General features: G+C 63.5%; 53 protein-coding genes and 1 tRNA gene (1 of these 54 running past the window's edge). 18 read left to right on the plus strand and 36 right to left on the minus strand.

What is annotated here, in order from left to right:
- Positions 1-23 precede the first annotated feature (23 nt).
- From J8I87_RS19555 to J8I87_RS19570, 4 genes are all read left to right on the plus strand, one after another.
- Positions 24-1898, plus strand: a complete 1875-nt coding sequence (locus J8I87_RS19555; RefSeq protein WP_209933401.1) for a zinc-ribbon and DUF3426 domain-containing protein — start codon at positions 24-26, stop codon at positions 1896-1898.
- 93 nt (positions 1899-1991) lie between these two features.
- The gene (gene tpx / locus J8I87_RS19560; protein ID WP_209933402.1) at positions 1992-2492 is read left to right on the plus strand and encodes a thiol peroxidase; all 501 of its coding nucleotides are present in this window, start codon (positions 1992-1994) and stop codon (positions 2490-2492) included.
- Between the two features lie 110 nt (positions 2493-2602).
- Positions 2603-3547 (plus strand): carbohydrate kinase family protein, encoded by a 945-nt coding sequence (locus J8I87_RS19565; protein WP_209933404.1) that lies wholly within the window; start codon positions 2603-2605, stop codon positions 3545-3547.
- 85 nt (positions 3548-3632) lie between these two features.
- A complete protein-coding gene (locus J8I87_RS19570; protein ID WP_209933405.1) occupies positions 3633-4121 on the plus strand; it encodes a glycine zipper 2TM domain-containing protein in 489 nt (162 codons plus the stop codon).
- A gap of 324 nt (positions 4122-4445) precedes the next feature.
- Here the strand turns inward: J8I87_RS19570 and J8I87_RS19575 are convergent, their stop codons facing one another.
- The 8 genes from J8I87_RS19575 to J8I87_RS19610 all read right to left on the minus strand — a co-directional run bounded on the left by J8I87_RS19575 (position 4446) and on the right by J8I87_RS19610 (position 12718).
- A complete protein-coding gene (locus J8I87_RS19575) occupies positions 4446-5033 on the minus strand; it encodes a histone H1-like DNA-binding protein (protein ID WP_209933477.1) in 588 nt (195 codons plus the stop codon).
- Positions 5034-5063: 30 nt separating this feature from the next.
- Positions 5064-5390, minus strand: a complete 327-nt coding sequence (locus tag J8I87_RS19580) for a hypothetical protein (RefSeq protein ID WP_209933406.1) — start codon at positions 5388-5390, stop codon at positions 5064-5066.
- Positions 5391-5469: 79 nt separating this feature from the next.
- On the minus strand, positions 5470-6684 hold the full coding sequence (locus J8I87_RS19585; RefSeq protein WP_209933407.1) for a ribonucleotide-diphosphate reductase subunit beta: 1215 nt from the start codon (positions 6682-6684) through the stop codon (positions 5470-5472).
- Positions 6685-6746: 62 nt separating this feature from the next.
- The gene (locus J8I87_RS19590; protein ID WP_209933409.1) at positions 6747-7181 is read right to left on the minus strand and encodes a hypothetical protein; all 435 of its coding nucleotides are present in this window, start codon (positions 7179-7181) and stop codon (positions 6747-6749) included.
- Positions 7182-7313: 132 nt separating this feature from the next.
- Positions 7314-10328 carry a ribonucleoside-diphosphate reductase subunit alpha gene (locus J8I87_RS19595; RefSeq protein ID WP_209933410.1) on the minus strand — a complete coding sequence of 1005 codons (3015 nt, stop codon included), beginning with the start codon at positions 10326-10328 and terminating at the stop codon, positions 7314-7316.
- 487 nt (positions 10329-10815) lie between these two features.
- On the minus strand, positions 10816-11448 hold the full coding sequence (gene ampD / locus J8I87_RS19600; protein ID WP_209933411.1) for a 1,6-anhydro-N-acetylmuramyl-L-alanine amidase AmpD: 633 nt from the start codon (positions 11446-11448) through the stop codon (positions 10816-10818).
- Positions 11445-11768 carry a PP0621 family protein gene (locus J8I87_RS19605; protein WP_209933412.1) on the minus strand — a complete coding sequence of 108 codons (324 nt, stop codon included), beginning with the start codon at positions 11766-11768 and terminating at the stop codon, positions 11445-11447. Before J8I87_RS19605 ends, ampD begins: the two co-directional genes overlap by 4 nt.
- 5 nt (positions 11769-11773) lie before the next feature.
- A complete protein-coding gene (locus J8I87_RS19610; RefSeq protein ID WP_209933415.1) occupies positions 11774-12718 on the minus strand; it encodes an inner membrane protein YpjD in 945 nt (314 codons plus the stop codon).
- A 95-nt stretch (positions 12719-12813) separates the two neighbouring features.
- On the opposite strand from J8I87_RS19610, the gene ffh reads away from it, so the two are divergent.
- Together ffh and J8I87_RS19620 are read left to right on the plus strand one after the other, a co-directional pair.
- Positions 12814-14181, plus strand: coding sequence for a signal recognition particle protein (ffh, locus tag J8I87_RS19615; protein WP_209933416.1), 1368 nt, complete (start codon positions 12814-12816; stop codon positions 14179-14181).
- 158 nt (positions 14182-14339) lie between these two features.
- On the plus strand, positions 14340-14891 hold the full coding sequence (locus J8I87_RS19620) for a hypoxanthine-guanine phosphoribosyltransferase (RefSeq protein WP_209933417.1): 552 nt from the start codon (positions 14340-14342) through the stop codon (positions 14889-14891).
- A gap of 69 nt (positions 14892-14960) precedes the next feature.
- Here J8I87_RS19620 and J8I87_RS19625 read toward each other — a convergent pair whose 3' ends face one another.
- Both J8I87_RS19625 and J8I87_RS19630 read right to left on the minus strand, forming a co-directional pair.
- Positions 14961-15566, minus strand: coding sequence for a MarC family protein (locus J8I87_RS19625; protein ID WP_209933420.1), 606 nt, complete (start codon positions 15564-15566; stop codon positions 14961-14963).
- 12 nt (positions 15567-15578) lie between these two features.
- Positions 15579-17315 (minus strand): proline--tRNA ligase, encoded by a 1737-nt coding sequence (locus J8I87_RS19630; RefSeq protein ID WP_209933421.1) that lies wholly within the window; start codon positions 17313-17315, stop codon positions 15579-15581.
- A gap of 267 nt (positions 17316-17582) precedes the next feature.
- Between J8I87_RS19630 and J8I87_RS19635 the strand changes: the two genes are divergently transcribed.
- Positions 17583-18278: an RNA pyrophosphohydrolase gene (locus J8I87_RS19635; protein ID WP_209933478.1), complete on the plus strand. Its 696-nt coding sequence runs from the start codon at positions 17583-17585 to the stop codon at positions 18276-18278.
- A 75-nt stretch (positions 18279-18353) separates the two neighbouring features.
- Positions 18354-18923, plus strand: coding sequence for a CNP1-like family protein (locus J8I87_RS19640; RefSeq protein ID WP_209933422.1), 570 nt, complete (start codon positions 18354-18356; stop codon positions 18921-18923).
- Between the two features lie 131 nt (positions 18924-19054).
- On the opposite strand, the gene proB is transcribed toward J8I87_RS19640, so the two are convergent.
- The 4 genes from proB to rplU all read right to left on the minus strand — a co-directional run bounded on the left by proB (position 19055) and on the right by rplU (position 22174).
- Complete coding sequence (gene proB / locus J8I87_RS19645) at positions 19055-20173, minus strand: glutamate 5-kinase (RefSeq protein ID WP_209933423.1); 1119 nt, start codon at positions 20171-20173, stop codon at positions 19055-19057.
- 73 nt (positions 20174-20246) lie between these two features.
- Entirely contained in the window at positions 20247-21359 is a 1113-nt protein-coding gene (gene cgtA, locus J8I87_RS19650; protein ID WP_209933424.1) for an Obg family GTPase CgtA, read from the minus strand.
- A 218-nt stretch (positions 21360-21577) separates the two neighbouring features.
- Positions 21578-21838: a 50S ribosomal protein L27 gene (gene rpmA / locus J8I87_RS19655; protein ID WP_209933425.1), complete on the minus strand. Its 261-nt coding sequence runs from the start codon at positions 21836-21838 to the stop codon at positions 21578-21580.
- 24 nt (positions 21839-21862) lie between these two features.
- Positions 21863-22174: a 50S ribosomal protein L21 gene (gene rplU / locus J8I87_RS19660; RefSeq protein WP_006025184.1), complete on the minus strand. Its 312-nt coding sequence runs from the start codon at positions 22172-22174 to the stop codon at positions 21863-21865.
- Positions 22175-22413: 239 nt separating this feature from the next.
- Between rplU and J8I87_RS19665 the strand changes: the two genes are divergently transcribed.
- From J8I87_RS19665 to yacG, 9 genes are all read left to right on the plus strand, one after another.
- Complete coding sequence (locus J8I87_RS19665) at positions 22414-23406, plus strand: polyprenyl synthetase family protein (protein ID WP_209933427.1); 993 nt, start codon at positions 22414-22416, stop codon at positions 23404-23406.
- A gap of 41 nt (positions 23407-23447) precedes the next feature.
- Positions 23448-23524, plus strand: a tRNA-Pro gene (locus J8I87_RS19670).
- Positions 23525-23669: 145 nt separating this feature from the next.
- The gene (locus J8I87_RS19675; protein WP_209933428.1) at positions 23670-24974 is read left to right on the plus strand and encodes an HlyC/CorC family transporter; all 1305 of its coding nucleotides are present in this window, start codon (positions 23670-23672) and stop codon (positions 24972-24974) included.
- Between the two features lie 92 nt (positions 24975-25066).
- The gene (locus tag J8I87_RS19680; protein ID WP_245254023.1) at positions 25067-26320 is read left to right on the plus strand and encodes a GspE/PulE family protein; all 1254 of its coding nucleotides are present in this window, start codon (positions 25067-25069) and stop codon (positions 26318-26320) included.
- Entirely contained in the window at positions 26317-27540 is a 1224-nt protein-coding gene (locus J8I87_RS19685) for a type II secretion system F family protein (RefSeq protein ID WP_209933431.1), read from the plus strand. Before J8I87_RS19680 ends, J8I87_RS19685 begins: the two co-directional genes overlap by 4 nt.
- 31 nt (positions 27541-27571) lie before the next feature.
- A complete protein-coding gene (locus J8I87_RS19690) occupies positions 27572-28501 on the plus strand; it encodes an A24 family peptidase (RefSeq protein ID WP_209933432.1) in 930 nt (309 codons plus the stop codon).
- Positions 28502-28504: 3 nt separating this feature from the next.
- Positions 28505-29107 carry a dephospho-CoA kinase gene (coaE, locus tag J8I87_RS19695; RefSeq protein ID WP_209933434.1) on the plus strand — a complete coding sequence of 201 codons (603 nt, stop codon included), beginning with the start codon at positions 28505-28507 and terminating at the stop codon, positions 29105-29107.
- A 195-nt stretch (positions 29108-29302) separates the two neighbouring features.
- Positions 29303-30058, plus strand: coding sequence for a cell division protein ZapD (zapD, locus tag J8I87_RS19700; protein ID WP_007747120.1), 756 nt, complete (start codon positions 29303-29305; stop codon positions 30056-30058).
- A 58-nt stretch (positions 30059-30116) separates the two neighbouring features.
- A complete protein-coding gene (gene yacG, locus J8I87_RS19705) occupies positions 30117-30311 on the plus strand; it encodes a DNA gyrase inhibitor YacG (RefSeq protein ID WP_209933435.1) in 195 nt (64 codons plus the stop codon).
- Between the two features lie 68 nt (positions 30312-30379).
- On the opposite strand, the gene J8I87_RS19710 is transcribed toward yacG, so the two are convergent.
- The 4 genes from J8I87_RS19710 to secA all read right to left on the minus strand — a co-directional run bounded on the left by J8I87_RS19710 (position 30380) and on the right by secA (position 35923).
- Positions 30380-30823 carry an NUDIX domain-containing protein gene (locus J8I87_RS19710; RefSeq protein ID WP_209933436.1) on the minus strand — a complete coding sequence of 148 codons (444 nt, stop codon included), beginning with the start codon at positions 30821-30823 and terminating at the stop codon, positions 30380-30382.
- Positions 30820-31689: an ATP-binding protein gene (locus J8I87_RS19715; protein ID WP_209933437.1), complete on the minus strand. Its 870-nt coding sequence runs from the start codon at positions 31687-31689 to the stop codon at positions 30820-30822. Before J8I87_RS19715 ends, J8I87_RS19710 begins: the two co-directional genes overlap by 4 nt.
- A gap of 13 nt (positions 31690-31702) precedes the next feature.
- Positions 31703-32944, minus strand: a complete 1242-nt coding sequence (gene argJ, locus J8I87_RS19720; protein ID WP_209933438.1) for a bifunctional glutamate N-acetyltransferase/amino-acid acetyltransferase ArgJ — start codon at positions 32942-32944, stop codon at positions 31703-31705.
- A gap of 168 nt (positions 32945-33112) precedes the next feature.
- The gene (secA, locus tag J8I87_RS19725) at positions 33113-35923 is read right to left on the minus strand and encodes a preprotein translocase subunit SecA (RefSeq protein ID WP_209933439.1); all 2811 of its coding nucleotides are present in this window, start codon (positions 35921-35923) and stop codon (positions 33113-33115) included.
- A gap of 300 nt (positions 35924-36223) precedes the next feature.
- On the opposite strand from secA, the gene J8I87_RS19730 reads away from it, so the two are divergent.
- Positions 36224-36727, plus strand: coding sequence for a DUF721 domain-containing protein (locus J8I87_RS19730; protein WP_209933441.1), 504 nt, complete (start codon positions 36224-36226; stop codon positions 36725-36727).
- 73 nt (positions 36728-36800) lie between these two features.
- Here the strand turns inward: J8I87_RS19730 and lpxC are convergent, their stop codons facing one another.
- From lpxC to coq7, 18 genes are all read right to left on the minus strand, one after another.
- Positions 36801-37718 carry a UDP-3-O-acyl-N-acetylglucosamine deacetylase gene (lpxC, locus tag J8I87_RS19735; RefSeq protein WP_209933442.1) on the minus strand — a complete coding sequence of 306 codons (918 nt, stop codon included), beginning with the start codon at positions 37716-37718 and terminating at the stop codon, positions 36801-36803.
- Between the two features lie 272 nt (positions 37719-37990).
- The gene (locus J8I87_RS19740; RefSeq protein WP_209933443.1) at positions 37991-38500 is read right to left on the minus strand and encodes a peroxiredoxin; all 510 of its coding nucleotides are present in this window, start codon (positions 38498-38500) and stop codon (positions 37991-37993) included.
- Between the two features lie 242 nt (positions 38501-38742).
- Complete coding sequence (gene ftsZ, locus J8I87_RS19745) at positions 38743-39936, minus strand: cell division protein FtsZ (protein ID WP_209933444.1); 1194 nt, start codon at positions 39934-39936, stop codon at positions 38743-38745.
- Positions 39937-40058: 122 nt separating this feature from the next.
- Positions 40059-41291 carry a cell division protein FtsA gene (gene ftsA / locus J8I87_RS19750; protein WP_028371745.1) on the minus strand — a complete coding sequence of 411 codons (1233 nt, stop codon included), beginning with the start codon at positions 41289-41291 and terminating at the stop codon, positions 40059-40061.
- Between the two features lie 27 nt (positions 41292-41318).
- Positions 41319-42071: a cell division protein FtsQ/DivIB gene (locus J8I87_RS19755; protein WP_209933445.1), complete on the minus strand. Its 753-nt coding sequence runs from the start codon at positions 42069-42071 to the stop codon at positions 41319-41321.
- 16 nt (positions 42072-42087) lie between these two features.
- On the minus strand, positions 42088-43029 hold the full coding sequence (locus J8I87_RS19760; protein WP_209933446.1) for a D-alanine--D-alanine ligase: 942 nt from the start codon (positions 43027-43029) through the stop codon (positions 42088-42090).
- Complete coding sequence (gene murC / locus J8I87_RS19765) at positions 43026-44420, minus strand: UDP-N-acetylmuramate--L-alanine ligase (protein ID WP_209933448.1); 1395 nt, start codon at positions 44418-44420, stop codon at positions 43026-43028. The genes J8I87_RS19760 and murC overlap by 4 nt, the downstream gene beginning before the upstream one ends.
- Complete coding sequence (gene murG, locus J8I87_RS19770) at positions 44417-45535, minus strand: undecaprenyldiphospho-muramoylpentapeptide beta-N-acetylglucosaminyltransferase (protein WP_209933449.1); 1119 nt, start codon at positions 45533-45535, stop codon at positions 44417-44419. The genes murC and murG overlap by 4 nt, the downstream gene beginning before the upstream one ends.
- The gene (ftsW, locus tag J8I87_RS19775; protein WP_209933450.1) at positions 45532-46803 is read right to left on the minus strand and encodes a putative lipid II flippase FtsW; all 1272 of its coding nucleotides are present in this window, start codon (positions 46801-46803) and stop codon (positions 45532-45534) included. The genes murG and ftsW overlap by 4 nt, the downstream gene beginning before the upstream one ends.
- A complete protein-coding gene (murD, locus tag J8I87_RS19780; protein WP_209933451.1) occupies positions 46800-48314 on the minus strand; it encodes a UDP-N-acetylmuramoyl-L-alanine--D-glutamate ligase in 1515 nt (504 codons plus the stop codon). Before murD ends, ftsW begins: the two co-directional genes overlap by 4 nt.
- 36 nt (positions 48315-48350) lie before the next feature.
- Entirely contained in the window at positions 48351-49520 is a 1170-nt protein-coding gene (mraY, locus tag J8I87_RS19785) for a phospho-N-acetylmuramoyl-pentapeptide-transferase (protein WP_209933452.1), read from the minus strand.
- A 17-nt stretch (positions 49521-49537) separates the two neighbouring features.
- A complete protein-coding gene (gene murF, locus J8I87_RS19790) occupies positions 49538-50953 on the minus strand; it encodes a UDP-N-acetylmuramoyl-tripeptide--D-alanyl-D-alanine ligase (RefSeq protein WP_209933453.1) in 1416 nt (471 codons plus the stop codon).
- Positions 50950-52488 carry a UDP-N-acetylmuramoyl-L-alanyl-D-glutamate--2,6-diaminopimelate ligase gene (locus tag J8I87_RS19795; protein WP_209933455.1) on the minus strand — a complete coding sequence of 513 codons (1539 nt, stop codon included), beginning with the start codon at positions 52486-52488 and terminating at the stop codon, positions 50950-50952. The genes murF and J8I87_RS19795 overlap by 4 nt, the downstream gene beginning before the upstream one ends.
- On the minus strand, positions 52485-54359 hold the full coding sequence (locus J8I87_RS19800; RefSeq protein WP_209933456.1) for a penicillin-binding protein 2: 1875 nt from the start codon (positions 54357-54359) through the stop codon (positions 52485-52487). The genes J8I87_RS19795 and J8I87_RS19800 overlap by 4 nt, the downstream gene beginning before the upstream one ends.
- Positions 54356-54706 (minus strand): cell division protein FtsL, encoded by a 351-nt coding sequence (gene ftsL / locus J8I87_RS19805; protein WP_209933457.1) that lies wholly within the window; start codon positions 54704-54706, stop codon positions 54356-54358. The genes J8I87_RS19800 and ftsL overlap by 4 nt, the downstream gene beginning before the upstream one ends.
- Positions 54703-55644, minus strand: coding sequence for a 16S rRNA (cytosine(1402)-N(4))-methyltransferase RsmH (gene rsmH, locus J8I87_RS19810; protein ID WP_209933458.1), 942 nt, complete (start codon positions 55642-55644; stop codon positions 54703-54705). Before rsmH ends, ftsL begins: the two co-directional genes overlap by 4 nt.
- A gap of 28 nt (positions 55645-55672) precedes the next feature.
- Entirely contained in the window at positions 55673-56101 is a 429-nt protein-coding gene (gene mraZ, locus J8I87_RS19815; protein WP_209933459.1) for a division/cell wall cluster transcriptional repressor MraZ, read from the minus strand.
- Between the two features lie 404 nt (positions 56102-56505).
- Positions 56506-56906: the 3' portion of a 2-polyprenyl-3-methyl-6-methoxy-1,4-benzoquinone monooxygenase gene (coq7, locus tag J8I87_RS19820; protein WP_209933461.1), read on the minus strand. Its footprint extends 229 nt past the window's final position; 401 of the gene's 630 nt are visible here — the last part of the coding sequence; its start codon lies beyond the right edge, outside the window; it ends in the stop codon at positions 56506-56508.

The following is a 56906-nucleotide window of genomic DNA, read 5'->3' on the forward strand; positions in this document are numbered from 1 at the left end:
GCTAACCGGTCATTCGGCTCGATATGCTTCTAGCAACACGCTGTCCCTTCTGCGAAACCGTCTTCAGACTCCTGCCGGAACAGCTCACGCTGCGCCGCGGACTCGTGCGTTGCGGCCATTGTCGCGAAGTATTCGATGCATCGAGCAGCCTGTTCGACGTCAGCGACGGCACGAGCCTCGACAAGGCGAGGCCCGTGACGATCGACGACGTGACGGCGCACACGCTCGAAATGACCGCGAGCGGCGGCCACGCAACGGCGCGTGAAACGAAACCCGCTGCCGACGCGCGGCCTGCACCTGATGTACGTGCTGATGTACGTGCTGCTGTCCCTCCTGGCGCCGCCGCGCACGGCGCTGAGCCTGTCGTCGAACAAGCAGATGCACAACCCGCCGCAACGGCGGCGCCGTCGCTCGAACGAGAGCCACACGAGCACGCAACCGAGCCGGCCGTGAGCGCCGAAGGCGCGCATCCAGCAGAAGCGCTTTCGCAACAGCACACGGCGGGGCAATCCGCGCAGCCGTCCGTCGAAGCTGAATCGATACCTGTTGCACCCGGCACGGTCCCTCCCGTCGAGCCGTCGCGCGAACACGTCGACGATCGAGGCACATCATCGCAAGGCTCACCCGATTTCCGCGCCGAAGCATGGAACCCGTGGGCACCCGCGCCCGATGCGTCGATCGACAGGCGCATCCGCCATGACGCATCGTCGATCCCCGTCAATCCCGTCACGATTCCGCGTTCTGCGCAGCCGCCTCTGACGCTCGAACTCACCGACTCGCAGCCGCTGAACGACGGGCAGGCGACCGCGCACACGTCAGCCGTGCCGCGCGGTGAAGCGCAAGTGGAACGGGAGGCCGCAGCGCAAGGCGAGGCAGCCGCAGAACCGCCGGAGTCGCCACAGGCCGCACCGAAGACCGAACAGCCGGCGGCAGCGCAAGGCGAGCACAAGGTCGAGCCGAGATTCGACGCGATGCGCGAGCGCGTGCTCGACCAGCAAGTCGAAGAACCGCCGACGCACAGGTGGCGCAAGGCTGAGGCTGAGCCCTCGCCCGAATCGACGCAAGCCCGCCGCGCCCAGACCGCGAACGAGCCGAAGTCCGAGCCCGCATCGCCGCTGAACGAGCCGCGGCACGAAACGCGGCACGAGCCGCCTCGTGATGGACCGCAAACGTCCGCCGGCGACGACCACACGTTCACGCCGTCCGCTGAACACGGCCGCGGCCGGGAGCCGTACTTCGGCGCGCCGTCGGGCGACGCCGATTTCGAGCCGCGCTTCGGCGCAACCGCGCACGAACCCTATGGCGCGCCGTTCGGCGGTGACTCGGGGGCACCCTTCGGCGGGCCATTCGCGGCCGCACCCGACGGCGGCGACGATGCATTCGCCGTCACCCGCGAACCGCGCGAGCCGGAATCGACGCGCGTCGCGTGGCAGATCGCCGGCGGTATCGCGGCGGCCCTGCTGGGCGCTTTGCTGCTCGTGCAACTCGCATGGTGGCAGCGCGAATCGGTGATGGTCGCGTGGCCCGACTCGCAGTCGCTATTCGTGAAGGCGTGCTCGCACCTCGGCTGCAAGATCGAACCGCCGCGCGACATTGACGGCCTGCTGGTCGAACCCTCGGATCTGCGGCAGATCGACGGCCCGCACAAGCTCGAACTGAAGATGCCGCTGCGCAACCGATTCGATCTCGCGCTCGCGTATCCCGCCGTCGAACTGACGCTGCTCGACGAGAACAACAACATCGCCGTGCGGCGCGTATTGTGGCCGCAAGACTATGTGAAGCCAGGCACGCCGATCGCGGCGGGCCTGCCCGCACGCACGACGCAGACGATGATCGTGCGCCTCGATACGGGTGACGCCGTCGCCTCCAATTTCCGCGTGCAGATCTTCTATCCGTGACAGGCAGGTCTGCGGCGCGAGCTGGTTTCCCGCGCGTCCGGCACGAATCGGGCGCGTATCCCGTCAATCCCTGACGAATCTTCGGAGCACAACATGAGTCAAGTTACGCTGGGTGGCAACCCGATTGAAGTCGCTGGCACGTTTCCGGCTGTCGGTCAGAAGGCGCCCGCCTTTTCGCTCGTCGGCAAGGATCTGAAGCCGCTCACGCTCGCCGACTTCGCCGGCAAGCGCAAAGTGCTGAACATCGTCCCGAGCCTCGATACGCCGACCTGTGCAACCTCCACACGCAAGTTCAACGAAGCCGCTGCCAAGCTGAACAACACGGCCGTGATCGTCGTGTCGGGCGACCTGCCGTTCGCGGCGTCGCGCTTCTGCACGACGGAAGGCATCGAGAACGTCGTGACGGCATCGACGTTCCGTGGTCATGAGTTCGCGCAAGCGTACGGCGTCGACGTGACGAGCGGCCCGCTGACGGGTCTGACGGCGCGCGCCGTCGTCGTCATCGATGAAAACGACAAGGTCGTGCACGCCGAACTCGTCGGCGAAATCAAGAACGAGCCGAACTACGACGCAGCGCTCGCCGCGCTGAAGTAAGCTTCACTCTTGCGTCGAACCAGCGCCGCGCCCGCATCGTTTCGGGCGCGGCGCTGTCACATCGTCGCCCCCCTTTTCTCTCCGACCGACACTTAATAGGAACGCTCGCCTTGGCTACGCTGATTTGCGGCTCGCTCGCCTACGACAACATCATGACCTTCGAAGGGCGCTTCCGGGAGCACATCCTGCCGGAACAGGTCCACATCCTGAATGTCAGCTTCCTCGTGCCGACGATGCGCCGCGAATTCGGCGGCTGCGCGGGCAATATCGCGTACTCGCTGCATCTGCTCGGCGGCGACGCACGCATCATGGCGACGCTCGGCGCCGTCGATTCGCAGCTGTACATCGAGCGTCTCGATACACTCGGACTGTCGAAGGAGCACGTGCGCGTCCTGCCCGACACGTACTCGGCGCAGGCGATGATCACGACCGATCTCGAAAACAATCAGATCACCGCGTTCCATCCGGGCGCGATGATGCAGTCGCATCTGAACCGCGCGGACCAGCCAGGCGTGAAGCTCGGCATCGTCGCGCCGGACGGCTTCGACGGCATGATCCAGCACTCGGAACAGTTCGCGGCTGCGGGCATTCCGTTCATCTTCGATCCGGGCCAGGGACTGCCGCTCTTCGACGGTGAGTCGCTGCGCCGCATGATTGAACTTGCCACCTATGTGGCAGTCAATGATTACGAAGCTGCGCTCGTGAGCAACAAGACGGGCTGGTCGATTGAAGAGATCGCGAGCCGCGTCGATGCGCTGATCGTGACGCGCGGCGAGCATGGCGCACAGATCCATCATGCGGGCGGCATCGAAGAAATTCCGGCCGTCAAGGCAAAGCAGGTGCTGGACCCCACGGGCTGCGGCGATGCGTTCCGGGGCGGCCTGCTATACGGCATCGAGAAGGGTCTCGGCTGGGCATCCACGGGCCGTCTCGCGAGCGTGATGGGCGCGCTCAAGATCGAACATCAAGGGCCGCAAAACTATGCGCCTTCGCGCGCGGAGATCAACGACCGGTTCAAGCAGGCGTTCGGTTATGAACTGCCCTCGGGCGAGTAACGTTCGGCCGCATGCGCCGCGCCTGAGCCAGTCGGGATTGAGGGGTTGATGGGCTCAAAGCGGGCCCTGTCTGGAGTCAAAGGGAATGAAAACAACAGGTCGTACCGTGGGCCGCCTGATACTGGGTGCGGTGATCGTCAGTTCGCTCGCCATGACAGGCTGTGCGTACAACAGCAGTTCCGCCGACGTCTACACGTCGTCGCAGGCGCAGCGCGAAGAGACCGTGCGCATGGGCACCGTCGATAGCGTGCGCGCGGTGAAAATCAGTTCGAACAATGGTCAGCCGAGCGGCATTGGCGCTGTCGGCGGCGGCGCGCTCGGCGCGGTGGCGGGCAGCACGATCGGCGGCGGGACCGGGTCGATTCTGACGGGCATCGTCGGTGGCATCGCGGGTGCGGTGGCGGGCAACACGATCGAGAACCGCGCGGCGATTCGCGACGGCGTCGAAATTACCGTGCGCCTCGACAACGGTGACATGCGCGCGATCACGCAAAGCGCAACGGGCGAAATCTTCCGCGCCGGCGAGCGCGTGCGTCTGCTGTCGAGCGGCGGCGTGACGCGCGTCACGCACTGACGCATTCCGATTCCCTGCCGGCGGCGCGGCTTCGCGCCGTGACGGCTCCTCACACGCATGTGCTCCCCTGTGCATGCGTTTTTTTTCGTCTGTTGCGTGTGGAGCTTGCGGCGATGCGGCGCTCGAAGGCCGTTCGGCGCGCACGACATGCAGCTTGCCACGCAGCGCCGGCGCGTGCGTTGGCGAACACGCGCACTGCGTCCCGCGCTGCACGGCACAAGAAAAAAACCCGCCGCCGGTTGCCCGGCGACGGGATCGATAGAGATTGAGTAGCCCTACTCAATCGGCGGACGCATGCTGGATGCGTCCGTACGACATCAGCTCTTACGGACGGCTGCCCGTCGGAAACGGCCATGCAGCAGCCGGATTCAACGCAGTCTTGACCGTAGCAGCCGGCGCCGTCGAAGCAGCGGGCGCAGCCGGAGCGGGAGCTGCCTTCTTCGCAGGGGCAGCCTTCTTCGCGGCAGCCTTCTTCGCAGGCGCAGCCTTTTTGGCGGCAGCCTTTTTCGCAGGCGCCTTCTTCGCAGCGGCCTTCTTCGCTGCCGCCTTCTTCGCCGGCGCTGCCTTCTTTGCAGCAACCTTCTTCACGGCGACTTTCTTCGCAGCGACTTTCTTCGCTGCGGCCTTCTTCGCCGGTGCTGCCTTCTTCGCGGCGACCTTCTTCACAGCGACTTTCTTCGCTGCAACCTTCTTCGCTGCGACCTTCTTTGCTGCGACCTTCTTCGCCGCGACCTTCTTCGCCGGTGCTGCCTTCTTGGCAGCGACCTTCTTCACAGCGACTTTCTTCGCTGCAACCTTCTTCACCGCTGCCTTCTTGGCGGGTGCTGCCTTTTTGGCGGGAGCAGCCTTCTTCGCGACGACCTTCTTTGCTGCAGCCTTCTTGGCTGCCGGTTTCTTCTTGGCGAGTGCCATCATTTTCTCCTTCAGGTTTTCAGATGAGAGTCAGTTCAAACTACACCCTTCGTCAAAACCCGCTTCCCGCAGACGCTTCTCACGGCGGCCACTGCGAAGCGGGCTATTCATCGGCGTACGCAGCTCCAGCGCGCTTACGCTAATGAATACGGTAAGGCGCGCCGTGCCATCGGGCACAGCGCGCCAAGTCCAGTCGGCGTCCGATATCGACGCCGCCAATCGTTTGATCGAGCCGCTCGCTTCACGGCGAACGGCTTTTTCCGGGGGGAAGTTTGCCCATCCCACTGAAGGGTTCGCAAAGTGCCTGTGATCTTTATAGGCCACGACATCGCGCGGCGCACCGGGCACGCTCTGCATCAGGCGGTCATGCTCCTCACCAAACTTGCCGCGGCACGGCCGGCGGCAACCCCATCAAATACATACGCGACGCGTTGGGTTATTCCCAGGACAGCGCGCCGCCGGTCTGATATTCGATAACCCGAGTCTCGAAGAAGTTGCGCTCCTTCTTCAGGTCGATCATCTCGCTCATCCACGGGAACGGGTTTTCCTCGTTCGGGAACAGCGGATCGATACCGATCTGCTGGCAACGGCGATTGCAGATGAAGCGCAGATAGCTCTTGAACATCGACGCGTTCAGACCCAGCACGCCGCGCGGCATCGTGTCTTCTGCGTAGCGATATTCGAGGTCGACCGCATGCCTGAAGATCTCGCGGATCTCGGCGCGGAATTCCGGCGTCCACAGATGCGGGTTTTCGAGTTTGATCTGGTTGATCAGGTCAATGCCGAAGTTACAGTGCATCGACTCGTCGCGCAGGATGTACTGGTACTGTTCCGCCGCGCCCGTCATCTTGTTCTGGCGGCCAAGCGCGAGAATCTGCGTGAAGCCGACGTAGAAGAACAGGCCTTCCATCACGCACGCGAACACGATCAGCGACTTGAGCAGTTTCTGGTCTGCTTCGAGCGTACCCGTCTTGAAGGCCGGGTCGGTCAGCGTGTGGATGAACGGAATCAGGAATTCGTCTTTGTCGCGGATCGACGTGACTTCGTGATACGCGTTGAAAATTTCGCCCTCGTCGAGACCGAGCGATTCGACGATGTACTGGTAAGCGTGCGTGTGGATCGCCTCTTCGAACGCCTGGCGCAGCAGGAACTGGCGGCATTCGGGCGCCGTGATGTGGCGGTAGGTGCCCAGCACGATGTTATTGGCGGCGAGCGAGTCGGCCGTCACGAAGAAGCCGAGGTTGCGCTTGACGATGCGCCGCTCGTCTTCCGTCAGCCCGTTCGGGTCTTTCCAGAGCGCGATGTCGCGGGACATGTTGATTTCCTGCGGCATCCAGTGGTTCGCGCAGCCAGACAGATACTTCTCCCACGCCCACTTGTACTTGAACGGCACCAGCTGGTTGACGTCAGTCTGGCCGTTGATGATGCGCTTGTCGGCGACATTCACGCGTGCTTCGGAAGCGACTGCCGCTTGAGCCAGCGGAGCGATTGCGATGTCGTTCGCGAAGACCTGTTGAGCGGAGGGAGCTTGATGAGCGGAGCGCGCTTCGACTTGCGAACCGACAGCCGTTCCCGCAGCGTTGCGCAACACGTTTTGTTGCGAAGCACTCGAGGGAGTTACGGCAGTGATCTCGTCATCCCAGTTGAGCATAAATGTCACCATCAATTTAGATCGGTTTGTACCATCTTTTCACGAGCGTTAAAAGGGTCCGCTCATGAAAAATCCTGTTTTCGATTCGCGTTGCGACCTTGATACAACACTTTGTTCATCAGTGTGTGAAGGGCACGCATTGCGAGTCGATCGAAACGTGTGTCGATGAGGCTTGCTGCACGATCGAAAGAGCGTTGCTTCAGTGACGCGTGTGCGTTGCTTCGACTTCGAAACGATGTCGCTTCGTTCGTGTTGCGTGTCTCTTGCGAAGCAAGTCGGACGTGCGTTGCGCTGTGTGCGTCTGCGCATTCGTCTGCTTGGTCTGCTTCATTCAGCCTGCCGCTGCGGGGCTTCCATCGCAGCAGCCATCTGTCGATACGTAGCACGTGATGTTCCTCGCGGCTTCGACTGACGGAACCTGCTCGACACATTGCGTCGCGAGTCGCCTGATCGAACTGCATTGGCGTCATTCGCTGCACTTCGTCGACGGTTTCCATGAAGACTGCTTCGACTTCGCTTCGCGATGAGCGGCACGTTCCGCATGTGCCGCTCATCTCTAGCTGCGCGCCGCCGGGGAGCACCGGCGGCTGACTGCTGTCCTGCTGACTGCCGTGCTGCTGACTGCGCGCTTACTGGCAGGCTTCGCACTCTTCGAAGCCAGGATCGCCCGGACGCATCATGCACACGGGACCATCCGCTTCCGGCGCTGCCTCGACAGCAGCGGGCACTGCAGTTGCTGCGGCAGCCGGTGCTGCTGCCGATGCCTGGAAGCCGCCCGTCACACCCGCCGAACCCACACCGCCGCCGACGCCGAAACCACCTGCTGCGCCACCCGCGCTGCCGTCGCTCGACGGCACTGCGTTCAGCGCGCCGTGCGCGACCGTCGACTTCTCGACGTGCGTCGCCGCCATCGTGCGCAGGTAGTACGTCGTCTTCAGGCCGCGCAGCCATGCAAGCTTGTAGACCTCGTCGAGCTTCTTGCCCGATGCGCCCGCCATATAGATATTGAGCGACTGCGCCTGGTCGATCCACTTCTGACGGCGCGATGCCGCTTCGACCAGCCACGTGGCGTCGACTTCGAACGCGGTCGCGTAGATCGCGCGCAGGTCGCCCGGCACACGGTCGATGCGCGACAGCGAGCCGTCGAAGTACTTCAGGTCGGCGACCATCACTTCATCCCACAGGCCGCGCGCCTTCAAGTCACGCACGAGGTAGTCGTTCACCACCGTGAATTCGCCAGACAGGTTCGACTTCACGTACAGGTTCTGGAACGTCGGCTCGATACATGCAGACACGCCGATGATGTTCGAGATCGTCGCCGTCGGCGCGATCGCGATGCAGTTCGAGTTGCGCATGCCGTGCGTCGCGATGCGCGAGCGCAGCGCCGTCCAGTCCATCGACTCGCTCGAATCCACTTCGACGTAGCCGCCGCGCGCCTCTTCGAGCAGCTTCAGCGTGTCCTGCGGGAGGATGCCGCGATCCCACAGCGAGCCGCGGTAGGTCGAGTAGCGGCCGCGCTCTTGCGCCAGTTCCGTCGACGCCCAGTATGCGTAGTAGCAGACCGCTTCCATCGAACGGTCGGCGAACTCGACGGCTTCCTGCGACGCATACGGCGTGCGCAGCATGTGCAGGCAGTCCTGGAAGCCCATGATGCCCATGCCGACGGGGCGGTGCTTCAGGTTCGAGTTACGCGCCTTCGCGACCGCGTAGTAGTTGATGTCGATCACGTTGTCGAGCATGCGCATCGCGACGCTGATCGTGCGCTTCAGCTTGTCGTGGTCGAGCGCGAGCGTGCCGTCGGCCTGCTCCTTCAGGTGCGCGACGAGGTTCACTGAGCCGAGGTTGCAGACGGCGATTTCGGTGTCGCTCGTGTTCAGCGTGATTTCCGTGCACAGGTTCGACGAGTGGACGACGCCGACGTGCTGTTGCGGCGAGCGCACATTGCACGGGTCCTTGAACGTGATCCACGGATGGCCCGTTTCGAACAGCATGCCGAGCATCTTGCGCCACAGTTGCGCCGCCGGGATCTTCTTGAACAGCTTGATCTCGCCGCGCGCGACCTTGTCTTCGTAAGCGGTGTAGGCCTTCTCGAAGTCCGCGCCGAACAGGTCGTGCAGGTCCGGGCAGGTGGACGGCGAGAACAGCGTCCAGTCGCCGCCTTCGAGCACACGCTTCATGAACAGGTCGGGAATCCAGTTCGCCGTGTTCATGTCGTGCGTGCGGCGACGGTCGTCACCCGTGTTCTTGCGCAGCTCGAGGAATTCTTCGATGTCGAGGTGCCACGACTCCAGGTACGCGCACACCGCGCCCTTGCGCTTGCCGCCCTGGTTCACGGCGACGGCCGTGTCGTTGACGACCTTCAGGAACGGCACAACGCCTTGCGACTTGCCGTTGGTGCCCTTGATGTGCGAGCCGAGTGCGCGCACGCGCGTCCAGTCGTTGCCCAGACCGCCGGCGAACTTCGACAGCAGCGCGTTCTCCTTCAGCGCTTCGTAGATGCCATCCAGGTCGTCGTCGACCGTCGTCAGATAGCACGACGACAGCTGCGAGCGGCGCGTGCCGGAGTTGAACAAAGTGGGCGTGGACGACATGAAGTCGAAGCTCGACAGCACGTTGTAGAACTCGATCGCGCGCGCTTCGCGGTCGATCTCGTTCAGCGAAAGACCCATTGCGACACGCATAAAGAATGCCTGAGGCATCTCGATGCGCGTGCCGTCGACGTGCAGGAAGTAGCGGTCATACAGCGTCTGCAGGCCGAGGTAGCCGAACTGCAGGTCGCGGTTTGCGTCGAGCGCGGCGCCCAGACGCTTCAGGTCGAACTGCAGCAGCTTGTCGTCGAGCAGTTCGGCTTGCACGCCGCGCTTGATGAAGAGCGGGAAGTACTCGGCATAGCGGCCGGCCATTTCGGCTTGCGTGACTTCCTCTTCGAGAATCTCGCGGCGGATCGTGTGCAGCAGGATTCGAGCCGTGGCCTGGCTGTACGCCGGGTCCTTTTCGATCATCGTGCGCGCAGCGAGGATGGCCGAGTCGTAGACCTGGCTCATCGGCACGCCGTCGTACAGGTTCTTCACCGTCTCCGCGACGATCGGCTCCGCGTTCACGGCATCGCCCGGGTTCGCGCATGCCGACTCGATCAGGCCGCGCAGCGCTGCGAGATCGAGCGGACGCGTGACGCCGTTGTCCGTCACGTTCAGGCCCGGCGCGCCCGCGGGCGCTTCCTCATGGCCGCGCTCCTGGCTGCGCTTCTCGCGGTACAGCACGTAGGCGCGAGCGACGTTGTGCTCGCCCGTGCGCATCAGCGCGAGTTCGACCTGATCCTGAATGTCTTCGATATGGAACGTGCCGCCATTCGGACGGCTGCGCACTAGCGCGCGCACGACGTTCTGCGTGAGCTGCTCGACCAGCTCACGAACGCGCGCCGACGCCGCGCCTTGACCACCGTTGACGGCCAGAAACGCCTTCGTCACCGCGATGGCGATTTTCGACGGCTCGAACGACACCACGCTGCCATTGCGACGGATCACCTTGTAGTCGGCGTAGCCCGTCTGCGGCGCGAGCGCCTGCGCGCCCTGTGCGAGCCCTTCGACGGGGCGGCCAGTGGGTGCGCCCTCGAACCGGGTCGTCACGTTGTCGGTCGTTTGCATGTGCAAAGCTCCTGGTCTTGGAATAGTGCGGAGTTACCGCGGATTAGTACAAACGCTGCGCCACCCCGGACGCATGCGATGAGGCAGAAGAAGAGAAACAGCGGGAAGCGTGAAACAGACAGGCGGGATTCGACGGGTCCGTCTTGAGGTACGTCTTCATCGTGTGTGTCGCGATCACTGGCTGCGCCCTTTTTCTTCGAAGTCGCTGGCGCGCCGGCTCTCTCGCCCGACTGCGCCGCACAATTTTTCAGTGCCGGTAATGCTGACGGCGCCATGCTCGTAGAGCGGGGCGCCGCCTGATCAACACAACATCTTGTGCATCAACTGGTTTACGGCACGAAGTATAGTGTACTGAGCCGCGCGCGCAAATTCTTTTATTTCGTCTGATGGTCTTGACTTTTGGGTAGCCCGCGTCGGATGTAGCCGAGGGCGAAGCACAGCGTTGTCGCGCCGTCGGTTCGCAATCGACAGGCCGGGAATGACGTGCTTACGACGATATCGGCGCGCGCGGCAACGGATGCAGATAGGGGAAGTACTGATCGGCGAGCGCCGTGTCAGATTGCAGACGCTGCCAGTCGAAGTGCGGACCGGGGTCGGTCTTGCGGCCGGGTGCGATGTCGGCGTGACCGGCGAGCGCATCGATCGCGTAGTGCGAAGCGAGCGCTTGCACGAGCGGTGCGAGCGTCTCGTATTGCGCCGCTTCGAAGCGCGTCGCGTCGCTGCCTTCGAGTTCGATGCCGATCGAGAAGTCGTTGCAGCGCTCGCGGCCGAAGAAGTTCGATGCGCCCGCATGCCACGCGCGCTCGTCGCACGACACGTATTGCTCGAGTGCGCCATCGCGACGGATGACGAAATGCGCGGACACCCGCACGCCGCGCAGATGCGTGTCGTAGTACGGATGCGCGTCGCAGTCGAGACGGTTGAGGAACAGATCGGCGATGGCCGGGCCGCCGAATTCGTTCGGCGGCAGACTGATGTTGTGAACGACGATCAGCGTCGGACGCGCGCCGTTCGGACGCACCTCGAAATTCGGCGACGGCAGCTTGCGCGCTTCGTTGATCCAGCCGTTTGCATCGACAGTGAAGCGCGCGACGGTGGGCGGTGCGGCACCTCGGGTCATCGCGCGTCGCGGCCCGTCGGGCGCGTCGCGTAGCGCTTCGCGTGATCGTGCGAGCAGAACGGCTGGCCGTCGACGACCACGGACTCGCTCGTCGGCGCATGCACGCCGCACTCGACGCAACGGATCATCGGCTCGGCGAGCTGGGTCGCGCCTTTGCCGTTCGCGCTGCCGTCAGTACGCGCGCCCGTGTGCGCATGGGTTCCCGCTTGACCGCCCGCCCCCGTGCGCGCCGATGTGCGCGATGCATCCGCGCGGCGCAGCGCCTTCACCAGCCACTGGCCGACGATGAACAACAGGATCAGAAGAAATATTTGTCGCATGACACTCAAACCACAGGACGGTGCAACAGCACCTCGAATACGAAACGGCTGCCGACATACGCGAGCAGCAGCGCGACAAACGACGCGAGCACCCAGCGCAACGCAGCGCGGCCGCGCCAGCCGGACACTCTGCGCGCGGTCAGCAACGCGCCGAACATGACCCACGACAGCAGTGCGAACACGGTCTTGTGATCGAGCTGCAGCGCGCGGTCGAGCAGTTGTTCGTTGAAGAGGATGCCGGAGAGCAGCGTCAGCGTGAGCAGCACGAAGCCCGCGCCGATCAGGCGAAACAGCAGCTTTTCCAACGTGAGCAGCGGCGGCAGCGTATCGAGCCAGCTCGACAGCCAGCCGTTTCCGGCCGCGGCGCTTTGACGCGCGAGCGCGCCGCCGCGCATCGCGTGCAGACGGCGCTCGACGAGCAGCATCAGCACGGCATGCAGCGCGGCGATCACGAACAGGCCATACGCGACGTTTGCGATCAGGAAGTGCAGCTTGAAGAGCGGATCGGCCGCGTACGACAGCACGTGCACACCGCTGAACACGAGCGGCAGAAGCGACGCGACGCATGCGAGCGGCAAGACGAGCAGACGCAGGCCGTCGAGCGGAAAGAAGAAGCTCTCGATCCAGTAGATGCCGGCGCCGAGCCAGAACATTGCGGAGAGCGCGAACGCGAAGCCGAACACCATCGCGTCGTGCGGGAAGATCGTCGTGTGGAGCAGCACGCCATGCGCGAGCAGCGCGACCAGCAGCACGACGCGCGTCGGCATCGTCATGCCGGCGGATGCGTCCGCCAGCCCTCGCCCGGCGCCCGCCGGCAGCGGCGCAGCGGGAGACAGCGGCGGCACGCTTTCGAGCATCGGCTGTGCGGTCGCCTGCCGGTGCGCGCGCCAGCCCGCGACGGCGAGACCGCCGTACAGGAGCGCAGTGAGGGCATACAGTACAATATCCATATTGGAAGTTTACACTAGGCCCTCCCTCCATGACGTGTGCAACGTCGGCCGCTCTGGTGCGGTGACGGAACGGGCCGCACTGCTCATCGCTCCCCATGCTCGACAATCTCACTCAACGGATGGCGCGCGTCGTCAAGACGCTGCGCGGCGAAGCCCGGCTCACCGAGGCGAACACCCAGGAGATGCTGCGCGAAGTGCGCCTCGCGCTCCTCGAAGCGGACGTCGCACTGCCCGTCGTGCGCGACTTCATCTCGAAGGTGAAGGAGAAGGCGCTCGGCGAGGAAGTGATCTCCAGTCTGTCGCCAGGCCAGGCGCTCGTCGGCGTCGTGCAGCGCGAGCTGACGGCCGTGATCGGCGGCGACTACGAAGGCAAGGCCGTCGAGCTGAATCTCAATGTGACGCCGCCCGCGATCATCTTGATGGCGGGTCTGCAGGGTGCGGGTAAAACGACCACGGTCGGCAAGCTCGCGAAGCTGCTGCGCGAGAAATACAGGAAGAAAGTGCTGACGGTGTCGTGCGACGTGTATCGTCCCGCCGCTATCGCGCAGCTGAAGACGGTGACCGAACAGGTCGGCGCCGATTTCTTCCCGTCGCAGCCGGACCAGAAGCCCGTCGATATCGCGCGTGCCGCTGTCGACTGGGCGAAGCGCCACTATCACGATGTGCTGCTCGTCGACACGGCCGGCCGTCTCGGTATCGACGAAGCGATGATGAACGAGATCTCCGCGCTGCATAAGGAGCTCGACCCGGCCGAAACGCTGTTCGTCGTCGATGCGATGCTCGGCCAGGACGCCGTGAACACCGCGAAGGCGTTCAACGACGCACTGCCGCTCACGGGCGTCGTGCTGACCAAGCTCGACGGCGATTCGCGCGGCGGCGCGGCGCTCTCCGTGCGTCATGTGACGGGCAAGCCGATCAAGTTCGTCGGCGTCGCGGAAAAGCTCGACGGCCTCGAGATCTTCTATCCGGACCGGATGGCTAACCGGATTCTCGGCATGGGCGACATTCTCGCGCTCGTCGAGGAAGCGCAGCGCGGCGTCGATGTGCAGGCCGCGCAGAAGCTCGCCGACAAGGTCAAGAAAGGCGGCGACTTCGATCTGAACGATTTTCGCGCGCAGCTCTCGCAGATGAAGAAGATGGGCGGCCTGTCGTCACTGATGGACAAGCTGCCCGCGCAGTTCCAGCAGGCCGCGTCGAACGCCGACATGGGCCAGGCCGAAAAGCAGATGCGCCGCATGGAAGGCATCATCAATTCGATGACGCCCGCCGAGCGCGCAAGGCCCGAGCTGATCAAGGCGACCCGCAAGCGCCGGATCGCGGCGGGCGCGGGCGTGCAGGTGCAGGAAGTCAACCGTTTGCTGAACCAGTACGACCAGATGCGCACGATGATGAAGAAGCTCAAAGGCGGCAATCTGCAAAAGATGATGCGCGGCATGAAGGGCATGCTGCCCGGCATGCGCTGATCTTTCCGTCGTCATTCCGGCCGTTGCGCTTTCGCAAGCAAGGAAGCGCGGCGGCCGCCGCGACCCGGAGTATGCCGAATGAAGGCGCGGGTATATGCTGTAGCGCGCCGGGTCGTTGTCTCTCACACTATGTATACAGTTACCGCCCGCCAGACGTCATGAACCGCGAAGAAGCTCTCCACATTTTCAGCCACTCCGAAGAAATCGTTTCAGCCAGCGACGTCAACGCGTCCATCAACCGTATGGCCGACGCCATCCGCGCCGAGATGGCCGACGACTTTCCGCTCGTGCTGTCGGTGATGGGCGGCGCGGCAGTGTTCACAGGCATGCTGCTGCCGCACCTCGATTTCCCGCTCGAGTTCGACTACATCCACCTCACCCGCTATCGCAACGCGATCAAGGGCAGCGCCGAGATGCAATGGCGCGTCGCGCCCGCCGAGTCGGTGAAGGACCGCGTCGTGCTCGTGCTCGACGACATCCTCGACGAAGGCGAGACGATGGCCGCGATCCGCGACCGGATCATGGCGATGGGCGCGAAGCGCTTCATGAGCGCGGTGCTGTGCGAGAAGATCATTCCGAAGGCGAAGCCGCTGCGTCCGGACTTCTGCGGCTTCGAAGTGCCCGACCGCTATGTGTTCGGCTGCGGAATGGACGCGAAGGGATACTGGCGCAATCTGCCCACGATCCGCGCGCTGACGGAAGGTGCATAACGCGACCGAACTCCGGCGACAGACACGAAAAAAGCGACCTCGAGGGTCGCTTTTTTGTTGCTGCTTCGGCTAGTGATCGAGTTGATGCACGAAAGTGCGGATGCCGCCCAGCATCATCTCGACTGAAATCGCGACGAGCACGAGACCCATCAACCGCTCGAACGCCATCACCGTACGCTCGCCGAGCCATTGCTGGATGCGCTCCGCCATCACCAGCACGATCGCGCAGCCGATCATCGTGACGGTGAGAGCCGCCACCCATTCGGCCATCTTGTTCGGCGCCTGCGATGTCAGCAACATCACCGTCGCGAGCGCGGACGGTCCGGCGAGCGCCGGAATCGCGAGCGGCACGATCAACGGTTCGGCCGCGCGAGTGTCCGCGCCGAACGGGCCGTCGGGATGCGGAAAGATCATCCGCAGCGCGATCAGAAACAGCACGATCCCGCCGCCGATGCGCAATGACAGATCGGTGAGGCTCATCATCCGCAGAAAGCGGTCGCCGACGAGCATGAACACCAGCAGGATCACGAACGCGATGGCAACTTCGCGCAGGATCACGCGGATGCGCCGGTGAGGCGTAACACCCCGCAAGCAGTTGATGAAGAGCGGGATGTTGCCGAGCGGATCAGTGATGAGAACGAGCAGGACGGTCGCGGACAGGAAGTTGTACTCCACCGTCCGCCCCGATCAGTGCGCGAGCGCCGCTTTGATCTTCTCGATCACGGCCTGCGCCGCACCCTCGACGGGCAGTAGCGTCGCTTCCGCTTCGCGGCGGCCCTGATACTCGATCTTGCCGTCCTTGAGGCCGCGATCGCCGATCACGAGACGATGCGGCACGCCGATCAGTTCCCAGTCCGCGAACATCACGCCGGGGCGCTCGCCGCGATCGTCGAGAATCACGTCGATGCCCGCCGCGACGAGTTCGTCATGCAGCTTGTCCGCCTGCTCGCGCACGGCGTCGCTGCGGTCGTAGCCCATCGGGCACAGCACGACTTCGAACGGCGCGATCGCTTCCGGCCAGATGATGCCCTTGTCGTCAAAGTTCTGTTCGATCGCCGCGCCGAGGATGCGCGTGACGCCGATCCCGTAGCAGCCCATCTGCATGGGCTGCGGCTTGCCCGATTCGTCGAGGAACGTCGCGTTCATCGCTTCCGAGTACTTGGTGCCGAGCTGGAACACGTGACCGACTTCGATGCCGCGGCAGATATCGATGACGCCCTTGCCGTCCGGCGACGGATCGCCCTTCTTCACGTTGCGGATGTCGGCGACGACAGGCTCGGGCAGATCGCGGCCCCAGTTCACGCCCGTCGTGTGGAAATCGACTTCGTTCGTGCCGACAACGAAATCGCTCATGTTCGCGACCGTGCGATCCGCGATCACCTTGACGGGCTTCTTCGTGTTCAGCGGCCCGAGGTAGCCCGGCGGCGTGCCGAACCACTCGACGATTTCTTCTTCGGTCGCGAAGCGGTACTCGGCGAGACCCGGCAGCTTGTTCGTCTTGATTTCGTTCAGATCATGGTCGCCGCGCAGCATCAGCAGCCAGATGGTCGGCTCGGCGCCTTCGTTGTCAGTAGCGAGAACGATCGACTTGATGGTGCGCTCGAGCGGAATGTCCAGATACTCAGCGACGGCTTCGCACTTCGCCTTGCCCGGCGTCGGCGTCTTCTTGAGCTCTTCCTTCGGCGCGGCGCGTGCGGCGATCAACGGCAACGCTTCGGCCGCTTCGACGTTCGATGCAAAGTCGGAAGTCGGGCAATACGCGATGTCGTCCTCACCCGTATCGGCGATCACGTGGAATTCGTGCGAACCGCTGCCGCCGATCGAACCGTTGTCCGCCGCGACCGCGCGGAAATCGAGGCCCAGGCGCGTGAAAATGCGCACGTACGCGTCGTACATCTTGCGATACGACTCCTGCAGGCCGTCCGCGTCCTTATCGAACGAATACGCGTCCTTCATGATGAACTCGCGGCCGCGCATCACGCCGAAACGCGGGCGAATCTCGTCTCGGAACTTCGTCTGAATCTGATAGAAGTTCACGGGCATCTGCCGGTAGCTCTTGATCTGATTGCGCGCGATGTCCGTCACGACCTCTTCGTGCGTTGGCCCGATCACGAAGTCGGTCTGCTTGCGGTCCTTGAAGCGCAACAGCTCGGGACCATATTTTTCCCAGCGGCCCGATTCCTGCCACAGCTCCGCCGGCTGCACGGCCGGCATCAGCAGTTCGATCGCGCCCGCCCGGTTCATTTCTTCGCGCACGATCGCTTCCACCTTGCGGATAGAACGCAGGCCAATTGGCAGATAGTTGTAGATGCCGCCAGCAACGCGACGGATCATGCCGGCACGAACCATGAGCTTGTGACTGACGATTTCCGCGTCGGCGGGCGCTTCCTTCAGGGTGCCAATAAAGAAACGGGAGGCTTTCATTCAGAATTTTCCAAAAGCGGCGGACCAAAGGGGCCGCCCGAAAAGGTAAGACGATGGGTTCAAGCGCCTGCGCGCCGATCCTGCCGGCACACGCCAGAGCGAGATTGTCGCACGCGCCGGTTTTTGCCCAACGGCGTCGGCAAGCGGCTGTCGCAGCGGCGGGCGCTGCTTGTTACAGCCGATCGCGCCAATCTGGTGCGAAGCGGTGCGTTAGACCCGTTATCTGTTTATAATCAAAGCAATTTTAAAGGATTCGAAGGTGGTTGTATGCTGGATCGTGAAGGCTTTCGCCCGAACGTCGGCATCATCCTCTTGAACGCTCACAACGAGGTGTTTTGGGGCAAGCGGCTCCGTGAACATTCCTGGCAGTTTCCGCAAGGGGGCATCAAATACGGTGAGACCCCAGTGCAAGCGATGTATCGGGAGTTACACGAAGAAACCGGCCTGCTTCCAGAGCACGTCAAGGTTATCGGTCGCACGCGCGACTGGTTGCGTTATGAGGTGCCTGACAAGTTCATCAAGCGTGAGGTTCGCGGTCACTACCGCGGCCAGAAGCAGATCTGGTTCTTGCTCAGGATGGTTGGACGCGATTGCGACATCTGTTTGCGCGCGACCGATCACCCCGAGTTCGATGCCTGGCGCTGGAACGAGTACTGGGTGCCGCTCGACTGTGTGATCGAGTTCAAGCGGGATGTGTATCAGCTGGCGTTAACGGAATTGTCCCGCTTCCTGCGGCGCCCTGCGCCGCGCACGGAACGGCCCGGTGGACATCATCACGGGCAGCGCTATCCGCGGATGGCGTCGTCGGTGAATGCGCCGCCAGGCGCGTCGATGGGGTCTGCTGCTACCGTGACCACGGTCACGACGACGATTGCCGTCCAAACGACGCTGCGTGCGACAATCGGGTCGGACTGTTCGTCGACGGAAGACCCGATCGCTCACGTGCCGGGGTTGCGCGATTGACACTGTGCGGCTGTTCACGCCGCATCTGCCGGTGCGGCGTGAGACACGCTGCGCCGGCGTTTCGAGGAAATCATATTGAAAGTATTTGCTTTCGCCGTGGCATGCGTCGCCACGGGCGTTCTGCTGGCTGGCTGTTCGAGCACCAAGAGTTCCACTCCGTCCGACGGACCCAAGAGCGACTTTCAGTACCTGTTCGACCGGCCGTCGACGTGGACCGAAAAGAAAGTCGATACGCTCCCGCCCATGCCGCAGCCGGGCAATCTGCTGCCTTTCAACGTCTCGCAGAACACCCCGCTTCAGTTCGCACTCGATGCGAAATCGCTGACGGTCGATAACGACGGCGTAATCCGTTACACCGTGGTGATCATGAGCCCAAGCGGCGCCCGCAACGTGAACTACGAAGGCATCCGCTGCGAAGACTACTCGTGGAAGCTGTATGCGGGTCTCAATGCGGACCACGACGGATGGGACCGCACGGTCGAAAACGACTGGACGCGCATCGAGAACGGCGACCTGAATGCCTATCACGCAGCGCTCTATCAGGATTATTTCTGCACGAGCAAGATGCCCGTGGGCAAGGCGGAAACGATCCTGAACAACATTAAATACAAGCGCGCGAACAGCACGCTGATTCGCGGCGGTTGATCGGGCTGATTCGTGCTGCGCGCATGAGCGCAGAGCACACCCTTCCCCACGACAGCATGACAAAAAAGCCGTCCCATCTTTCGATGGGACGGCTTTCGTGTTTCTTGGGCCTTCCTCGGGCTGGCGGGATGCTAGACGAGCACCAGATTGTCCCGGTGGATGAGCTCAGGCTCGAGCATGTAGCCCAGCACGGACTCGATTTCGCCGCTCGGTCGACGCTGAATCAGCTTCGTCTCCGCGCTGCTGTAGTTCGTCAATCCGCGCGCGACTTCGCGCCCGGAAGCGTTCAGGCACGCAATCACTTCGCCGCGCGCAAACGCACCCTGCACGCCGATGACGCCGATCGGCAGCAGGCTCTTGCCGCCTTCCGTGAGTTTCTCGACCGCACCATCGTCGATCACCACATGCCCACGCACCTGCAGATGGTCCGCCATCCATTGCTTGCGCGCGGCCATGCGCGCGGTGCGCGCGATCAGCTGGGTGCCGATCGCCTCGCCCGACGCAAGCCGCGCCAGCACGTCCGCCTCGCGGCCGCTTGCGATCACCGTATTCGCGCCACTGTGAGCTGCGCGTTTCGCCGCGAGAATTTTCGTCAGCATGCCGCCGCGGCCGATGCTCGAGCCGGCGCCGCCCGCCATCGCCTCGAGTTCCGGCGTCCCGGCGTCGGCCTGCTGGACGAGCGTCGCGGTGGGGTCCTTGCGTGGATCGGCGGTGAACAGACCTTGCTGGTCGGTGAGAATGATCAGCGCATCGCCTTCGATCAGATTTGCGACCAGCGCGCCGAGCGTATCGTTGTCGCCGAATTTGATTTCGTCGGTGACGACGGTGTCGTTCTCGTTGATGATGGGGACGACGCCGAGTCGCAGCAGCGTCAGCAGCGTCGAGCGCGCGTTCAGATAGCGCTCGCGGTCTGCCAGGTCGGCGTGCGTCAGCAAGATTTGCGCGGTGCGGATCGAGTGCTCGGCGAAGCGGCTTTCGTAGACCTGCGCGAGCCCCATCTGCCCCACAGCCGCCGCCGCCTGCAATTCGTCGATTTCCCGCGGACGCTTGGTCCAGCCGAGACGCTGCATGCCCTCGGCGATCGCGCCTGAACTGACGAGCACGACTTCCTTCCCTTGCTCGCGCAGCGCGGCAATCTGGGCGGCCCAGCGGCCAATTGCCGCATGATCGAGGCCGCGTCCGTCGTTCGTGACGAGGCTCGACCCGACTTTGACTACCAATCGCCTGGAATCTGCGATAACGGAACGCATTGTGCGCGGTCTCCAAGATGATTCGTTAGGCCGGCGCATGCTGGGGGTGCGCCGGCGTCCGGGGTACGGCTGCTTACTCCTGCGGTTCGGCCGGTGCGCCCGTGCCGCCCGCCTGCTGCTCCCGGAACCGTACGTCGGCGGCCAGATCTTCGGCTTCGGCCGCGCGATGCGCATCCGAGTGCTCGGCCAGATAGTCGTACACGGCGTAGCACAGGTTCTCGCAACCCTGGCCGGTCAGCGCCGAAATCTCGAAAACGGGACCGTCCCACTCGAAATCCTTCAGGAAGCGGTCAACACGCGCTTTCCGCTCGTCTTCCGGGACCATGTCGAGCTTGTTCAGCACAAGCCAGCGCGGCTTGCCGTGCAGTTCTTCATCGTATTTGCGCAACTCGTTCACGATCGCTCTCGCTTCCGCGACGGGATCGACGGCTTCATCGAAGGGCGCGAGATCGACGATGTGCAGCAGCAGACCCGTGCGCTGCAAATGCCGCAGGAACTGGTGGCCGAGGCCCGCACCTTCCGCCGCGCCTTCGATCAGACCGGGAATGTCGGCGATCACAAAGCTGCGGCTCGGCCCGACGCGCACCACGCCAAGATTTGGCGCGAGCGTCGTGAACGGATAATCCGCGATTTTCGGCTTCGCGTTCGACACTGATGAAATAAACGTCGACTTCCCCGCGTTCGGCATGCCCAGCAAGCCGACGTCCGCGAGCACTTTCAGTTCGAGGCGCACCATGCGGCGCTCGCCCGGCTTGCCGTCCGTCTTCTGGCGCGGCGCGCGGTTCGTACTCGATTTGAAGTGCAGATTGCCGAGGCCGCCCGCGCCGCCCTGCGCGACGCGCACAACCTGATTGTGCTCGGTGAGGTCGGCGATCAGTTCGCCCGTGTCCATGTCCGTGATGATCGTGCCGACGGGCATGCGCAGCGTGATGTCGTCGCCGCCCTTACCGTAGCAATCCGAGCCGCGGCCGTTCTCGCCGTTGCGCGCCTGATGCTTTTTCGCGTAGCGGTAGTCGATCAGCGTGTTGATGTTGCGATCCGCAACTGCGTAGACGCTGCCGCCACGGCCGCCGTCGCCACCATCCGGACCGCCGAACGGGACGAATTTCTCCCGGCGCATCGACGCGCTGCCATCCCCTCCGTCGCCGGCGATGACTTCGATCCTCGCTTCGTCAATGAACTTCATGCGTTACTCCGTCCCGTTTGTATTGCTATTTTGCCGCGCGTCACGCGCATGCACCATTGGCCGATTGGCCAGGTTGACTCGATTCTTGTCCAATCGCGACATGACATGCCGCGACTAGCTGCGTTGCGAATGAAAGATCGCAGATGCTCCGCAAACAAAAAGGCCCCGCAAACTTCGCGGGGCCTTTTTCCGGTCCTGAAGCCCGTGTCTGATCAGTTTCAGACAGCCGGGACGACGTTGACCGTGTGCTTCTTGTCGGCGCCCTTCGTCGTGAACTTGACGTGGCCGTCGATCAGTGCGAACAGCGTGTGATCCTTGCCGATACCGACGTTTTCACCTGCGTGCATGCGCGTGCCGCGCTGACGCACGATGATGCCGCCAGCGAGGATCGCCTGACCGCCGTAAACCTTCACGCCGAGGCGCTTCGACTCGGAGTCGCGGCCGTTCCGGGAAGAGCCGCCTGCCTTTTTGTGTGCCATGTGATTACTCCTTGCCCGATGCGCTTACGCGTTGATCGCGTCGATGCGCAGTTCGGTATAGTTCTGGCGGTGGCCGCCATGCTTTTGGTAGTGCTTCCGGCGACGCATCTTGAAGATGGTCACTTTGGCGTGACGACCGTGCGACACAACGGTAGCCTTGACGGAAGCCCCACTGACCAGCGGCGTACCGAATTTAATCGATTCGCCTTCGCCCACTGCGAGAACCTGGTCGAGCGTGATTTCAGCGTCAATGTCTGCCGGTATCTGTTCTACTTTAAGTTTTTCGCCGACAGCAACCTTGTACTGCTTGCCGCCGGTTTTTATGACCGCGTACATTGAAAACCTCACTCTGGATTCATTTTTCCGACGCACCACGCGCGGAAACCCTCGATTATACATAGAGTTAGCTGCGCGGTCAAAACAGAGTTGACAACGCCCGCGCTTTCCCGTCCCGCACGCGGCAGCACGCGATATGCGCGGCCCATCAAGGCCAAAACGGCCATGATCGATGGCTGTGCGGCGCGGAAATGCCGCAGTTCGCCTTATAATTCGCGGCACTACCCGAATTCGTCACCATGTCGTCAACCGCCACCCCCACCCCAAACGCCACCAATCTGCTCGCTCCGATCGCCGAAGACATGCAGCAGGTGAATCGCGTCATCCGGCACCGTCTGGCGTCCGAGGTGATGCTGATCAACCAGATCTCCGAGTACATCATCAGTGCCGGAGGCAAGCGGCTGCGCCCCGCGCTGCTCCTGCTCGTGGCCGGCGCGCTCGGCGACAAGACGGGGTATCGGCACGAACTGGCAGCCGTCGTCGAGTTCATCCACACGGCGACGCTGCTGCATGACGACGTCGTCGACGAATCCGACCTGCGGCGCGGCCGTCAGACGGCGAACGCGCTATTCGGCAATGCGGCTAGCGTACTGGTCGGCGACTTTCTGTATTCGCGCGCCTTTCAGATGATGGTCGGTGTGGGAAAAATGCGCGTGATGGAAATTCTTTCCGAAGCGACAAACATCATTTCCGAGGGCGAAGTTCTTCAGCTGTTGAACATGCACGACGCCGACGTCGACGAAGCGCGCTACATGCAAGTGATCCGCTACAAGACAGCCAAGCTGTTCGAAGCGGCCGCCCAGCTAGGCGCCGTGCTGTCGGGCGCGGACGCGACGACGGAGGCGGCCGCCGCCGAATTCGGACGCCGAATTGGCACCGCATTCCAGATCATGGACGACTGGCTCGACTACACGGGCACGCCCGAGTCGATGGGCAAGAACGCCGGGGATGACCTGCGCGAAGGCAAACCGACGCTGCCGCTCATCTACCTGATCGAGCGCGGCACGCCGGAGCAGGCGGCGCTCGCGCGCGAGGCGATCGAACAAGGCGGCACGGACCGTTTCGACGAAATCTTCGACGCGATCACGCGTTCGGGTGCGCTCGATCACACGCTGGAATGCGCGAAGCAGGAAGCGCAAGCAGCCGCAGCAGCAATTTCTTCGTTCCCCGGTTCCATTTACAAGGAAAGCCTGCTAGAATTATGTTCTTACTCGACGACGAGACAGTCTTGAACTGGACTGAAACGCCGTAGCAGTCTGCATCGAGTACAAATCGGGGTGTAGCTTAGCCTGGTAGAGCGCTACGTTCGGGACGTAGAGGCCGGAGGTTCGAATCCTCTCACCCCGACCAGATTTTGAAAAACCGCGCAATGCGCGGTTTTTTTTCGTCCGCTGCTCGCACAGGCCCGCAAACCCACTGGCCGCCTCGGCCAATGAGGGCTGTCCGGACCCTCTGCTATATTCTCCCCATCCCTCCCCTTCTCTATTCACGTCGCGTGGAACAACTTCCCTTATGGGCGCAAATAGGCGCCGTCGTCCTGCTTCTCATCTGCTCCAGCTTCTTTTCCATTACCGAGACGGCGATGATGGCGATCAATCGCCACCGCCTCAAGCATCTCGCCACCAAAGGCGCGCTCGGCGCGAAAACCACGCAGGGCCTCCTCGCGCGCACCGATGAACTGCTGAGCGCCGTGCTGATCGGCAATAACCTGTTCAACACGATCATTCCCGTGCTCACCACGTCGATCGCGTTGCACACGTTCGGCAGCAATAGCCTCGTGCTGTCGATCGCGACGGGCATCGTCGCGTTTCTTATCATCGTGTTCGCGGAAATCACGCCGAAGATCGTCGGCGCGACGTTTCCGGAAAAGATCGCGCTGCCGGCGAGCCTGCTGATCGCGCCGCTCATGCGCGTGTCGAAGCCGCTGATCTGGTTCGTGAACCTGTTCGCCAACAGCATCCTGCGCGTGCTGCACATCAACACGAAGAACGCGCACGAGCAGCGGCTGTCGACGGAGGAATTGCGCACCATCGTGCTCGAGTCGGGCAGCTTCATGCCGACCAAGCACCGCAGTATCCTGTTGAACCTGTTCGATCTCGAGAACATCACCGTCGACGATGTGATGATCCCGCGCCGCCGCATCGAGGCGCTCGACTTCGACGCACCGTTCGAGCAGATCCTGCATCAGCTCGAGACCTGCTACCACAACAAGCTGATCGTCTATCAGGGCGACTTCGACCGAGTACTCGGCGTACTCCACGTGCGCAAGACGCTCGCAGCCCTGCACAACCAGGAACTGGAGCGCGAGACGTTGCGCGAACTGCTTGCCGACCCGTACTTCGTGCCGACGGGCACACCCGTTTTCCAGCAGCTTCAATACTTCCAGGAAAGCCGCCATCGCATTGCGCTCGTCGTCGACGAATACGGCGAACTGCAAGGCCTCGTCACGCCCGAGGACATTATCGAGGAGCTGATCGGCGAATTCACGACATCCGTGCCGCGTAGCGCAGGCTCTCGCGGCGGCTGGAATGAAGACGGTGAGTGCATCGTCGCGGGCAGTATGCCCCTGCGCGAACTGAATCGCTGGCTCCAACTAAAGCTCCCGACGGACGGCCCTAAGACACTCAATGGACTGATCCTCGAAATTCTCGAAGAGATTCCCGAAGGCGATGTTTGCGTGAAGATCGGAGACATCAAGGTCGAAGTGATGCGCAGCGACGACCAGGCCATCAGAACGGTCAAGATCTTTCGCCCCGGCCCTCCGCCCGGTTCCAAGATCAAGCGCCTCGTTGGCCGCTGACGATACCTGGCCATTCGGCCGAATAGCCGCCACGCGCACGATCCCCGATGATGAAGCCGTCATGTCCTGCAGGCGGCTCAAGCCGGTTTTCGATGCGCATTTCTCGTCCTACCGTCACGCCTTCGGGCAACGTTATTGCAAACCGGCAAGCGCTGCAACCGTCCACAGCCGATGCGGACAACCCACCCGCCGTCCGCCTGCTGAACGATACGCTGCAGGAAGCCGCGCGCCTGAATGCATCGGATCTGCACATCGAACCAATGGAGCGCGGCTGGCGTATGCGCCTGCGCGTCGACGGCGTACTGCATGAGCTTGCCCGGCCGCCTGCCCATCTGCGTGACGCGTTCATCACGCGCGTGAAAGTGCTGGCGCGCATGGACATCGCGGAGCGCCGCGTGCCGCAAGACGGGCGCTTGCGCCTGCCCGTCGGGGCGGCCCGGGTCGAAGACTATCGCGTGAACTCGCTGCCAACGCTGTTCGGCGAAAAGCTCGTATTGCGCCGGCTCGACGCTCTGCCCGCAGATCTCTCACTCGATTCGCTCGGGCTCACGCCCGTTCAGCGTGACATCGTGGACCGTTCGATCCGCTCGCCACACGGGCTAGTCCTCGTCACGGGCCCGACGGGCAGCGGCAAGACAATGTCGCTGTATTGCTTCCTGCAACTGCTGAATGCCGAGTCGCGCAATCTCTGCTCAGTGGAAGATCCGGCGGAAATCCAGCTTGCGGGCATCAATCAGGTCAGCGTTCGCGAAAAGGCCGGGCTCACATTCGCCGTCGCGTTGCGCGCGTTCCTTCGGCAGGACCCGGACGTGATCATGGTCGGCGAGATCCGCGACGAAGAGACAGCGGATGTCGCCGTCAAAGCCGCTCAAACGGGGCACCTGGTCTTGTCGACGCTGCATACGAACGATGCGCCCGCAGCGATCGCGCGCCTGATCGACATCGGCGTCGAGCCGTACAACCTCGCAGCTGCCTTGCGTCTCGTCACAGCGCAGCGGCTGGTGCGTCGTCTGTGCGCGGCATGCAGGCAGCCTGTGGTGGAAACGCCCGCGGCGCTGCGCTCCGCCGGCGTCCCGGACGAAGCATTAACGCTATGGCGACCGTACGTTCCGCGTGGTTGCGATGCCTGTCACGGTATCGGCTTTCGCGGACGCGTCGGCATCCATCAGGTGATGCCCGTCTCAGACGCGATGCGCGAACTCATCGTCGCACGTGCTGGCACACATCAGATCGCGCGCCAGGCGCATGCCGAACACGTCCAGACGCTGCGTGAAGCGGCGCTGGCCCGTGCATTCGACGGCACGACAAGTCTCGCCGAAGCATTGAGCGCAACGGAGGTCGCATGACTACTCCAGAAAGCTTCGACGAGCAGCGCTTCATGTGGCGCGCGTTCGACGCGCAAGGTGTGCGTCGGCGCGGCACGGTGATCGCGCCCGATCTTTCCTCGGCTCGCGCCATGCTGAAGCGGGACACGCTATATGCCGTCGAATGGTCCGCGCGTGGCGCAGCGCCCAGGCCGAATGCGCGCACGGCGGAGGTCACGCTGTTCACCCGCCAGCTATCGAGTCTGCTACGCGCGGGCTTGCCGCTTGCGTCTTCGCTCGAACTGTTGGCGCGCACATCGGACGAGTCCGAGCGGACCAAGAGCATGCCGCGCATCGTCAGCGCGCTGGCCCGCGACATCACAGCGGGCCTCGACTTTTCGTCGGCGCTCGCGCGTCATCCGGCGCAATTCGGCCCGCTGTATTGTCAGTTGATCGACGTGGGCGTTGCGTCTGGCGCGCTGCCCGCCGTCCTCGCCCGGCTCGCCGACGATCGCGAGCGCGCCGCCGCACAGCGAGCGAAGGTGCGCGCCGCGCTCACCTATCCCGTCGCGATCCTGCTGCTCGCCATCGCAATCACGGCTGCGCTGCTGGTGTGGGTGGTCCCGACGTTCAAGCAGATCTTCGACGGCTTCGGCGCGAAGCTGCCCGTCCCGACACAACTGGTTCTCGCGATGTCTGCCGCCGCCGGCCGCTGGAGCGCGCCGCTTGCATCGATCGGCTGCGCGCTCGTGTTCATGACGCGCCATGTATTGCGACGCTCGGAAGCGGCGCGCCTGCAATTTGCGCGCGCGATATTGCATCTGCCGATTGCCGGCTCCTTGCTCACTACGCTCTGCGCGGCACGCTGGAGCCGGGCGCTCGGCACATTGCTGTCGGCGGGCACGCCACTCGCCGATGCATTCGATTCGCTCACGCACGCAACCGGCAACGCATGGTTCGATCGCGCAACCACCACTATCTCCGCGCAGTTGCGGCGCGGCGTGCGGCTCGCGCCCGCCATGCGGGAAGCACGATGCTTTCCCGAGGAAATCGTGCAGCCTGTGGCCGTCGCCGAGGAATCGGGCACGCTGGACACGATGCTGCTCGATGTGGCGTCGTTGAGTGATCGACAGGTAGACGAAAAGATCGCCGGTCTCGCGAGCCTGTGCGAGCCGCTCGTCATCGTGGTGCTGGGCGGGCTCGTGGGCGGCCTCGTGATCGCGATGTATCTTCCCATCATCCAACTCGGCAACGTGGTGTAGTAGCATCGCAGCCGAATCCAAACAATCGATCATGCCGACCACGCTCACATCCGTGTCAGAACTCACCCTCAGCGGTCCGCTTGCCAGGTTCGCCGACAGCCTCGGCGCGGCCTTCGGCTCGCTGCCCGCGGCCGCGCAGATTGCGTTCGTCGTTGTGTTCGGCCTGGTGATCGGCAGCTTCCTGAATGTGGTCGTGCATCGCTTGCCAATCATGCTGGAACGCGCGTGGCGCGCGGAAGTGAGCGACGCGACAGGCCACGCATTCGACGAAGATGACCTGCCCGCGCGCTACAACCTGTGGGTGCCGCGCAGCGCCTGTCCTCACTGCGGCCACGCGTTGCGCGCATGGGAAAACATCCCTCTCTTCAGCTACCTCGCGCTTCGCGGCCGCTGCTCGCAATGCAATGCGCCCGTGAGCTTTCGCTATCCGCTGATCGAACTGTCGAGCGCCGCGCTCGCGCTCGCCGCGTTCGTCACGTTCGGCGCGACGGGCGCGGCACTCGCCGCATTCGGCCTGTGCGCCACACTGCTGGCAATGAGCGCGATCGATATCGACACGCATCTGCTGCCCGACTCGATGACCTTGCCATTGTTGTGGGCCGGCCTGATCGTCAATTTCAACGCGGTGTTCGCGAGCTTGCACGATGCAGTGATCGGAGCGATCGCGGGCTACCTCGTGCTGTGGTGCGTGCATTGGCTGTTCAAGATCGTGCGCGGCGTCGAAGGAATGGGTTACGGCGATTTCAAGCTGCTTGCCGCGCTCGGCGCCTGGCTCGGATGGACTGCGCTGCCGCAAATCATTCTTATTGCCGCCGTGACGGGCGCCCTTGTCGGACTTATCGCGACATGGATCGGCCGCATGCGCTTCGAAGAGCCGTTGCCGTTCGGTCCATTCCTCGCGGCTGGCGGCGCCATCACGCTCTTTATCGGCACGCCGCTCTATCTGACTTTGGGGGGCTGACGCATGTTTGCTGTTGGATTGACGGGAGGCATTGGCAGCGGCAAGTCCACGGTCGCCGATCTGTTCGCGAAGCGCGGCGTGACGATCGTGGATACCGATGTGATCGCACATCGCGTCACCGCGCCACATGGGTCCGCGATGGCCGCCATCGCATCGGAGTTCGGCGCATCGTTCGTGGCCGCCAACGGTTCGCTCGATCGCGCCCGCATGCGCGCGCTGGTTTTCAGTGACGAGAACGCTCGCAAACGCCTCGAAGCAATCACACATCCGTTGATTCGCGCAGAGACGGAGCGCGAGCGGCAGCAGGCGCAAGGGCCGTATGTGATCGTCGTGGTACCGCTGCTCGTCGAATCGGGTAGCTGGAAAACACGCGTGAACCGCGTGCTGGCCGTCGACTGCAGCATCGAGACGCAGATCGCGCGCGTGATGCGCCGCAATGCGTTCACGCGCGAGCAGGTGCTCGCGATCATCGGACGCCAGGCCACACGAGAAGCACGACTCGCTGCCGCCGACGACGTGATCGTGAACGATGGCGCCACGCTCGAAGAACTCGACGTTGATGTCGATCAGCTTCACCACACGTATGTTTCACTTGCGGCTGCGTAAGCCGTAAGCGATTCTGTTGAGCGTTCGTTAAGCGGGTGCATGTTGTCGGAAACAGCGCGAGCACGCAACGATTGCGCGCAATCTCGCGCAAAGATTGACAGAAGCTCGCGCAAATAGTGTGTGATTGCTAGGGTAGTCTCACGGCATTAGAATGTCCTGCAATTCCGTCACCGACCACGCCCGAGGCGAGCCCGCTTGATTCTTTACGAGTATCCCTTCAACGAGCGAATCCGGACGCTGCTGCGCCTCGAAGATCTGTTCGAGCGTTTCACGTTCTTTCTGACTCAGGAAGATGCCAGGGAACATCACGTCGCGCTGACTACGCTGTTCGAAATCTCCGAAGTGGCGGGCCGCGCCGATCTGAAATCGGATCTGATGAAGGAACTGGAGCGGCAGCGTCAAACGCTCGCTCCATTTCGCGGCAACCCGGGCATCGAACAAAACGCGCTCGAAGCCGTCCTCGGCGAAATCGAACAGACGCTTGCCGGGCTGACGCAGATGCAAGGCAAAACTGGCCAGCATCTTGCTGATAACGAGTGGCTCGCAAGCATTCGCAGCCGCGCCATCATTCCTGGCGGAACCTGCAAGTTCGATCTGCCGTCGTATTACGCGTGGCAGCAGACGCACCCGGACCAGCGCCGCCAGGACATCGCCAAGTGGGTGATGCCGCTTCTGCCGCTGCGCGACGCGGCTGCCATCGTGTTGCGACTCGCACGTGAATCGGGGCAGGCATCGAAAGTGATGGCGATGCAGGGCAGTTATCAGCAGATGCTGTCGGGCCGCACCTATCAGCTGATGCAAGTGCGCGTGGCACCGGAATTGCGAGTGATCCCGGAAGCGAGCGCCAACAAGTACATGCTGTGGGTGCGCTTCACGGTGCAGGATGGGGATTTGCGTCCGCGCGCGGTCGACGTCGACGTGCCGTTCCAGTTGACGCTGTGCAGTCTTTAATCCGCGCGGCAAGGCCTCAACTACTTAGCCTCACCGTTTTGCGATTGAACGCCTATCGATGGTCACTGTAGTCAAATGCCCCACCTGCGGAAAAGATGTCCGCTGGACACCTGAGAACCGCTACCGCCCGTTCTGTTCCGAGCGCTGCAAGCAGATCGATCTCGGCGCCTGGGCCGCCGAGAAATACAAGATCGGTGGCACCGACGAAGAACCGCCAACCGACGACACGCACGGCGAGAACCGCTCGCACTGAGCACTCGCCTCGCTTTTCAATCGTCACCAGCGCAGTCGCGTACCCTCGACTGCGCCTTCAGCTTCTCTTCACTCCGCAGCCAGCCACTCCAGCACGGGAATAGTCGCGGGAAGTAGCGGCGACACCTGGGCCGGCAACGTCTGCCACGCAAACGCCTGACCTTCTCGGCCATGCGGATCGCCGTCCCACGCCGTCACCTTGCAGAAATAAAGACGTACGTATGCGTGCGGATAGTCATGTTCGAGCACGTGCCAGCGGTGGCTCGCCCGCACGTCGATGCCGAGTTCTTCGTGCAGTTCGCGCGCGAGCGCGGCTTCCACGGACTCGCCCGGTTCGAGCTTGCCGCCCGGAAACTCCCAATAGCCTTCGTACGGCTTGCCCGCTGGCCGCTGCGCAAGCAGATAGCGGCCATCGGGCTGAACGAGCACGCCGACGGCGACTTCCGTTACCCGCCGGCCTGCCGCGTTCAGTTCGGTGGGGTCCTGCGCGTCGCTTCGCACCGGGTTGCTCATGCTTGTGCCCGCCGCCCGGACCAGTCGCGCGCAAACTGCCACGCGACGCGCCCCGAACGCGAACCGCGCTCGAGCGCCCAGATCAGCGCATCGCCGCGCGCGGCTTCGACATCGGCGTCATTGCAGCCGAAGTGATGCAGCCAGTGCGCGACGATCGTCAGATAGTCATCCTGCTTGAACGGATAGAAACTCACCCACAAGCCAAAGCGCTCCGACAGTGAGATCTTTTCTTCGACGACCTCGCCCGGATGAATTTCGCCGTCGGGCATGTGCTTGTATGTCTCGTTGTCGCTCATGTACTCGGGGAGCAGATGACGGCGATTCGACGTCGCGTAGATCAGCACGTTGTCCGACTGCGCAGCCACCGATCCGTCGAGCGCCACCTTCAGCGCCTTGTAGCCCGACTCGCCTTCCTCGAACGACAGGTCGTCGCAAAACACGATGAAGCGCTCTGGACGCTTCGAAATCAGGTCGACGATATCGCCCAGATCGTGCAGATCGTCCTTGTCCACTTCGATCAGACGCAGGCCATCCTTCGCATACGCATTCAGACACGCCTTGATTAGCGACGACTTGCCCGTGCCGCGCGCGCCCGTAAGCAGGACGTTGTTCGCCGGCTTCTTGCTGACGAACTGCTTTGTGTTCTGCTCGATCAGATTCTTCTGACGATCAATGTTCTGCAAATCGTCCAGCGAGATCAGCGAGGCTGCCGGCACCGGCTGCAGATAGCCGCGCCCCTGACGCTTGCGCCAGCGAAACGCAACGGCCGCAGACCAGTCGACGTCGGGCGAGGCCGGCGGAAGCATGGCTTCGAGCCGCACCAGGACGGCCTCGGCGCGACTCAGGAATTGTTCGAGTTTATCCATGGCGTGATGAGAATCAGGAACGATAGTCGGCGTTGATGCTCACATAGTCGTGCGACAGATCGCAGGTCCAGATCGTCGCTTGCGCGTTGCCGCGACCGAGCACCACGCGAATCAGGATCTCCGCCTTCTTCATCACGCGCTGTCCGTCTTCTTCCTTGTATTCCGGGTTCCGGCCGCCCGCCTTCGCGACAAGCACATCGTCGAGGTACAGATCGATCTTGCCGACGTTGAGGTCGGTTACGCCCGCGTAGCCGATCGCGGCGAGAATGCGGCCGAGGTTGGGGTCCGATGCATAGAACGCTGTTTTCACGAGCGGCGAATGGCCGATTGCATAGGCAATCTGGCGGCACTCGGCGACGCTCGCGCCGCCTTCCACCTGCACCGTCATGAACTTCGTGGCACCTTCACCATCGCGCACGATCAGTTGCGCGAGCGTCTGCGCAGTCTCCGTCACGGCGTCGCGCAGCGCGGCGTAAGCGGGCGAATCCGTCGACGTGATCGCGGGCAGGCTCGACTTGCCCGATGCGATCAGGATGAAGGAATCGTTGGTCGACGTATCACCGTCGATCGTGATGCAGTTGAACGAGCGGTCCGCGACATGCTTCACCAGTTCGTCCAGCACCGGCTGCGCAACGTTGGCGTCGAACGCGAGGAAACCGAGCATCGTCGCCATGTTCGGCTTGATCATGCCCGCGCCCTTGCTGATGCCCGTCAGCGTGACCGTGTGACCGTCGATCGTGACCCGGCGTGACACGGCCTTCGGCAGCGTGTCGGTGGTCATGATGGCTTGCGCGGCGTCATACCAGTGCGCGGCCTTGCGATTGCCCAGCGCGGCGGGCAAACCTGCCTTCAGACGGTCGATGGGCAGCGGCTCCAGAATCACGCCCGTCGAGAACGGCAGCACCTGCTCCGGTGCGATGTCTGCGAGGCGCGCGAGTTCTTCGCAGGTCTCGCGCGCGTGCGCCATGCCCGGTTCGCCCGTGCCCGCATTCGCGTTGCCCGTGTTCACGACCAGCGCGCGAATGCCCTTGCCGTCCTCGCGCACGCGCTCAAGGTGCTCGCGGCACACCGTCACGGGCGCCGCGCAAAAACGGTTCGACGTGAACACGCCTGCGACTGTTGCGCCTTCGTCGACGGAAATAACGAGCACGTCCTTGCGGTTCGGCTTGCGGATGTTCGCCTCGGCCCAGCCTAGCGTGACGCCGGCGACGGGATGGAGTTGGGCGGGATCGATCGAGGGGAAATTGACAGCCATGTTTGCGACCTGTCGAGACTGAAATGCCGGCGGACGCCGGCATTGGGGATCAAGGGTGATGGCGCCGGATGGACCCGCGCCACCGCGAAATCACCAGCGCTTGCACGCATCAAACGACGCGAAGGCGGACACGAAGGCGGCGCGCATGATGCGCGCCGCCTTCGTCCGTCACGCGATCTTGCCGTGGCACTGCTTGTACTTCTTGCCGCTGCCGCATGGACAGGGATCGTTGCGTCCGACCTTCGGCACGGCGTCGCCCGTAAGCGGCGTCGCTGCGCCGTGACCGTGCGCCATTGCGTCGCCGATCATCGTGGCCGCCGCGCTCGCCGCGACAGGCGCCGCCGCGACAGCCGCGCCCGCTTCAGCGTAATCGGCATGACGGAACTCGACGTTCTCCAGATGGCTGCCTTGCTCTTCCATTTGCTCGGCGGCCTGCTCGAGTTGTTCGGGCGACTGGATCTGCACGTTCATCACGATGCGCGTGACTTCCAGCTTCACCGAATCCAGCATCGCGGCGAAGAGTTCGAACGCTTCGCGCTTGTACTCCTGCTTCGGGTTTTTCTGCGCGTAGCCTCGCAGGTGGATGCCCTGACGCAGGTGATCGAGCGCGGCGAGATGTTCTCGCCAGCTACGGTCCAGCGTCTGCAGCATGACCGAGCGCTCGAACGCGCTGAACGATTCGCGGCCCACCTGCTCGACCTTGCCTTCGTAAGCCTCGTCTGCCGCGGCGATCACGGCTTCGAGAATCTCGCCGGCGTCGATCGACTGCGACTCGTTGATCATTTCCTGAATGGCGAGATCGAGTTGCCAGTCGTTGCGCAGCACTTCTTCGAGCTCAGGCACATCCCACTGTTCTTCGATGCTGCCCGCCGGCACGAACTGGCGCACGATATCCGTGATCACGCCATGACGCATCGCGCCGATCGTTTCAGTGATGTCGTGCGCTTCGAGCAGTTCGTTGCGCTGCTGGTAGATCACCTTGCGCTGATCATTCGACACGTCGTCATATTCGAGCAGCTGCTTGCGAATATCGAAGTTGCGTGCTTCGACCTTGCGTTGCGCCGATTCGATCGAGCGCGTGACGATGCCCGCTTCGATCGCCTCGCCTTCCGGCATCTTCAGGCGGTCCATGATCGCGCGCACGCGGTCGCCCGCGAAAATGCGCAGCAGCGGATCCTCGAGCGACAGATAGAAACGCGACGAGCCCGGATCGCCCTGGCGGCCCGCGCGGCCGCGCAGCTGGTTGTCGATACGGCGCGACTCGTGACGCTCGGTGCCGATGATGTGCAGACCGCCCGCGGCCTTCACCTGATCGTGCAGCGCCTGCCACTCGTCATGCAGCTTCTGGATGCGGCCCGCTTTTTCGTCTTCGGGGATCGACAGGTCGGCTTCGATGAAGGCAGCCTGCTTCTCCGCGTTGCCGCCGAGCACGATGTCGGTCCCGCGGCCGGCCATGTTCGTCGCGATCGTGATGCGCTTCGGACGACCCGCTTCGGCGACGATCGCCGCTTCGCGCGCGTGCTGCTTCGCGTTCAGGACCTCATGCGGCAGACCCGCCTTGTTCAGCAGTTGCGACAGTAATTCCGAGTTTTCAATCGACGTCGTGCCGACCAGCACCGGCTGACCGCGGTCGAAGCATTCGCGGATATCGCGAATCACCGCGTTGTAGCGCTCCATCGCCGTCTTGTAGATCTGGTCCTGCTTGTCGATCCGTTTCGGCGGGCGGTTGGTCGGAATCACGACCGTTTCGAGGCCGTAGATCTCGTTGAATTCGTATGCTTCGGTGTCGGCCGTGCCCGTCATGCCGGACAGCTTCGCGTACATGCGGAAATAGTTCTGGAACGTGATCGATGCAAGCGTCTGGTTCTCGCTCTGGATCTTCACGTGCTCCTTCGCTTCGACGGCCTGGTGCAGACCGTCCGACCAGCGACGGCCCGCCATCAGACGGCCCGTGAATTCGTCGACGATCACCACTTCGCCGTTCTGCACGACGTAGTGCTGGTCCTTGTAGAACAGCGTGTGTGCGCGCAGCGCGGCGTACACGTGATGCATCAGCGTGATGTTCTGCGGCGCGTACAGGCTTTCGCCCTCACCGATCAGGCCCCACTCGGCGAGCAGCCGCTCGGCCTTCTCGTGACCCGACTCCGTCAGGAACACCTGGCGCGCTTTTTCGTCCAGCGTGTAGTCGCCGGGCTTCTCGACGCCCGTGCCGTCCGCCTTCTCCTCGCCGATCTGGCGATCGAGCAGCGGCGGCAGCGCATTCATGCGCACGTAAAGCTCCGTGTGGTCTTCCGCCTGGCCGGAGATGATGAGCGGCGTACGCGCTTCGTCGATGAGGATCGAGTCCACTTCGTCGACGATCGCGAAGTTCAGCGCCCGCTGCACGCGCGCATCCGTCTCGTAGACCATGTTGTCGCGCAGGTAGTCGAAGCCGAACTCGTTGTTCGTGCCGTACGTGATGTCGGCGGAGTACGCTTCCTGCTTCAGGCCGTGATCCATCTGCGACAGGTTGATACCCACCGACAGCCCGAGGAAGTTGTACAGGCGCCCCATCCATTCGGCGTCGCGCTGCGCGAGGTAGTCGTTCACGGTCACGACATGCACGCCGCGCCCGGACAGCGCGTTCAGGTAGGCCGCGAGCGTGGCGACGAGCGTCTTGCCTTCGCCCGTGCGCATTTCCGCGATCTTGCCGTAGTGCAGGACCATGCCGCCGATCAGCTGCACGTCGAAGTGCCGCATCTTCAGCACGCGCTTGCTCGCCTCGCGACAGACCGCGAACGCCTCGGGCAGGAGCTTGTCCAGCGACTCGCCGCTACCGACGCGTTGCCGGAACTCCGTCGTCTTCGCGCGCAGTTGATCATCCGTCAATTGCTCGATCTGCGGTTCGAGCGCATTGATCGCCGCGACGGTCTTTTGATATTGCTTGACGAGCCGCTGATTGCGGCTGCCAAAAATCTTTTGTAGAAAACCGGTGGTCATCGGATCGTGGTTGCGTCGCGGCATCGGCGGGGTTGCAAAGGGTAGATTTCACACCCTTTTACTTTGTTGCAACCCATTGTCGGTGGGGCCTCGGCGGCTTAGGTCCAAGAGTAAATTCGAATCATGGATTTTAGCACGCGCCCCCGCGTGCGCCTGTGTCGGAGGCAAGACGGTCGGCCGTCCGGCCAGGGTCGAAACCGACACGGCGACAGCGGTCGCAGCAAGCTTTGCGCGCCGGCGCCGCACGGTACAATCGCGGCGTGAGCGCGCACGGGGCGCGGCCACAACTCAATGTCCCAGATGAGCCGTTTCTCACCGTTTTCAAGGCAGACGCTAAAACCTGGCCCGAAACTGGGCTCGCGCACGTTCGACATGCGCCGGCCGCAGCCCGTCGCCGAGGTCCTGAACCGCACCGACGCGTTCGCGGCGCTGCGCGCGGGGGTCGAGCAGGTTGCCGCGCTCGAGCGCGATCTCACCGAGCTGCTGCCCGACTATCTGGCGACGAGCGTCGAGCCGGGTTTCATCAAGGATGGCGTTCTCGCCCTGTTTGCCGCGCACAACGCGCTTGCGGCCCGCTTGCGGCATCTCGAGCCGCGGCTGCTGTCGGACTTGCAGCAGCGCGGCTGGCCTGTCAATTCGCTGAGAATCCGCGTCCGTCCGCAGCCGGCCAAAGAGCCGCCCCGCGTCAAAGAGGCGCGGATGTCGCGTGCGGGCGCCGATGCGCTGCATGCGCTCAGCGAGTCGCTGGAGCCGTCGCCGTTGCAAGCGGCGCTGGCGCGCATGGCCGCCCGGCATCGCAAGTAGGGCGCCGAATCTCGTGCGGAAATGAAAAAAGCGGCCGTTCAGGCCGCTTTTCGTTGCTGCTGACATGGGAGCGTCAGGCAAACGCCGTCTGCGTATCGTACGCAAAGCCGCGCGGCGCCTTCTGCGGATCGTCGAACGTGACGATCTCATATGAATCTTCGTGCGCCAGCAGTTCACGCAACAGCGCATTGTTCAGGCCGTGGCCCGACTTGTACGCGTCATACGACGCCAGCAACGGGTGGCCGACCACGTACAGGTCGCCGATCGCGTCCAGCATCTTGTGCTTCACGAACTCGTCGTCGTAGCGCAGGCCGTCGTTGTTCAGGATGCGGTACTCATCGAGCACGATCGCGTTGTCCATGCTGCCGCCGCGCGCAAGGCCCAGTTCGCGCATCATCTCGACTTCATGCGCGAAGCCGAACGTGCGTGCACGTGCGATCTCACGCACATACGACGTGTTCGCGAAATCCACTTCCAGCGCCTGGCCCGTCTTGTCCACAGCGGGATGGCGGAAGTCGATCGTGAATTTCAGCTTGAAACCGAAGTACGGATCGAGACGCGCGAACTTGTCGCCGTCGCGGATTTCGACCGGCTTCTTGACCTTGATGAACTTCTTTGCCGCGTTCTGCTCTTCGATGCCCGCCGACTGAATCAGGAACACGAAGGACGCCGCGCTGCCGTCCATGATGGGAATTTCTTCAGCGGTGACGTCGACGTACAGATTGTCGATTCCGAGGCCCGCGCACGCGGACATCAGGTGTTCGATCGTCGACACGCGCGCGCCGTCTTTCTGCAACACCGATGCAAGCCGCGTATCGCCGATCGCCATCGCCGACGCGGGAATGTCTACCGGCGTGGGCAAATCCACGCGGGAAAACACGATGCCCGTGTCCGGCGCCGCCGGGCGGAGCGTCAGATCGACCTTGCGGCCCGAGTGCAAGCCGATGCCGACCGTCTTGACGATCTGTTTGATAGTGCGCTGCTTCAACATGGTGGTCTTCTATTCGATTGAAAATCCCAATCAGGATTTTTTAACTCATAGCACGAATTATACTCCAACCGGTTCCGGAGCGTCGTTGCGCTGACGTTTCAATCTGTTTCGCTGCGTTACCCAATCGGGAAGCGTGACGGGCCGATGCCCGGAACGGAGGCGTTTCCGGTCATCGGCCCGCGTTACGGCCTGTCACAACGAGGTCGCAAAAAAGCGTTGCCGCAGCGCAACAACCGACGTTTGCGCGGATGCGGTGAAGCTTCAAGGCCGCGTCATGCCTGGCTCAACGTCGCGAGAATACTCGCCGCATCGCTCACTTCGAACTTGCCGGGTGCTTCGACGTGCAGCGTCTTGACCACGCCGTCGTCGACCACCATTGCGTAGCGCTGGGATCGGATTCCCATGCCGCGCGCCGACAGATCCTGCTCCAGACCGAGGGCCTTGGTGAAAGCCGCGCTGCCGTCCGCCATCATGCGCACCTTGCCCGAGGTGTGCTGATCGCGTGCCCACGCGCCCATCACGAACGCGTCGTTGACGGATACGCACCAGATCTCGTCGACACCCGCAGCGCGTAACTTCTCTGCCTGTTCGACGTAGCCCGGCACGTGCTTCGCCGAACAGGTGGGCGTGAATGCGCCCGGCAATCCGAAGATCACCACGCGCCTGCCTGCCGTCTGTTCGCGCACGTCGAAGCTGTTCGGCCCGATCGTGCAGCCCTCGCGCTCGTCTTCGATCAACTCGTAAACGGTCGCCTGGGGAAGCTTTTCACCTACCTGAATCATGCTCGTTCCTTCGCATCGATGCGGAGCACGCTCACACGTACTCGTGCCGCAGTGGACTTTTCATCCGGCGACAGTTGCCCGGACCGCTTCGCCATAACGAAGAGGGCACTTGTCCATGCCGCGCGCGCAACCCAACGCGGCCGTTTTGCCGTTCCACCCGCCACGCTCGTGCAATTCTGCTGCGCGTAATCAAACCACGATTCAGATGATTACGCCGCAGAAGGCCCGCTCCTGCGTGAGTCTCAGTCTGCCTGCTTGCGCAGGAAGGCCGGGATGTCGTACGTATCGACGCCCTTTTCCTGCAGCGCCTGCACGTGCGAAGCAGCCGTGTCACGCGAGGTACGCCATACAGCCGGCGTGTCGAGCGAACCGTAGTCCGCCGTTGTTGCGTGATGCGGCGTGTATGCATGTTGCACTGCGCCAACCGGCTGGTTGTCGGTGCCCGTGCGCAGCAGCGTCATCGGCGCCGATTGCTGCTTCTTCGCAGCACGGCCCAGGCCCGTTGCCACCACCGTCACGCGCAGCGCATCGCCCATCGCGTCGTCGTACACCGCGCCGAAGATCACGGTCGCGTCATCAGCAGCATAGCTCTTAATGGTGTTCATCACTTCGCGCGTTTCCGACAGACGCAGCGAACGGCTCGACGTGATATTCACCAGCACGCCACGCGCACCCGACAGATCGACGCCTTCCAGCAGCGGGCTGGCGACAGCCTGTTCCGCCGCGAGACGCGCGCGATCGACGCCGGCCACCGTCGCCGTGCCCATCATCGCCTTGCCCTGCTCGCCCATCACCGTCTTCACGTCTTCGAAGTCGACGTTCACCAGACCATCGACGTTGATGATTTCAGCGATGCCGGCGACTGCGTTGTTGAGCACGTCGTCAGCGCACTGGAAGCACTTGTCCATTTCGGCGTCGTCGCCCATCACCTCGAACAGCTTGTCGTTCAGAACGACGATCAGCGAGTCGACGTGATCCTCCAGTTGCTGCGAACCAGCTTCGGCGACGCGCATGCGCTTGCCGCCTTCGAACTCGAACGGCTTGCTGACGACGCCGACCGTCAGAATGCCCATTTCCTTGGCGATCTGCGCGACCACGGGAGCTGCCCCCGTGCCCGTGCCGCCGCCCATGCCCGCCGTGATGAAGACCATATGCGCGCCACGCAACGCGTCCGCGATGCGCTCACGTGCTTCCTCCGCCGCCGCGCGGCCCATTTCCGGCTTTGCGCCTGCGCCGAGACCCGTCTTGCCCAACTGGATGACGTTCGGCGCGCGCGCGCGCGACAGCGCCTGAGCGTCCGTGTTCATCACGATGAAGTCGACGCCTTGCACGCCGCGATTGATCATGTGCGCGACGGCATTGCCGCCCGCGCCACCGACGCCCACCACCTTGATGATGGTGCCGTTGGTTTCCGTTTCCAGCATCTGGAATTCCATGTTGCCTCCGTCAAGAAAAAGAGTACCGCCTACTCGGCCGTTATTCGGCAGGAGATCGGGCAACCTCCTGTCGCGCGCCAGCCGCCGGCACTGGCGCGTATTTCCCTTTACTTCGAATGCGTTTAGAAATTGCCGAGGAACCAGTCCTTCATCCTCGTGAACACCTGGCCCATCGATCCAGACTGCACCGCGACCTTGCGGCCACGCATGCGCTGCGAGCGTCCTTCGACGAGCAGCCCCATCGCCGTCGAATAACGCGGATTGCGCACCACGTCCGCGAGACCGCCTGCATACTCCGGCACACCGATGCGCACCGGCTTCAGGAAGATGTCCTCACCCAGTTCGACCATGCCCGGCATCATCGACGCGCCGCCCGTCAGCACGACGCCCGAGCTCAGCAGTTCTTCGTAACCCGACTCGCGCACCACTTGCTGCACGAGCGAAAACAGTTCTTCGACGCGCGGCTCGACCACGGCCGCGAGCGCCTGGCGCGACAGCGTGCGCGGACCGCGCTCGCCGAGGCCCGGCACTTCGATCATTTCGTCCGGATCGGCGAGCGCCTGCTTTGCGATGCCGTAGCTGACCTTGATGTCTTCGGCATCCGGCGTCGGCGTGCGCAAGGCCATTGCGATGTCGCTCGTGATCTGGTCGCCCGCAATCGGAATCACAGCCGTGTGACGGATCGCGCCTTCGCTGAAGATCGCAATGTCCGTCGTGCCGCCGCCGATATCGACGAGCACCACGCCCAGTTCCTTTTCGTCTTCCGTCAGCACCGCCAGCGACGACGCCAGCGGCTGCAGGATCAGGTCGTTCACTTCGAGGCCGCAGCGGCGCACGCACTTGACGATGTTCTGCGCCGCGCTGACCGCGCCCGTCACGATATGCACCTTCACTTCGAGACGGATGCCGCTCATGCCGATCGGCTCGCGCACGTCTTCCTGGCCGTCGATGATGAATTCCTGCGTCAGGATGTGCAGCACCTGCTGATCGGTCGGAATGTTGATCGCCTTGGCCGTTTCGATCACGCGCGCGACGTCCGTCTGCGTCACTTCCTTTTCCTTGATCGCGACCATCCCGCTCGAATTGAAGCTGCGGATATGGCTTCCCGCGATCCCGGTGAACACGTTCGTGATCTTGCAGTCCGCCATCAGCTCGGCTTCTTCGAGCGCCCGTTGAATGGACTGCACCGTGGCCTCGATGTTCACCACGACGCCTTTCTTGAGCCCTTTCGATTCGCTCTGGCCGAGGCCGATCACCTCGTAATGACCTTCGCCCTTCAACTCGGCGACGATCGCGACCACTTTCGCCGTGCCGATGTCGAGGGCTACCAGCAGATCTTTATAGTCTTTACTCATAGCGTGCTCATTGCGTGTGATGTCCTGTTACTTCTTGCCCTTGTCGGGTTCCGTAATGAAGCGCATGCCTGCCGCGCGAAGGGCGAAGCCGTTCGGATAGCGCAAGTCCGCATATTCGATATCCTTCCCCCAACGTTGCGTGACCGCGCCCCATGCCGCGGTCAGCCGCCTGCAACGGTCGGCGAGCGTGTCCTGATTGCGCTCCCGCCCGATTTCGACCTGCATGCCGTTCGACAGCTTCACCGTCCACGCAAAGCGCGGTGACAGCGTCACTTCTTCCGGCGTCGCGCCAACGGGCGCAAACCACTTCCGGAAGTCCTGATAACGCGCGACGACTTCCTTCGCGGACCCTTCCGGGCCATCGAACGCGGGCAGCTCTTCCTCAAGCTCGCCCTGGTTCGCGGTGAACACCTCTCCGTCGGTGCTCACCAGTTGATCCGTGCCCCATGTGCCGAGCGGCTTGTACTCTTCGAGCGTCACCGCGAGCGCATTCGGCCACACGCGGCGCACGCTCGCATGACGCACCCACGGCATCTGCTCGAACGACTGACGCGCAGCGTCGAGATCGACCGTGAAGAAGTTGCCCTTCAACCGGCCGACGACGCTCGCGCGCACAGTCGGCGAATTGATGTGCTCCGTATCGCCGTCGATGCGGATCTCGCGCAGCGCGAAATTCGGGCGCTGGATCAGCCAGTAGCCGCCCGCCGCCAGCAGCACGAGCAGCAACAACGCATGCAACGCGTTGGCGGCGAGATTGAGCTGGCGAACGTTGTTCCACATGGTCGGAGCGTGTTCCTTAATCCTTCAGCGTCAGCGCGAGCACCTTCACCACCAGCTCCCGATAGCTGATGCCGACTGCGCGCGCCGCCTTCGGCGGCAGCGAGTGATCCGTCATGCCAGGTGCCGTGTTCACTTCCAGGAAATACGGATTGCCTTCGCCATCGAGCATGAAATCCGCGCGGCCCCAATCGGTGCAGCCGAGCACATCGAAAGCCTGGCGCGCGAGCTTCTTCAGGCGTGCCTCTTCGTCGGATGCGATGCCGCAAGGAATCAGGTACTGCGTGTCGTTGGCGATGTATTTCGCGTGATAGTCGTAAAACTCGCCGGCGGGCACGATGCGGATGATGGGCAGATCCAGATCGCCCGCGATGCAGGCCGTGTACTCGCCGCCGCCTTCGATGCTCTTCTCGACGACGACGATCTTGTCGAACTTCGCGGCTTCCTCGAGCGCGGGCACGAGCGCGTCGGCCGTCTTCACCTTGATCACGGCGACGCTCGAGCCTTCGCTCGCCGGCTTCACGAAGAGCGGTAAGCCGAGCTTCGCAACGATGTCCTTCGCGCGCGCGTTGTAATCGTCGCCGCGCAGCACCGCTTCGAACGGCGGCGTCGGCACGCCGAGCTGCTGCCACACGAGCTTCGTGCGGAACTTGTCGAGGCCGAGCGCCGAGCCGAGCACGCCGCTGCCCGTATAGCGGATGCCGTAGAAATCGAGCGCGCCCTGAATCTGGCCGTTCTCACCGTAACCGCCATGCAGCGCGTTGAACGCGCGCACGAAGCCTTCTTCCTTCAACGCGGCAAGCGGCCGCTCGGACGGATCGAACGGATGCGCGTCGATGCCCGCGTCGCGCAGCCCTTGCAGCACGAGACGGCCCGAATTGAGCGACACTTCGCGCTCGGCGGACACACCGCCGAGCAGCACTGCAACCTTGCCGAAAGTTTTTGGATCGATACCGCTCATTTCACACCTTCATTTCCTGCGAGCCGACCCGGCACACCGCCGATCGAACCCGCGCCCATCGTGATCACCACATCGCCGTCGCGCACGATTGCACCGAGCGCGTCCGGCACTTCATCCACTGTTTCGACGAACACGGGCTCGACTTTGCCCGCGACACGAATCGCGCGCGTAAGCGACCGGCCGTCCGCTGCGACGATAGGCGACTCGCCTGCTGCGTACACTTCCGTCAGCACGAGTGCATCGACCGTCGACAGCACCTTCACGAAATCCTCGAAGCAATCGCGCGTGCGCGTGAAGCGGTGCGGCTGGAACGCCAGCACCAGACGCTTCTCCGGAAATGCGCCGCGCGCCGCCGCGATCGTCGCGGCCATTTCGACGGGGTGATGACCGTAATCGTCGACGAGCGTGTATGCACCGCCGCTCGCCACGCTCACTTCGCCGTAGCGCTGGAAACGCCGGCCGACGCCGTTGAAATCCGCGAGCGCTCGCTGGATATCGGCATCTTTCACCTCAAGTTCAGTCGCAATTGCAATTGCGGCCAGCGCGTTCTGCACGTTGTGCATACCGGGCAGGTTCAACACGATGTCGAGAGGCGCCGCGTCTTCGCGCATCGCGGTGAAATGCATCTTGCCTTCGCGTGCTTCGACGTTCACCGCGCGCACCTGCGCATCGGGCGCGAAGCCGTAACGGATGATCGGCTTCGACACGAACGGCAGGATCTCCTTCACGTTCGGATCGTCGACGCACAGCACGGCAATCCCGTAGAACGGCAAGCGATGCGTGAACTCGATGAATGCCTGCTTGAGCCGCGCGAAATCGTGGCCGTAGGTGTCCATGTGATCGGCGTCGATGTTCGTGATGACTTCGATCACCGGGAACAGGTTCAGGAACGACGCATCCGATTCGTCCGCTTCGGCGACGATAAAATCGCCCGTGCCCAGACGCGCATTCGCGCCCGCGCTGATCAGCCGGCCGCCGATCACGAAGGTCGGATCGAGCCCGCCCGCCGCGAGCACGCTCGCGACCAGCGACGTAGTCGTGGTCTTGCCGTGCGTGCCCGCGATCGCGATGCCCTGCTTCAGGCGCATCAGTTCCGCGAGCATCACGGCGCGCGGCACGATGGGAATGCGGCGATGACGCGCGGCGAGCACTTCGGGGTTGTCGCTGCGCACGGCCGTCGATACGACGACGGCGTTCGCGCCTTCGATGTTCTCCGCGTCGTGGCCGATCGCGATGCGCGCGCCGAGCGCGGCGAGCCGTTCCGTCACGGCGTTGCGCGACAGGTCTGAACCGCTCACCTGATAGCCGAGATTGACGAGCACTTCGGCGATGCCGCTCATGCCCGCGCCGCCGATCCCGACGAAGTGAATGTGTTTGACGATATGTTTCATTGCTGCTTTCCTTCAGGGCTCAGGCTCGGAGTCACGCCCGCCACCGTTGCGCAGATCTGCGCGACCTGCTCGGTGGCATCGGGTTTTGCGAGCGAGCGCGAACGCTCCGCCATTTCCGCGAGCGAGTCCCGTGTCTGGCTGCGCAACCAGTCGGCAAGGCTATCCACCGACATGTCACGTTGTTGTACGAGCAGCGCCGCGCCTTGATCGGCGAGAAACGCTGCGTTGGTTGTCTGGTGATCGTCGACGGCGTACGGGAACGGCACGAAGAATGCCGCCACGCCCACCGCCGCGATCTCGGCGACCGTCATCGCGCCCGAACGGCAGATCACGAGATCCGCATTCGCATAGGCACTCGTCATGTCGTCGATGAAGGGCACGAGTTGCACGTCGTCGCCCGTTGCAATGCCGGCCGCTTCGTAATTCGCGCGCAATGCGTCGATATGCTTCGCGCCCGCCTGATGCACGATGCGCGGCCGCTCGTTCGGCGCGAGCTTCGCCAGCGCGCGCGGCACCGTTTCGTTCAGCGCCGCCGCGCCGAGACTGCCGCCCACGACCAGCACATTCAGCGGACCGCTACGGGCTGCGTAGCGTGCTTTGGGTGCCAGCGTGCGCGCAAGTTCCTCGCGGATCGGGTTACCCGTCCACTCGGCGTGCGGCAACGCGTTCGGGAACGCGACGAGCACGCGCTTTGCAAGCTTCGCGAGCACCTTGTTCGCGAGACCCGCAATCGAGTTCTGTTCGTGCAGCACGAGCGGCGTGCCGCTCAAGGCCGTCATCACGCCCGCCGGGAACGTGATGTAGCCGCCCATGCCAAGCACGACATCGGGCTTCACGCGACGCAGCACCGCGAGACTTTGCATGCATGCGCGCAGCAGATTCACAGGCAGCATCAGCTTGGTCTTTATGCCCTTGCCGCGCAGGCCGCCGAAACGCACGTACTCCATCGGGATGCCGTGCTTCGGGACGAGCGTCGCTTCCATGCCGTTGGGATTGCCGAGCCACACGACGCGCCAGCCCCACGCCTGCATCAGGTGCGCGACGGCCAGCCCGGGGAACACGTGGCCCCCCGTGCCTCCCGCCATCACCATCAGCGTGCGTTGTTGCATCGTCATACCTTGCCCCCGCGCATCAACACCCGGTTCTCGTAATCGACCCGCATCAGCACCGCGACCGCGATGCAGTTCTGCACGATGCCCGAGCCGCCGTAGCTGACGAGCGGCAGCGTGAGACCTTTGGTCGGCAGCAGACCGAGGTTCACGCCCATGTTGATGAAGGTCTGCGCGCCGAACCAGATGCCGATGCCCTTCGCGACCAGGCCCGCGAACGTGCGGTCGAGCGCGAGCGCCTGGCGGCCGATTTCGAACGAGCGACGCACGATCCAGTAGAACATCAGGATCACGACGAGCACGCCGACAAAGCCGAGTTCTTCGCCGATCACGGCAAGAATGAAGTCGGTGTGCGCCTCGGGCAGATAGTTGAGCTTCTCGACACTGCCGCCGAGACCCACGCCGAACCACTCGCCGCGGCCGAACGCGATCAGCGAGTGCGTCAGTTGATACGCCTTGCCCTGCGCGTAACGGTCGTCCCACGGATCGAGGTACGCGAAGATCCGCTCGCGGCGCCAAGGCGACGCCCACACCAGCAGCGTGAAAGTACCGACAGCCGTTGCGACCAGCCCGCCGAAAATCTTGCCGTTCACGCCGCCGAGGAACAGCACGCCCATCGCGATGGCTGCGATCACCATGAACGCGCCCATGTCGGGCTCGAGCAGCAGCAGCATGCCGACCACGCCGACCGCGAAGCCCATCGGCAGAAAGCCCTTCGCGAAGCTGTGCATGTATTCCTGCTTGCGGACCGTATAGTTCGCCGCGTAGATCGTCACCGCGAGCTTCATGATTTCCGACGGCTGCATGTTCGTGATGCCGAGGGGAATCCAGCGGCGCGCGCCGTTCACGCCCTTGCCGACGTGCGGAATCAGCACGATCACGAGCGCGACGAGCGCGATCAGGAAGAGTTTCGGCGCGTACTTGTCCCACGTCGAGATCGGGATGCGGAATGCGATCACGCCCGCCACCGAGCCCATTACGACGAAGATGATCTGGCGCACGAGGAATGCGTAATCGCGATACGACGCGTACTTCGGCGAGTCCGGCATCGCGATCGACGCCGAGTACACCATCACGATTCCGAGACCCAGCAGCGCGACGACGACCCACAGGAGCGAGTGGTCATAATCGAGCATCCGCGAGCGTAGCGGCCGTACGCCGTTGACGGCGCTCGACAGCCCGCCCGTGCGCTGCGCGCGTTCCGGCGCCGCCGCGCCGCCCGCCGAGCCGCGCTGCTTGCCGAGTTGCGAACCGAAGCGTTCCGTCCAGCTCATATCATCGTCCCCCGTTCGGCAGCGATGTCTTCGACCGCGCTGCGGAAGACCGCCGCGCGATGCGCATAACCCTTGAACATGTCGAAGCTGGCGCACGCGGGTGACAACAGCACGGCGTCGCCCGGCTGCGCGACGGCGCTGGCCGCGCGCGTCGCTTCTTCGAGCGTCGCGTGCTCGGTCATCGCGATGCCCGTGTGTTCGAGCGCGGCGCGAATCTGCGGCGCGTCGCGGCCGATCAACATCACCGCGCGGCACCAGCGCGTCACCGGCTCGGCGAGCGGATCGAATTGCTGGCCCTTGCCGTCGCCGCCCGCGATCAGCACGACGCGTTGCGCAAGACCGTCGAGCGCCGCGACCGTCGCGCCGACGTTCGTGCCTTTGCTGTCGTCGACATAGTCGACCCCGTCGATCGATGCGATCAGTTCGACGCGATGAGGCTCGCCGCGGTACTCGCGCAAGCCGTGCAGCAGCGGCGCGCCCGGCAGGCCGACAGCACGCGCGAGCGCGAATGCGGCGAGCGCGTTCGTCGCGTTGTGCAGACCGCGAATACGCAGTGCGTCGGCGGGCATCAGGCGCTTCAGACCGATATTCGGCGGCGTCGTGGATTCGCTCTTGCGACGTCGCGTGGACGTCGGTTCGTCGGCTGCGTCACGGTCATGCGCCTCGACGAGCCAGATCATGCCGTTGTCGCGTAATAGACCCAGATCGCCGTCGCGCGTGGGCTCCATCACGCCGAACGTGACCACCTGCGCGCCGCTTTGCACCGACGGCGCGAGCGCCATCACGCGCGCGTCGTCGCGATTGAGCACGCGCACCGTGTTCTTGCCGAAAATCTTGCCCTTCGCCGCGGCGTACGCGTCGAGACCGCCATGCCAATCGAGGTGATCCTGCGTGATGTTCAGGATCACGGCCGCGTCCGGCTCGAACGTGTGCGCCGTTTCCAGCTGGAAGCTCGACAGTTCGAGCACCCACACATCGGGCAGCGCGGTGTTGTCGATCGCTTCCGTGAGCTTGTCGAGCGCGGCCGGGCTGATGTTGCCCGCGACCGCGACCTTCTTGCCAGCGCGTTCGCACAAGAGGCCCGTCAAGCTCGTCGTCGTGGTCTTGCCGTTGGTGCCCGTGATGGCGATCACCTTCGGCGCATAGCCGCTCTCGCCGAGCGTGCGCAACGCCTGCGCGAAGAATTCGAGTTCTCCCCACACGGGAATGTCGCGCTCGCGCGCGGCGGCGATCAGCGGCACGAGATCGGCGGCGAGCGGTGACAGGCCCGGGCTGATCGCGAGCAGCTCGACGCCTTCCAGCAGCACCTCGGAAAACGGCCCGCCGAGGAAGTCGCCTTCGATACCGTGCGCTTCGAGCGCGGACAGATTCGGCGGCACTTCGCGCGAGTCGGCGATGCGCAGGCGGCAACCATGCCGCGCGCACCAGCGCGCCATCGCGAGGCCCGATTCGCCGAGCCCCAGCACGAGCACCATCGGCTTTTGCCGATCCCGAAACTTCTCGCCAAACATCGACTGCTTCCCCTTGAGTGCGACTTTGAATGCGGCTTAACGCAGCTTGAGCGTGGACAAACCGAACAGGCACAACATCAGCGTGATGATCCAGAAACGCACGACGACCTGCGTCTCTTTCCAGCCCGACAGTTCGAAGTGGTGATGCAGCGGCGCCATCTTGAAGATGCGGCGGCCTTCACCGAAACGTGCCTTCGTGAACTTGAACCACGTGACCTGCAACATCACCGACACCGTCTCGGCGACGAAAATCCCGCCCATGATGAACAGCACGATTTCCTGACGCACGATCACGGCGATCGTGCCGAGCGCGCCGCCCAGTGCGAGCGCGCCGACATCGCCCATGAACACCTGCGCCGGGTGCGTGTTGAACCAGAGGAACGCCAGCCCTGCCCCGCCCATCGCCGAGCAGAAGATCAGCATTTCGCCCGCGCCCGCGATGTGCGGGAACAACAGGTATTTCGAATAGACGGCACTGCCCATCACATACGCGAACACGCCGAGCGACGAGCCGACCAGCACGACGGGCATGATCACGAGGCCGTCGAGGCCGTCGGTGAGATTGACCGCGTTGCTCGAACCGACGATCACGAAATACGTCAGCGCGATGAAGCCCCACACGCCGAGCGGATAGGTCATCGACTTGAGGAACGGCAGCAACAGGTCGGCGCGCGCGGGCAGGCCCATCGACAGGCCGCTGCGCACCCACGCCATGAACAGATCGAACACACGCACATTGCTCGCTTCCGACACGCTGAACGCGAGATACACTGCGGCGAACAGACCAATCACCGATTGCCAGAAATACTTTTCCCGGGACGACATGCCGCGCGGGTCCTTGTAGACGACCTTGCGGTAGTCGTCGACCCAGCCGATCACGCCGAAGCCGAACGTGACGAGCATTACGATCCAGATGAAGCGATTGGTCAGATCGGCCCACAGCAGCGTCGACACGGCGATGCCGATTAGGATCAGCACGCCGCCCATCGTCGGCGTGCCGGACTTGACGAGGTGCGTTTGCGGGCCGTCCTTGCGCACGGCCTGGCCGACTTTCATCGCCGTCAGCTTGCGGATCACCCACGGGCCGCAGATGAGCCCGATCAGCAGCGCGGTGATCGTCGCCGCAACGGCACGAAACGTCAGATAACTGAACACGCGCAAAAAGCCGATATCGTTCTGCAGCCATTGCGCCAGCGCCAGTAGCATACTTCTGTCCTTCTCTTTCAGTGTGCGCCGGGCGCCGTGCCCGGTGCAGCGGGTTGTGGACTCGTAACGGCGTCCACCACGCGCTCCATCTTCATGAAGCGCGAGCCTTTCACGAGATACGTCGCAGCGGGCCCGTAACCGGCCTGCTGCAGTTGCGCGACGAGCGTGTTCACGTCGCCGCAGTGGTGGGCTTCGCTGCCGTATGCGGCGCAGGCATCGCGCGACGCATCGCCGAGCGCGTATAACGCATCGATGCCGCGCTCTTTCGCATACGCGCCCACTTCGCGATGAAACGCCGTGCCGTTGTCGCCGACTTCGCCCATGTCGCCCATCACCAGCACGCGCGGCGACGCGCGTTCGGCGAGCACGTCGATCGCGGCGAGCATCGAATCGGGATTCGCGTTATACGTATCGTCGATCACGGTCGCGCCCGCCATCGGGCCGAGCACCGCGCGCTTCACCTGCAAACGGCCCTTCACCGCGCCGAACGCTTCGAGGCCGCGCTTGATCGCGTCGAGCGCCACGCCCGCTGCGAGCGCCGCCGCCGTCGCTGCCAGTGCGTTGTGCGCGTTGTGCGCGCCGAGCACTTGCAGCGTGACGTCGAGGTGGCCTTCGGGCGTGTCGATGCTCAGCTGGTTGCCGTCTAGCGTGCCTTGGACCGCGGCTTCCGTCGTGCGTTCAGCCGTGTTCAGCGCGAAATCGATGATGCGGTTGCCCGTTGCCGCGACGCGCCAGATGCCCGCATACGCGTCGTTGGCCGGGAACACGGCGACGCCTTCGGGCTTCAGCGCGTGAATCACGGCCGCATGTTCCAGCGCGACGGCTTCGACCGTCGCCATGAATTCCTGGTGCTCGCGCTGCGCGTTGTTGACGACGGCAACAGTCGGCTCGGCGATCTTGCCGAGCAGCGCCGTTTCGCCCGGATGATTCATGCCGAGCTCGACAACGGCCAGCTTGTGCGCTTCGCTCAGACGGAACAGCGTCAGCGGCAAGCCGACGTCGTTGTTGAAATTGCCTGCCGTCGCAAGACGCGACTGCTCGCCAACGGCAGCCGTGAAGATCGACGAGATCATTTCCTTGACCGTCGTTTTGCCGTTGCTGCCCGTCACGGCGACGAGCGGCATCGCAAAGCGGCGGCGCCAGCCGTTCGCCAGCGAGCCCAATGCCGCGCGCGTATCGCCCTTCACGCGAATAGCGGGCACACGGAAGCTGTCCGGCGTGCGAGCGACGAGCACCGCGCTCACGTTGCGCGCGGCGACGTCGGCGAGAAAATCGTGCGCGTCGAAACGATCGCCCTTCAGCGCGACGAACAGATCGCCGGGACCGCATGTGCGGCTATCCGTCGAGACACGCTCGAACGCGACGGATTCATCGCCCGTTACCGTTGCGCCCGGAATCACGGCAGCGGCTTCATGCAGAGAGAACATCTTCATTCGCCACCTCCGCGTGCATGCGTCGCGCGAGCTGCAAGCGCGAGACGTGCGTGATCCTGATCCGAGAACGCGCGCTTCTTGCCCATGATTTCCTGCGTCGATTCATGGCCCTTGCCCGCGAGCACGACGACGTCCTCGCGCGCGGCGCATCGCACCGCCTGCAGGATCGCGCTCGCACGGTCTTCGATGCGGCGAGCCTTCGACGCGTCCTTCATGCCCGCTGCGATCTGATCGATGATTTTTTGCGGATCTTCGCTGCGCGGGTTGTCGCTCGTCACGACGACGCCATCGGCGCATCGCTCCGCGATTTCGCCCATCAGCGGACGCTTGGTCGCATCGCGGTCGCCGCCGCAGCCGAACATGCAGACGAGCTTGCCGCCGCGCGCATCGGCGATCGGGCGCAAGGCCGTCAGCGTTTGTTCGAGCGCGTCGGGCGTATGCGCATAGTCGATCACGACGAGCGGCTCATCGTTTTGCAGGCGGCCGCCGAGGCGTTCCATGCGGCCGTTCACCGATTCGAGCCGGGCGAGTTGCGCGACGGCCGCATCGAACGGCACATCGGACGCGAGCAGCGCGCCGAGCACGCTGAGCAGATTGCTCACGTTGAATACGCCGAGCGTGTTGACCTCGATGTCCGCATTGCCCCAGTCCGACGCGATGTGGAACGCCGTGCCCGTCGCTGTCGCGCGCACGTTCGATGCGACGATCGATGCATCCGCCTGCACGTCGGCGTGCGTTTCGAGCGCATAGGCGATCGTCTTCGCGTGCCCTTTAGTGCTCGCGATCAGACGGCGTCCGGCCGCGTCGTCGGCGTTGATGACGGCGGCCTTCAGTTCCGGCCATGCGAACAGACGGGCCTTTGCCGCTTCGTACGCTTCTAATGTGCCGTGATAGTCGAGATGATCTTGCGTCAAATTCGTGAACACACCGACGCTGAACGCCGTACCGTTCACGCGTCCCTGATGCAGCGCGTGCGACGATACTTCCATCGCGACGGCCTTCGCACCCGAGTCGCGCAACTGCGCGAGACTGCGCTGCAGTTGCGGCGCGTCGGGCGTCGTGAAACCCGTGTGCACGAGGTGCCCCGGCATGCCGCTGCCAAGCGTGCCGATGATCGCGCACGGCTGGCCGAGCGCCGTCAGCGCCGCCGAAATCCAGTTCGTGCACGACGTCTTGCCGTTCGTGCCCGTCACGCCGATCATGCGCATCGTGTCGCTCGGGTCGCCGTACCACGCGCTCGCGATCGTTCCCGCCAGGTCGTTCAGGCCGGGGACGGCAAGCATCGTCGCGGGATCGAGGTCGCCCGCATAATCTTCCGATTGCACGAGCACGGCAGCCGCGCCGCGCTCGATAGCGTTGGCGATGAACGGGCGGTTGTCCGCGCCCTCGACGGCATACGCGAGGAATATGTCGCCCGCTCCGATCGTGCGGGTATCGGCGTGCAAATGTGCGCCAGGCTGCACACGTGCGCGCAGCCAGGCAAGCGCGTCAGCAATCTGCTGTTGCGCCGGATGAGAAGAACGCAGCGCACTCATCTAACTACTCCGGGGCGGTTCTTCGTGTTGTCTGAAATGGTCAGCTTCTTCGGCGCTGCGTGCGTCGCGAGTTTCTTCGCGCCGTTCGCTGCCGGTTGGGATGCGGCTGCGGGCGTAGCCGGATTCACGTCGTCCGACACGACCATCTGCTTGACGGGCTGATCGGGCGGCACGTTCAGCGAGCGCAGCGTATCGCCGACGATCGACGAAAACACGGGGCCCGACACCTGGCCGCCGAAGTGGCTCCCTGCCGTTGGTTCGTCGACGGACACGGCCACGACGATGCGCGGATTCGGCATTGGCGCCATGCCGACGAACGACGCGCGGTACTTGCCGTGGTCGTAGCCGCGCCCGACGTGCTTGTACGCCGTACCCGACTTGCCGCCGACGCGGTAGCCCGGCACCGCCGCATCCGGCGACGTGCCTTCCCGCGAAACGACGGACTCGAGCATCGCGCGAACTTCGCGCGCGGTAGTCGGCGAGAAGACCTGCGGACCCGTCACGGGCTGGTCTTTCGGCGTGCGGAAAATCGACACGGGCATGACCTGGCCGTCGTGCGCGATGGCCGTGTAAGCGCGGCCCAGCTGGAACAGCGACACCGACAAGCCGTAGCCGTATGACATCGTCGCCTGTTCGATGCGGCGCCAGCTCTTCCACGGGCGCAGACGGCCAGCCGCCGCCCCCGGGAAACCGACCTTCGGCGCCTGGCCGAGACCGATGCTGGTGTACATGTTCCACATCTCTTCCGGCCTGAGCTGCATCGCGATCTTCGTCGCGCCGATGTTGCTCGACTTCTGGATCACGCCGCCGACCGTCAGCACGCCAAAGCCCGAGTCGTCGGTGATGGGCGCGCCGTCAAGCACGAAGCGGCCGCCGCCCGTATCAACCAGTGTAGTCGGCGTGACGCGGTGCAGGTCGAGCGCGAGCGAAACCGTGAACGGCTTCATGATCGAGCCCGGCTCGAACGTGTCGGTGAGAATGCGGTTGCGCAACTGCTCGCCCGTCAGGTGCGTGCGGTCGTTCGGGTTGTACGTCGGATAATTGACGAGCGCGAGCACTTCGCCAGTGCGCACGTCGATCACCATCGCGGCACCCGCTTTCGCCTTGAACTTCTGCACAGCCGCTTTCAGATTCGTGTACGCGATGTACTGAATCTTGCTGTCGATCGACAGATCGACGTCCTTACCGTTGTGCGGCACGACCTGCTCGTCCACATCTTCGACGATATGGCCGAGACGGTCCTTGATCACGCGGCGGCTGCCAGGCACGCCCGCGAGCAGCTTCTGGTCGCCGAGCTCGACGCCTTCCTGGCCTTCGTCCTCGACGTTCGTGAAGCCGATCAGGTGAGCCGTGATCTCGCCTTCCGGATAGAAGCGCTTGTACTCGTTGCGCTGATAGATGCCAGGGATGTTCAGCGCTTCGACTTTGGCGGCCACGTCGACGGGCACCTGGCGCTTCACGTAGACGAACGTCTTGTCTTCCGACAGCTTCTTGCGCAACTCCTGCTGCGTCATGTCGAGCAGCTTCCCGAGCTCGCCGAGCTTGTCCGCGCCGAGGTCGTCCGGCACCGACTCGGGAATCGCCCAGATTGCGCGCACGGGTAGGCTCGTCGCGAGCACGAGGCCGTTACGGTCGAGAATCTTGCCGCGTGTGGCGGGCAATTCGAGGCGGCGCTGATAGCGGCTCTCGCCCTGCTTCTGATAAAAGGCGTTGCCCGGGCCCTGAATCCAGAACGCGCGCGCCGTCAGCGCGACGAAGGCCATGAAGAGCAGAAACACGACGAGCTTCGAGCGCCACATCGGCAGGCGCACCGAAAGAATCGGATTCGCCGAGAACGCGACGCTCTTGTTCTTGTTCGACGATTTCTTCATCGCGTGCCTCGACGAGCTTTCGTGGCCGATGCCGGGGCCGGCGCCGAAGTCGGAACGGGTGCGTCCTCGGCCTTCGCGGAACCGGCGTCGAGCGTCAGATATTGCGTGCGCCCCGTGCTCGCGCCCTGCATCTTCAGGGAGTCGGTGGCGAGCTGCTCGATGCGCGAAGTCTTCGACAGCGCGCTCTGCTGATATTGAAGCTGCGAATAGTCCTGCTGCAGCTGACGCTCCTGCGATTGCGCGCGCTGCAACTGGATGAAGAACTGACGCTGCTGATTCGTCGCGTTGACGACGGAAAGCGCACAACCCATGACGACGATCAGCAGGAAGATATTGAGGCGGTTCATGGCGCGATCCGCTCCGCAACGCGCATCACGGCGGAACGGGCGCGCGGGTTGGCGGCGACTTCGGCGTCGCTCGCGAATACGCGGCCTAGCAGTTTGAGCGGCGGGCTCGGCAGATCGACGGCGCGGATGGGAAGACGGCGGTCGACAGCAGGCGCACTCGAGTGCGCCTGCATGAACCGCTTGACGATCCGGTCTTCGAGCGAATGAAAGCTGATCACGACCAGCCGCCCCCCTTGCTCCAACAACGTCAATGCTGCTTCTAGTACGACTTGCAGCTCCGCAAGCTCTTGATTGATGTGAATCCGTATAGCCTGAAAGGTGCGGGTTGCCGGGTCCTTACCCTTCTCACGGGTTTTGACGACGTTAGCCACGATTTGGGCAAGCTCGCCCGTGCTGACGAGAGGCCCAAGACGGTCGGACTCTGCCCGGCGAGCAGCAAGCGCCTTTGCAATCTGAAAAGCAAACCGTTCTTCCCCATAATCCCGTATCACCTCCGTCATTTCCTGCACCGTGGCCCGCGCCAGCCAATCCGCCGCGGACTCGCCGCGCGTCGGGTCCATCCGCATGTCGAGCGGGCCATCGGCGCGGAAACTGAAACCCCGCTCCGGATCGTCGAACTGCGGCGACGACACGCCCAGATCCAGCAACACTCCCGACACACGCCCTACCCCGCGCGCGCTCGTTGCGTCGCGCAGTGATGCGAAACTTTCATGCACGATCTCGAAGCGCGGATCGGCGATCTGCTGTGCGGTGGCGATGGCGAGCGGGTCTTTGTCGAACGCGATCAGACGCCCCGCGTCGCCCAGCTTTGCCAGCACCGCGCGGCTATGGCCGCCGCGCCCGAACGTGCCATCTATATAGACGCCGTCCGCGCGCGTGACGAGCGCATTCACCGCTTCTTCGAGCAGCACCGTGCGATGCTGCAATTCGTTACCCATCGCAGGCGCCATATCTAATTACCTGCGCTCAGAATGTGAAGTTCTTCAGAGACTCGGGCATGCCCTGCGACATGGCCGCCTGTTCCTGCGCGTCGTAGGTTTCCTTGTCCCAGATCTCGAACCTGCTTCCCATTCCCAACAACATCACTTCTTTTTCCAGCTTTGCGGCCTGGCGCAATTCCGGCGCGATCAGCACGCGGCCGGCCGTATCCAGTTCGACATCCATTGCGCTGCCGAGAAAGATGCGTTGAAACCACTTGGCGTCCATCGGCAGGTTGACGATCTTGGCGCGAAACACTTCCCACTCGGGGCGCGGAAACAGCAACAGGCAGCCATCGGGATGCCTGGTGATGGTCATCCGTCCTTCTGCCTGTCCTTGCAGCGCATCCCGATAGCGAGACGGGACGGACATCCGTCCCTTCGCATCGAGTGTCAGCGCCGACGCCCCTTGGAACACTTCGCTCCCCTTGTGTCAGGGCGTTGAAAGATGTCGCCCGATTTCGGAAATTTACCGGAGAAAGCGCGTCGGATCACACAAAAATACACTTTCTCACACTGTCTCCCACTTTAGAGGAACCCCTAACACCGGTCAAGGGAGAGTCGCGGTTTTTTGACGAATTTTGTTTGCTAGAACAAGGACTTAGCGCCGCTTGCTCACACCGCGCCTAAAAATAGAAAATCGTTATAAATGAATGGGCTACTGAATCTTGTGAAGGTGATACGTGAAAAGTGCGAGGGAAAAGCGTGGAATGAAAGCGTTCCGGGAGGACGAAAAGCGCGGGACGAACGAGGAGTTGGAGCGATTTTCCGGGGCAGCGCGGCGAGCGCCGCCCACTTTAAACAGTTTTGCTTTGAATCAGTTCAAACGTGGTACGCGGTGCGGGTCATGATCTTCGATGCCGCACGCATCAGCGCGCGCGCCGGAAACGGCAACTCAATGCCGCCCGCATCCGTCGCGGCCTTGCCGTGCGCAGCTTCGTCGACGCGCATCTGCTCAACGATCGCGCGCGATTCGTGATCGCCTTCCGGGAGCGTCGTCAGGTGGCCATCGAGATGCAGTTCCACCTGCCGCTCCGTTTCCGCCATGAACCCGAGGCTCACGCGATCGCCAAGACGGCCGGCCGCGAAGCCGATCGCGAGGGCGCCAGCATACCAGATAGGATTAAGCAGACTCGGACGCGAATCGAGCGCCTCGAGACGCTTGTACGTCCACGCGAGGTGATCCTCCTCTTCGCGCGCGGCCCGCTCGAAGGCCTGCTTGA

It is taken from the genome of Paraburkholderia sp. LEh10, from assembly GCF_017814945.1.
GTDB lineage: Bacteria > Pseudomonadota > Gammaproteobacteria > Burkholderiales > Burkholderiaceae > Paraburkholderia.

Excerpts from the sequence above, each read along its gene's own strand:
- J8I87_RS19555 (WP_209933401.1), top strand. The coding sequence starts at position 24 with ATGCTTCTAGCAACACGCTGTCCCTTCTGCGAAACCGTCTTCAGACTC.
- tpx (WP_209933402.1), top strand. The coding sequence starts at position 1,992 with ATGAGTCAAGTTACGCTGGGTGGCAACCCGATTGAAGTCGCTGGCACG.
- J8I87_RS19570 (WP_209933405.1), top strand. The coding sequence starts at position 3,633 with ATGAAAACAACAGGTCGTACCGTGGGCCGCCTGATACTGGGTGCGGTG.
- J8I87_RS19575 (WP_209933477.1), bottom strand. The coding sequence starts at position 5,033 with ATGGCACTCGCCAAGAAGAAACCGGCAGCCAAGAAGGCTGCAGCAAAG.
- J8I87_RS19580 (WP_209933406.1), bottom strand. The coding sequence starts at position 5,390 with ATGCAGAGCGTGCCCGGTGCGCCGCGCGATGTCGTGGCCTATAAAGAT.
- J8I87_RS19585 (WP_209933407.1), bottom strand. The coding sequence starts at position 6,684 with ATGCTCAACTGGGATGACGAGATCACTGCCGTAACTCCCTCGAGTGCT.
- J8I87_RS19590 (WP_209933409.1), bottom strand. The coding sequence starts at position 7,181 with ATGGAAACCGTCGACGAAGTGCAGCGAATGACGCCAATGCAGTTCGAT.
- J8I87_RS19595 (WP_209933410.1), bottom strand. The coding sequence starts at position 10,328 with ATGCAAACGACCGACAACGTGACGACCCGGTTCGAGGGCGCACCCACT.
- ampD (WP_209933411.1), bottom strand. The coding sequence starts at position 11,448 with ATGACCCGAGGTGCCGCACCGCCCACCGTCGCGCGCTTCACTGTCGAT.
- J8I87_RS19605 (WP_209933412.1), bottom strand. The coding sequence starts at position 11,768 with ATGCGACAAATATTTCTTCTGATCCTGTTGTTCATCGTCGGCCAGTGG.
- J8I87_RS19610 (WP_209933415.1), bottom strand. The coding sequence starts at position 12,718 with ATGGATATTGTACTGTATGCCCTCACTGCGCTCCTGTACGGCGGTCTC.
- ffh (WP_209933416.1), top strand. The coding sequence starts at position 12,814 with ATGCTCGACAATCTCACTCAACGGATGGCGCGCGTCGTCAAGACGCTG.
- J8I87_RS19620 (WP_209933417.1), top strand. The coding sequence starts at position 14,340 with ATGAACCGCGAAGAAGCTCTCCACATTTTCAGCCACTCCGAAGAAATC.
- J8I87_RS19630 (WP_209933421.1), bottom strand. The coding sequence starts at position 17,315 with ATGAAAGCCTCCCGTTTCTTTATTGGCACCCTGAAGGAAGCGCCCGCC.
- J8I87_RS19635 (WP_209933478.1), top strand. The coding sequence starts at position 17,583 with ATGCTGGATCGTGAAGGCTTTCGCCCGAACGTCGGCATCATCCTCTTG.
- proB (WP_209933423.1), bottom strand. The coding sequence starts at position 20,173 with ATGCGTTCCGTTATCGCAGATTCCAGGCGATTGGTAGTCAAAGTCGGG.
- cgtA (WP_209933424.1), bottom strand. The coding sequence starts at position 21,359 with ATGAAGTTCATTGACGAAGCGAGGATCGAAGTCATCGCCGGCGACGGA.
- rpmA (WP_209933425.1), bottom strand. The coding sequence starts at position 21,838 with ATGGCACACAAAAAGGCAGGCGGCTCTTCCCGGAACGGCCGCGACTCC.
- rplU (WP_006025184.1), bottom strand. The coding sequence starts at position 22,174 with ATGTACGCGGTCATAAAAACCGGCGGCAAGCAGTACAAGGTTGCTGTC.
- J8I87_RS19665 (WP_209933427.1), top strand. The coding sequence starts at position 22,414 with ATGTCGTCAACCGCCACCCCCACCCCAAACGCCACCAATCTGCTCGCT.
- J8I87_RS19680 (WP_245254023.1), top strand. The coding sequence starts at position 25,067 with ATGCGCATTTCTCGTCCTACCGTCACGCCTTCGGGCAACGTTATTGCA.
- J8I87_RS19685 (WP_209933431.1), top strand. The coding sequence starts at position 26,317 with ATGACTACTCCAGAAAGCTTCGACGAGCAGCGCTTCATGTGGCGCGCG.
- J8I87_RS19690 (WP_209933432.1), top strand. The coding sequence starts at position 27,572 with ATGCCGACCACGCTCACATCCGTGTCAGAACTCACCCTCAGCGGTCCG.
- coaE (WP_209933434.1), top strand. The coding sequence starts at position 28,505 with ATGTTTGCTGTTGGATTGACGGGAGGCATTGGCAGCGGCAAGTCCACG.
- yacG (WP_209933435.1), top strand. The coding sequence starts at position 30,117 with ATGGTCACTGTAGTCAAATGCCCCACCTGCGGAAAAGATGTCCGCTGG.
- J8I87_RS19710 (WP_209933436.1), bottom strand. The coding sequence starts at position 30,823 with ATGAGCAACCCGGTGCGAAGCGACGCGCAGGACCCCACCGAACTGAAC.
- J8I87_RS19715 (WP_209933437.1), bottom strand. The coding sequence starts at position 31,689 with ATGGATAAACTCGAACAATTCCTGAGTCGCGCCGAGGCCGTCCTGGTG.
- argJ (WP_209933438.1), bottom strand. The coding sequence starts at position 32,944 with ATGGCTGTCAATTTCCCCTCGATCGATCCCGCCCAACTCCATCCCGTC.
- secA (WP_209933439.1), bottom strand. The coding sequence starts at position 35,923 with ATGACCACCGGTTTTCTACAAAAGATTTTTGGCAGCCGCAATCAGCGG.
- J8I87_RS19730 (WP_209933441.1), top strand. The coding sequence starts at position 36,224 with ATGAGCCGTTTCTCACCGTTTTCAAGGCAGACGCTAAAACCTGGCCCG.
- lpxC (WP_209933442.1), bottom strand. The coding sequence starts at position 37,718 with ATGTTGAAGCAGCGCACTATCAAACAGATCGTCAAGACGGTCGGCATC.
- J8I87_RS19740 (WP_209933443.1), bottom strand. The coding sequence starts at position 38,500 with ATGATTCAGGTAGGTGAAAAGCTTCCCCAGGCGACCGTTTACGAGTTG.
- ftsZ (WP_209933444.1), bottom strand. The coding sequence starts at position 39,936 with ATGGAATTCCAGATGCTGGAAACGGAAACCAACGGCACCATCATCAAG.
- ftsA (WP_028371745.1), bottom strand. The coding sequence starts at position 41,291 with ATGAGTAAAGACTATAAAGATCTGCTGGTAGCCCTCGACATCGGCACG.
- J8I87_RS19755 (WP_209933445.1), bottom strand. The coding sequence starts at position 42,071 with ATGTGGAACAACGTTCGCCAGCTCAATCTCGCCGCCAACGCGTTGCAT.
- J8I87_RS19760 (WP_209933446.1), bottom strand. The coding sequence starts at position 43,029 with ATGAGCGGTATCGATCCAAAAACTTTCGGCAAGGTTGCAGTGCTGCTC.
- murC (WP_209933448.1), bottom strand. The coding sequence starts at position 44,420 with ATGAAACATATCGTCAAACACATTCACTTCGTCGGGATCGGCGGCGCG.
- murG (WP_209933449.1), bottom strand. The coding sequence starts at position 45,535 with ATGACGATGCAACAACGCACGCTGATGGTGATGGCGGGAGGCACGGGG.
- ftsW (WP_209933450.1), bottom strand. The coding sequence starts at position 46,803 with ATGAGCTGGACGGAACGCTTCGGTTCGCAACTCGGCAAGCAGCGCGGC.
- murD (WP_209933451.1), bottom strand. The coding sequence starts at position 48,314 with ATGTTTGGCGAGAAGTTTCGGGATCGGCAAAAGCCGATGGTGCTCGTG.
- mraY (WP_209933452.1), bottom strand. The coding sequence starts at position 49,520 with ATGCTACTGGCGCTGGCGCAATGGCTGCAGAACGATATCGGCTTTTTG.
- murF (WP_209933453.1), bottom strand. The coding sequence starts at position 50,953 with ATGAAGATGTTCTCTCTGCATGAAGCCGCTGCCGTGATTCCGGGCGCA.
- J8I87_RS19795 (WP_209933455.1), bottom strand. The coding sequence starts at position 52,488 with ATGAGTGCGCTGCGTTCTTCTCATCCGGCGCAACAGCAGATTGCTGAC.
- J8I87_RS19800 (WP_209933456.1), bottom strand. The coding sequence starts at position 54,359 with ATGAAGAAATCGTCGAACAAGAACAAGAGCGTCGCGTTCTCGGCGAAT.
- ftsL (WP_209933457.1), bottom strand. The coding sequence starts at position 54,706 with ATGAACCGCCTCAATATCTTCCTGCTGATCGTCGTCATGGGTTGTGCG.
- rsmH (WP_209933458.1), bottom strand. The coding sequence starts at position 55,644 with ATGGGTAACGAATTGCAGCATCGCACGGTGCTGCTCGAAGAAGCGGTG.